This window comes from Bacillus cereus group sp. MYBK101-2 (assembly GCF_051918845.1).
GTDB lineage: Bacteria > Bacillota > Bacilli > Bacillales > Bacillaceae_G > Bacillus_A > Bacillus_A paranthracis.
In genome coordinates this window covers 57,672-112,990 of sequence record NZ_JBQAIE010000015.1, presented here as the reverse complement: position 1 = coordinate 112,990, position 55,319 = coordinate 57,672, and the positions used below count along the sequence as shown (strand labels likewise).

The following is a 55,319-nucleotide window of genomic DNA, read 5'->3' as shown; positions in this document are numbered from 1 at the left end:
CCTTTTCCCCCTTTTCATCACCTGAAAATATTATAGGTTGAATTCTGTAAAATATAAAACCTGTAATTGTAAATTTTTATAGTTTTTTATAGATTCTTATTTACTGTTATTCCCTCCGAACGAATGAGATGATATAGCTTAAGGATAATGAACTATTTGTCTTTGCACAAGTGGTAGTCAGTTTTCTAATTGTATTAAGGTGAGAATTAGTTTCAATTTTTTAATTTTATCTATTATACTTAATATAATGATTAATAAGATTTAAATTCAATGCGAAGGGGATGCTTTGGGGAAGATGTTAAGAAGTTTACGTTTAAAAATTGCGGTAGTATTTTCGGTACTTATTTCTATGATGTTCGTAATATTGGGTACAGCTATGTATCAATTACAGAAAGAGAAGGAAGTGCGCTCCTTAGACCAGTATTCTCAAAATACGATGGATCTTGTGACAGAGCAACTTACAACATTTGTTCAAAGAACGGATGAAGATATGGGGTATTATGCGAACAGTGAGATGATTCGTAATATGCTTCAAGATGGAGTTACTCCAGAAGAGGAAGCATTTTTGACGAAAGAGTTTTCGGAGTATAAAAAGAATCATCCTGGCATTTTAGACTTATATATTGGTACGAAAGATAAAAAAACATTAAGTGCCAACCTTGCTGAAGGTGGACAAGTGCCAGAAGGATATGACCCAACGACAAGACCTTGGTATAAAGACTCAGAAGCTGATGTGAAAAAGGTTCACTGGGGACAACCTATGTATGAAATTGCAACAGGGAAGTTAAGTGTGGGAGTTTCTAAAGCAATTACAGCTCAAGATGGATCTGTATTAGGTGTTGTGGCGATGGATGTATCGCTCGGAACAATTCAGAAATTACTTCATAATATTCAATACAATAACGGCGGAGAAATGTTTATTATAAATGATAAAAATATGGCTCTTGTTTACCCGGAAAAGATAGGGAAAGATGTTTCGAAAGAGCCGCTTGTGCAGAGTTTAAATAAAGATGTAACAAAATATGCTGTCACTACATTAAAAGGTGAAGAGGTAGTTGCATATAGTCAGTCATTTGATTTGATGAAATGGAAGATAGGCATTTTTTATCCGAAAGAAACAATTGATGGGCTATTAAATAGTACGAGAAATACAGTCATTATAATGGCATGTATTAGCTTATTCGTTGGAATCGTAGCTTCATACTTGTTTTCACGAAGATTAGCAAGACCGCTGCAACTATTAACGAATCACGTTCAAAAAGTAGCAGAAGGTGATTTAACGTTGCAAATGAAAGTGACAAGTAAGGATGAAGTTGGAGAACTGACGAACCATTTTAATCATATGGTTGAGCAAATGAATGAAATGGTAAGTAAAATTAAAAATAGTGTATCAACCGTGCAACAATCAACGAGTAATCTACATTATTTAACGAATGAGACTGTAGCAGCTAGTAGAGAAGTGTCAGGTGCAATGGATGACGTGAGCGGAGGAGCTTCTACGCTTGCTAATAGTGTAGATGAAGTTTCAGAACAGCTCGAGAATATGGCGCAGTCAGTGGAACAAATGAATAACTCTGTTGGTGAAATAAAAGGGGTGGCTGGCAAAGCGGAAGAGGCATCTAAGCAAGGGCTAAATACGATGCGTAATTTAGTTCGTACAAGGGGGCAATCATCTTCAATTGTTGTTCATACAGAGGAAGCATCCGGAAAGTTAGAACAAAGAGTTGGCTCGATTCAAAATGTGGTAGAGCTTATAAAGGGGATTTCGGATCAAACGAATTTACTTGCTTTAAATGCTTCAATCGAGGCGGCACGTGCGGGCGAACAAGGTAAAGGTTTTGCTGTTGTTGCTGAAGAAGTTCGAAAATTAGCGGAACAATCAAAAGAAGCAACAGTAGAAATTGCGACGATGATTGGTGATGTACAAGTAGAGGTAAGAAGAGTTGTAGAAGTTGTAAGTAAATTGAAAGACATTGCGGATATACAAAATAATGTTACGACAGAAGCAGAGGCGGAATTCCGTACCATTATGTCAGTTGTAAATACGATTAGTACTTCAGTGGAACAAATTGTAGAAGAGGTACATAACATCGGTCACGAGCAAGGAGAAATTACAGCGGTCATGCATACAATTGCTGGTACGAGTCAAGAAAGCGCAGCGGTTTCGGAAGAGGTAAATGCTGCAACTGAATCACAAGTGAATCATCTAGAAAAGGTAGCTCATACGATGGAAAGCTTGACGGAGCATATGAGAGACTTAGAAAGATTAGTTGAGCAGTTTAAAATAGAGGAATAACAAATTAGTAAAATGATGCGTATTTCGGTAAAATAGACAATGGATATATAAGAAGCAAGTATAGGAGGAAGGCTACTATGGCAATTGTTGACGTATCGATTATTCCAGTAGGAACAGGTAATCCAAGTGTGAGTGAATATGTAGCAGAAGTACAAAAGGTGCTAGAGAAAAACTCAGATCGTGTGAAGTATCAATTAACACCAATGAATACAATTATTGAAGGAGATCTTCCTGTCATTCTAGAAGTAATTCAACAAATGCATGAAGTTCCATATGCGAAAGGTGCGCAGCGCGTTGCAACAACAATTCGTATCGATGATCGTCGTGATAAAGTAAGCACAATGGAGAAGAAATTAAACTCTGTTCGATCAAAATTATAAAGAAAAGCAGCGATCTTCGCTGCTTTTTTCATATAGGAGGTAGATAAGATGAGTGAAAAATTTAACGAACAATTTGACGGGTTGTTAGAGAAATACACGGAACTATTACTTGGAGAGAGCAATGAAGAGAGAAAAGAACAGGTACAGAAGTGGGCACTGTATTCTTACATAGCGAAGACGATGCCGGCTTTAGTGAAGCATTGGAATGAGACGTATCCCGATGCGAAAGAAGAGATGGTGCAGTTAATTACACATATTAAAAGGCTGAATGAAGAGAAGAGAAATGAGCAATAAAAAAACTTGAGGTAAATATAATCTCAAGTTTTCTGTATTAATATCCTCATATAATTTACATGGAATATAAAGGGTTTTATAGGCATGTCGAATATTTTCGGCATGCCTATTTTGTGCCTATTAAACTCTATTTTTCTAAATGTCGAAAAATATTTCAGACATATTTATAAGCGAGAATATAGGTTTTTAAATGTTTTTATAGTATTTTATAAATTATCTAAATAATTATTTGTATCCAATAATTTTAAACAATGATATAATTTCGAAGAGGGGTAAAAAACAGATAAATTAAGTCATAGGGGTGAATTACATGGAACAATTAATGCGAAATTCGTTTCTTTTCTTATCTAAAAATAAAGCGCTAACAAAACTGGCTAAAAAGTACGGTTTACGCTTTGGCGCAGGTCGCTTTGTCGCAGGGGAGACAATTGAATTAGCGACAGCAGCTATTAAACAATTAAACAAGCAAGGACTTTGCGTAACAATCGATTATTTAGGGGAATTCGTTGATAATGAAGCGGAAGCAAATGAAATGGCTAACCAATCGATTGAAGCAATCCGTGCAATTGGAAGAGAAGGTCTTGATTCGCAACTTTCTTTAAAGATGACTTCTATGGGGCTAGATATCTCTGATGAAATCGTAATGAACAATATGCGCCGCATTTTAGAAGCTGCAAAAGAAAATGGTGTGTTCGTTACAATTGATATGGAAGATTATACACGCTGCGGAAAGACAATTGATATCTTTAAACAGTTAAAGTCTGAGTACGATAATATTGGTACTGTTATTCAAGCTTACCTATATCGTACAGAAAAAGATATTGAAGACTTAAATGCTTATAATCCTAATTTACGTCTTGTAAAAGGGGCTTATAAAGAACCTGAAGAAGTGGCGTTCCCGGACAAGAAAGATGTAGATGACAATTATAAAAAGATTATTAAAATGCACTTATTAAATGGAAATTATACTGCAATTGCTTCACATGACGAAGCGATTATTGAATATACAAAAAAACTTGCCGAAGAACACAACATTCCAAGGGACCAATTTGAATTCCAGATGTTATATGGTATTCGTAATGAGCGTCAACTTGAGCTAGTAAAAGAAGGTTACAAAATGCGTGTTTACGTACCTTATGGAAACGACTGGTATGGCTACTTCATGCGTCGTCTAGCAGAGCGTCCAGCAAACGTTGCGTTCGTATTAAAAGGTATGGTTAAAAAATAACCAAGGAGAAAATACTCCTTGGTTATTTTAATTGCTGAAATGCGTAATGTGCCATTTTCTTCGTATCAGGATACAGTTGCTTGCGAGTAGAAGATAATACAACATTAATGACGCGTTTACCGTCTTTCTCATCCACTGTTACGACTGTATATTTTCCGAGTGCTGATAGACCGCTTTTACTTCCAATTGCATATGGATCGTCATATAGTTCTTCCCGTCCATAGTTTGCGATGTTTGGAGAGCGTTCTGAAGTATGTAGAGTTGTACGCGTTGAATTCATATATTCTAAAACAACTGGGTATTTTAATGCTTCTTTCGTAATCATAGCAATGTCATATGGTGATACTTTGTTTCCTAGTGCATCAGCACCACTTGCGTTTTTGAAAGTCGCATGCTTTGTACCGAGTTCCTTCGCTCTAGCATTCATCATTTTTACAAATTCATTTTTTGATCCTGCAATATGTTCTGCGATGGATTCAGCTATTGGGTCTGCACTAATGATAAGCATCAGTTTTAATGCCTCATCACGTTTTAACTTTTCCCCAGCACGAAGTTTAATTTTCTTACTTTGACTTTCTGTTTTAATTGCGTTTTCTGTAACTGTAATTTCCTCATCCTCTTTTACATTCTCTAGTAAAAGAAGGGTTGTCATCATTTTGGCTATACTAGCCGGATAAGAGCGTTCGTCTTCTCGTTTTCCATACAAAATTTCACCTGTGTCTGCATCGATTGTAATCCCGTATTGCCCAGTGATGCTAGGTTGATCGGCTCTTACAGCTTGTTGTCTTTGTGCGTAAGAGAAGAAAATCATCCCTGTAAATAGTGTGGCAATCATTACAATCATAACTATTGTTCGTTTCATTATAATTCCCTCATTTGTTACAAATAAATTGGGCAGAAAAAGCAGCCATTACCCATTATGCCACGTTCTCTGCCCAAAAATATAGCGTTATTTTTCGCCCATATTATGCTTCTTATATTGTTGGTTATTACCTTGACGTCCTTTTTCCACGCCTCGATCAGTTGGGCCAGCGTTTCCTGTCACACTTGCTGCGCTAATTCCAGCCTTTGAAGGGTTCTTCTTAAGTTTTGCCATATATATTCCTCCAGTTTCGTCAGATTATAAAAAGGGAAAGTGTATTTTAGTGAAGAAAATACATATATAGCATGGGCAAATAAAAGAAAAATATTTATTTCAGAAAATTTTATCAATAAATATATTGCGAAAATTTAAACAGTATCATATATTTATTAGTAGAGGCTCACTCATTGATTGCGACTTATGTCGAAAAATTGAATGAGCATTCATTCAAGAATAGGGGGAGAATTGGATGTTCCAAATTAAAAAGGCTGCTGTTCTAGGGTCAGGCGTAATGGGTTCAGGAATTGCGGCACACTTAGCTAATATTGGTATTCCGACATTATTGCTTGATATTGTACCACCTGCGCTTACGAAAGAAGAAGAAGCGAAGGGACTTACATTAGAACATAAAAGTGTGAGAAATCGTTTTAGTAATACGGCACTACAAAAACTATTAAAGCAAAAACCAGCTCCTCTGACAGTGAAAGGAAATTTAGCACTGATTGAAGCAGGTAACTTAGAAGATGACCTTGAGCGTCTAGCTGATGTAGATTGGATTATTGAAGTAGTAGTTGAAAACTTAGATATTAAAAAGAAACTATTTGAAAAAGTAGATGCTGTTCGTAAACCGGGTTCTATCGTAAGTTCTAATACGTCAGGCATTTCAGTTGAAAAAATGGCAGAAGGTCGTTCAGACGACTTCCAGAAACACTTCTTAGGCACACACTTTTTTAACCCACCACGATATTTAAAACTTCTAGAGGTAATACCGACGAAAGAAACTGATCCACAAGTATTAAGCTTCATGAAATTATTTGGCGAAGACGTTCTTGGAAAAGGCGTTGTTATCGCGAAAGACACACCAAACTTTATTGGAAACCGCATCGGTACGTACGGTTTATTAGTAACTCTTCAAGAGATGGTAAAACGCGGCTATAGCATTGGGGAAGTTGATTCAGTAACAGGCCCACTTATTGGTCGTCCGAAGAGTGCAACGTTCCGTACATTAGATGTTGTTGGTTTAGATACATTCGTACACGTTGCAAATAACGTATATGAAAACGTACAAGAAGAAGAGCGTGATGTATTTAAAGTACCAGCTTTCATGCATGACATGCTTGATAAAAAATGGCTTGGAAGCAAAACAGGTCAAGGCTTCTTCTTAAAACAAGGAAAAGAAATTTTAGAACTAAATCCTGAAACGATGGAATATGAAGCGCGTAAAAAATTAAAAGCTGCATCCGTAGAGTTAAGTAAACAAGAAAAAGGATTAGCGAATAAATTGAAAGCGCTTGTATATGCGAAAGACCGCGCAGGAGAGTTGTTATGGAATATCATCACACCGACTCTTTTATACTCTGCAAAACTTCATAAAGAAATTGCTGACGATATCGTTGCAATTGACCAAGCGATGAAGTGGGGCTTCGGCTGGGAGCAAGGACCGTTTGAAGTTTGGGATGCAATCGGCGTTGAAAAGTCCGTTCAAAAGATGGAAGAAAACGGCGTAGTTGTTCCGGCTTGGGTGAAAGAAATGTTAGAGAAAGGTTTCACTACTTTCTACAAACATGATAACGGAGATAGCTACTATTACGATAATGGCGAATATAAGCTAATTGAGCGTAATAAAAAAGCAATTTCTCTTAAGCAATTAAAAGCGAAAAATGGCGTATTAAAGAAAAATAGCGGAGCGAGCTTAATTGATTTAGGCGACGGCATCCTTTGCTTAGAATTCCATTCGAAGAGCAATGCAATCGGCATGGATATTACGCAAATGATTAACTACGCTGTTGATGAAGTAGAAAAGAATTATAAAGGTCTTGTTATCGGTAACCAATCGAAGAACTTCTGCGTTGGTGCGAATCTAGCAATGATCTTAATGGAAGCACAAGACGACAACTACTTTGAAATTGAGTGGGTTGTGAAAAACTTCCAAGATGCGATGATGAAAATTAAATACTCTTCTAAGCCAGTTGTAGCAGCGCCATATGGTATGACGCTTGGCGGAGGTACAGAAGTTTGCCTACCAGCAGCGAGCATTCAAGCTTCTAGTGAAACGTATATGGGCTTAGTAGAAGTTGGTGTTGGCTTAATCCCTGGCGGAGGCGGTAATAAAGAGCTATACATTAAACACTTAAATAAAATGGCAAACGGCGTAGAATTTGACTTGCAAAAAGTTGCAAATAAAGTGTTCGAAACAGTCGCAATGGCGAAAGTTTCAACTTCAGGACAAGAAGCGGTTTCTCATAACTTCTTAGGTGATAAAGACGGTATTAGTGTGAATGGTGATCACTTACTATACGATGCAAAACAGAAAGCACTTGCTTTATATGAAGCTGGTTATAAAGCACCGATTCGTAAAAAGATACCGGTTGTTGGTGAAACAGGATATGCAACTCTTGCACTTGGTGCAGAAGCAATGCATTTATCTGGCTACATTTCAGAGTACGACCTTCATATTGCGAAGAAACTTGCATATGTCATCGCAGGCGGAAAAGTGCCGTACGGAACAGAAGTTGATGAGCAGTATTTATTAGATGTAGAACGTGAAGCATTTATTAGCTTAGTAAGTGAGATGAAATCACAAGCAAGAATGCAGCACATGCTTGTAAAAGGAAAGCCATTACGTAACTAATAACGAGGGGAGATATCGTTCATGAGAGAAGCTGTCATTGTTGCGGGAGCAAGAACACCAATTGGAAAAGCAAAGAGGGGTTCATTAAAAACAGTTCGTCCTGACGATCTAGGGGCGTTAGTAGTAAAGGAAACGTTAAAGCGTGCGAATTATGAAGGACCAATCGATGATTTAATTTTCGGTTGTGCGATGCCAGAAGCAGAGCAAGGTTTAAATATGGCTCGTAATATCGGCGGATTAGCAGGACTTTCTTACGATGTTCCAGCTATTACAATTAACCGTTACTGTTCTTCAGGTTTACAAAGTATCGCTTACGGAGCAGAGCGCATTATGCTTGGTCACTCGGAAGCGGTATTATCAGGCGGAGCGGAATCAATGAGTTTAGTTCCGATGATGGGACACGTTGTTCGTCCGAATAGTCGCCTTGTAGAAGCAGCTCCAGAATATTATATGGGTATGGGACATACAGCAGAGCAAGTTGCTGTGAAATATGGAATTTCTCGTGAAGAGCAAGATGCATTTGCAGTAAGAAGTCATCAACGTGCTGCGAAAGCATTAGCTGCAGGAAACTTTGCTGATGAAACAGTATCTGTAGATGTAACGTTACGTACTGTTGGAGCAAATAACAAACTGCAAGAAGAAACAATTACTTTTGCGCAAGACGAAGGTGTAAGAGCAGAGACGACGCTAGATATTTTAGGTAAATTACGTCCAGCATTTAACGTTCGCGGTTCTGTAACAGCTGGTAACTCTTCACAAATGAGTGACGGCGCAGCATCTGTACTATTAATGGATCGTGAAAAAGCAGTGAGCGATGGTATGAAGCCACTTGCGAAATTCCGTTCATTTGCAGTAGCTGGCGTACCACCAGAAGTAATGGGAATCGGCCCAATCGCTGCCATTCCAAAAGCGTTAAAATTAGCTGGCTTAGAGCTATCTGATATTGGCTTATTCGAACTAAATGAAGCATTCGCTTCTCAATCGATCCAAGTTATTCGTGAACTTGGTTTAGATGAAGAAAAAGTAAACGTAAACGGCGGTGCAATCGCACTTGGACATCCACTTGGCTGTACAGGAGCAAAACTAACACTATCTCTTATTCACGAAATGAAACGCCGCAACGAACAATTCGGTATCGTAACAATGTGTATCGGCGGCGGAATGGGAGCAGCGGGAGTGTTTGAATTACTATAAAAAAAGTGCAGGTGGCTTGCTCAGAACAGGAGGGCGTTGGAAGCCCTGACGAAGAGGCGCTTTTTGCCTCACAGGAAGGGGTGAAACGACCGACTGTTCTAGCCACTGGAACTGGATTATGAAAAAAAGTGGAAGCGGCTTGCTCAGAATGTGAGGGGGATGGAGCTTCAGACGTAGAGGCGCTCTTTGCCTCGCAGGAAGAAGCGAAGCCACCGAACATTCTAGCCGCTGGAACTGGATTGAAAAAAGTGGAAGCGGCTCGTTCACAACGAGACGCCGACAATGCAAAGAATGGAAGCAACAAAGGTTTATAAAAAATAAACGGGAGAGCCAGCTTCTTTCGAAATGAAAGAAGCGGCTTATGAAAATATGAAGGAGGAAATTTTCATGGAAAAAACAGTAGGAAATGCGGTTAAAGGCGGTAGCTTTTTAGTAGATGAGATTACGATTGATCAAGTGTTTACGCCAGAAGATTTTTCATCTGAGCATAAAATGATTGCAAAAACGACAGAGGACTTTATCGTAAATGAAGTTCTTCCAGAGCTTGAATATTTAGAGCAACATGAGTTTGATCGTTCTGTTCGTCTTTTAAAAGAAGCTGGGGAACTTGGTTTATTAGGCGCTGACGTACCAGAAGAGTACGGCGGAATTGGTCTTGATAAAGTAAGCTCAGCGTTAATCGCAGAGAAATTCTCTCGCGCTGGTGGCTTTGCAATTACTCACGGTGCTCACGTAGGTATCGGATCTTTACCAATCGTGTTATTCGGTAACGAAGAGCAAAAGAAAAAGTATTTACCATTACTTGCAACTGGTGAAAAATTAGCTGCATACGCATTAACAGAGCCAGGTTCAGGATCTGACGCATTAGGTGCAAAAACAACGGCACGTTTAAATGCAGAAGGTACACATTACGTATTAAATGGTGAAAAACAGTGGATTACAAACTCTGCATTCGCTGACGTATTTATCGTATACGCAAAAATTGATGGAGAGCACTTCTCAGCATTTATCGTAGAGAAAGACTACGCTGGTGTATCTACAAGCCCAGAAGAAAAGAAAATGGGTATTAAATGTTCTTCAACTCGTACGTTAATTTTAGAAGATGCGTTAGTACCGAAAGAAAACTTACTTGGTGAAATCGGTAAAGGTCATATTATCGCATTCAACATTTTAAATATTGGTCGTTATAAATTAGGTGTTGGTACAGTTGGATCTGCGAAACGTGCAGTAGAAATTTCAGCACAATATGCAAACCAACGTCAACAGTTCAAACAACCAATCGCTCGCTTCCCATTAATTCAAGAGAAACTTGCGAATATGGCAGCAAAAACATATGCAGCTGAAAGCTCTGTATATCGTACAGTAGGCTTATTCGAAAGCCGAATGAGCACATTATCTGAAGAAGAAGTAAAAGACGGTAAAGCAGTAGCAGCTTCTATCGCTGAATATGCAATCGAGTGCTCTTTAAACAAAGTATTCGGTTCTGAAGTACTAGACTATACAGTAGATGAAGGTGTTCAAATTCACGGTGGTTACGGATTTATGGCAGAGTACGAGATTGAAAGAATGTATCGCGATTCTCGTATTAACCGTATTTTCGAAGGAACGAATGAAATTAACCGCCTAATCGTACCAGGTACGTTCTTACGTAAAGCGATGAAAGGTGAATTACCACTTCTTCAAAAAGCACAAAAATTACAAGAAGAGTTAATGATGATGATGCCAGAAGAAGTAGGCGATGAGCCATTAGCACTTCAAAAATATTTAGTAAATAACGCGAAGAAAATCGGCTTAATGGTAGCTGGATTAGCTGCTCAAAAATACGGTAAAGCATTAGATAAAGAGCAAGAAATTCTTGTGAATATCGCTGACATCGTAAGCAACTTATACGCAATGGAATCAGCTGTTCTTCGTACAGAAAAAGCCATTAAAACAACTGGTCTTGAAAAGAATAAACAAAAAGTGTTATACACTGAAGTATTCTGCCAAGAAGCATTTAACGAAATCGAAGCAGATGCGAAAGAAACACTTATCGCAGTTGAAAACGGCGACATGCTACGCATGATGTTATCATCATTACGTAAATTAACTCGCCACACACCACTTAACGTAATTCCGAAGAAACGTGAAATTGCTGCGAAAATTTTAGAAGATGAGCGTTACACAGTTTAATACCTTTAAAGAACAGTAGTCGTTTATACGGCTACTGTTCTTTTTTCTGAAAAAATGAAATTTTTAGTGGCATAAAACTAATACCATTAGTATAATAAAACTAACGGTATTAGTTTTCGTGAAGAGGGAGATGGGAATATGAGAATGATGCATGAAAAAACGGTATATCAATTGTCATTTTTGCCAAGAGTGTTTCCTGTAAATTGTTACTTTGTGGAGGAAGAAGATGGTTTAACTTTAATTGATGCTGCTTTGCCATATAGCGCAAAAGGGATCTTGCAGGCGGCTGAGAAAATAGGGAAACCAATTACTAAGATTGTATTAACACATGCGCATGATGATCACATCGGTGCATTAGACGCATTAAAGGAAGTAATTCCTCATGTTCCAGTCTATATTTCTAAGAGGGACGCAAAGCTGTTAGAAGGAGATACGACGTTACAAAAGGATGAACCAAATACGCCAATAAAAGGCGGTGTACCTAAAAAGATAAAAACGGTACCTGATGTTTTATTAGAAGATGGCGACCGAGTTGGATCGCTTCTTGCGATTAGGACACCGGGACATACGCCAGGCTCCATGTCGTTTCTTGATGTAAGAAATAAAGCTCTGATTGTCGGGGATGCATTCCAAACAAGAGGAGGTATGGCTGTTTCAGGACAAATGAAATTTTGGTTTCCGTTTCCGGCGATGGCAACGTGGAGTAAAGAAGTTGCATTACAAAGTGCAGAGAAGTTAAGAGAATATGAGCCGTCCTTGCTTGCGGCAGGACATGGAAAAATGATAAACGATCCAGGGGCTGTCATAGAGCTTGCTATTAAAGAAGCGAAGCGGAATATAGAAAGTAGGAAAGAGGGTTAATTTATGTCACCGAGAATCGGGCTTACACTACCGAAAATTGTAGAAACAGCAGCAGAAATTGCAGATACAAATGGAATACAAGAAGTAACGTTAGCTTCATTAGCGCAAACATTAGGGGTACGTTCACCTTCGCTATACAATCATGTGAAAGGTTTACAAGATGTACGGAAACATCTTGGTATTTACGGAATCAAGCAGCTGTATAACAAACTGGAAGAAGCGGCCGAGGGTAAACGGATGGATGAAGCAATTCATGCTTTAGGAGAAGCGTATGTAGCATTCGTACGTAAACACCCTGGACTGTATGAAGCAACCTTTTTACGAGATGAAGAAGTAAGAAAAGCAGGTGACGGGATTGTAAAGCTTTGTCTTCAAGTTTTACAACAGTACGGCTTAGAAGGAGAGAATGCACTTCATGCGACACGTGGATTCAGAAGTATTTGTCATGGATTTGCGTCGATTGAGCAGCAGGGTGGATTTGGTTTGCCGTTAGATTTGGATATAAGTTTACATGTATTGTTGGAAACGTTTATTAAAGGATTACATGTAATGCGAAAATGAATAAGAAGAAAGAAAACATCTGATTATGCTTTTGTACAGTAAGTTGCGGTTTGTTGGAGGCACATGACAAAAGGATGTGATGTGAAATGTTTGCAGGGCATTTTGGCTTAGCGGCAGTAGTAAAAGCCAAATCACCTAAACTACCAATTTGGGCTCTTATGGTAAGCTCACAATTGTTGGATGTCATTTTTTTGCCACTTTATATTTTAGGAGTAGAGACAATTGAACCTATTAACAGGAATAGTTATGGTGAAGCAATCATTCATGCGGATTACACACACTCTTTAATAGGAGCACTGTTTATTGCTTTTGTTGCAGGAATAGTCGGTACGAGGCTGTGGGCAAAGCGAAATGGCTTTGTTATTGGAGCTGTAGTTTTTAGTCATTGGATTTTAGATTTACTTGTGCACCGTGCTGATTTGCCGTTACTTCCAGGGAATTTTGGAGACTTACCTATGCTTGGGTTTGGTTTGTGGCGATTTCCGGCTATTAGTATCATATCGGAATGTATTCTTATTGCGATAGGTGGTATATTATATTTCCGTTTTATTGTTTCAAGTGCGGGCGAACAAAAGAAATTTATAGCAAGAATAACCGGCGGGTTGGTAGTTATATTATTAATTTTTTCGTTGCTTATCAGTATAGTGTCTTGAATATGGATAGCCGGAAACCTTAGAAGCGATTCTAAGGTTTTTTAGTGCATATGATGCGAGGTTTATGGTGAATAGGAAGTGTTTTTTGAAATTTCATACAATAATTATTGCATAGCAATTCTATTCCTAAAACTATAAAATATAAAGTTTTTATAATATGTAAAATTGCATATTATTCTTTTTGTAAAATTTGTTATATTATCTTTATATTTAAATTAAAGGATTTTAATGATATAAATGAGAATAACTGGAGGGATACTGTGAGTGAAACAGTGTTAGAAGCGTATAGTGCAGAAAGAAAAATAGAGAATATAACATATAAAAATCTATTTGTAATGATAGCAATGATTATAGGGATTTCACTCCTAGGAGGACTATTCCTTGGTTTAGCCTTTGGGATTTATGGAGAAGAAGCGTTAAGTACTAAATTAGAAGGATATTATTTGCTCTTATTCGATGCATCTGTTGTTGTTATCGTTTTATTAGCTTATAAACCAGTTCTTCATTTTATTAAATCTATTTGGGATTTATCCGTTTTGAAGAGTTGGAAGACATATTTATATCTATTAATTGGCTTTATTGTCATTGCATTATCACAATATTTAATGTTACATGTGTTTAGTTTTGAAAGTGCAGCAGAACAAAAGGAACAATTAGGGAGTTTAGGACTTCGAAATAGCATACAAAGTATTATATATGTGTTAAGTGTTGCTATCATTACACCGGTTAAAGAAGAAATTCTATTTCGAGGTATTTTATATCGATTTTTAGAAAAGAGATATAATTTTTTAGTTAGTATCATGATTTCTTCCTTCGTTTTTGGAATTCTTCATGGAGGTCTTCTAATTACGGCAACGATTATGGGAATGGTATTTGCAATGTTATACAAAAAGACACAATCTATTATACCTAGTATTATTTTACATATTGTATGGAACTTACTTGTGAGTATAAGTATGATTGTATCTCTATAAAAATAAATACATAACCAGTATAAAAGATGAATGGCTTAGCTATTCATCTTTTATTTTGTATGCACGTGAAAAAGTTAATTTATGTATACAATCAAAAAATAGCTAAATACTAACAGTGAACGAACAAAGAAAGGTAGGAGTATTCTATGCAAAACTTAACAGAGCTTGAAGTAGAAAACTTACGTCATTTAATTGGTGGACACGCAACAATTATTAACAAGTTAGAGCAGTATGCACAAACGTGTACAGATCCACAATTGAAACAAATGCTACAAAAAGATGCGCAAGATGCACGAAATACGAAGCAACAATTAATGACTTTTCTAGGATAGGAGGAAGCAGAACATGAATGAAAAAGATATGGTAAATGATTATTTAGCAGGATTAAATGCAAGTTTAACAAGTTATGCAAATTATATTGCTCAGTCTGATAATGAACAGTTACACCAAACGTTAATTCAAATTCGTAATCAGGATGAGATGCGTCAACGTAATATGTATGAGTATGCAAAGCAAAAGAGTTATTACAAGCCAGCAGCACCTGCGAATCCAATGATTGTACAACAATTAAAAAGTCAATTAAGTGCGGAATAACAGAAAAAAGAAAACGAGCGAATCTATTCGCTCGTTTTCTTTTTGTATATGTCAATAAATACATAATAAATATTTTTCCAGTTGTAACAAATATGACGAAAATGGAATATAACAATTCACAAAAAGGACAAAAACTTTGCTCAATATTTCACAAAGTATCCATGGTTTCTATCGTGGGAACCTCTATAATTAGGAGTGTAAGGAACAAAAGAAATAGATTATATGATCAATTAGGAGAGATTGCTATGAAAAGACATACAAGAAAAATTGCAATTATCGGTACTGGATTAGTTGGATCAAGTTGTGCATATTCCATTGTCAATCAAGGCATTTGCGAAGAGCTATTATTAATTGATATAAATCATGAACGTGCAGTTGGGGAAGCAATGGATTTATCACACTGCATTAACTTTACAAATACAAGAACAAAAGTATATGCAGGAAGTTATGAAGACTGCAAAGATATGGACATTGTTATTATTACAGCAGGACCAGCACCAAAACCAGGGCAAAGTCGCTTAGATACTTTAGGAGCAAGCGCAAAGATTATGGAAAGTGTTGTTGGCGGCGTAATGGAAAGTGGATTTGATGGTATTTTCTTACTTGCATCAAACCCAGTTGATATTATTACATATCAAGTGTGGAAATTATCTGGATTACCTAGAAATCGTGTGATCGGTACTGGTACATCACTAGATTCTTCTCGCTTACGAACAATTTTATCTGAAATGTTACATGTAGATCCTCGTAGTATTCACGGGTATTCATTAGGGGAACATGGTGATTCTCAAATGGTTGCTTGGTCACACGTAACTGTTGGTGGAAAACCAATTCTGCAAATCTTAGAAGAACAAAAAGAACGATTTGGTGAAATAGATTTAGATGAAATCGTTGAGAAGACTGCAAAAGCCGGATGGGAAATTTATAAACGAAAAGGTACTACTTATTACGGAATCGGAAACTCTCTAGCATATATTGCAAACTCAATCTTTAACGATGATCACCGTGTAATTGCTGTATCAGCTATTTTAGATGGTGAGTATGGTGAATATGATATTTGTACAGGAGTGCCAGCTATTATTACTAGAGATGGTATAAGAGAAATTGTAGAACTAAATTTAACAGAGGATGAAGAATCTCGATTCGCAAAATCAAACGACATTTTACGTGATTATATGAAAACAATTGGCTACTAACTTATAGGAGAAGGTGAAACAAATGAAGGAATATATAATGTCTCGTGTATTTAAAGCATCAGCTGGAATCGCACAAGGTATTTTCGTATCCCTTGGAATTGGTTTACTAATCGAAAATATAGGAAGAATTGTTGATATTCCGTTGCTTATTACAATCGGAGTTGTTGCAAAATCACTTATGGCACCAGCCATTGGTGCCGGAATTGCTTTTATGCTCGGTGCAAATGGCCTTGTAATCTTCTCGGCTATGGTAGCTGGAGCGATTGGTGCCGGATCCATTTCAATTACTGAAGCAGGTCTAATTATTAAAACAGGTGAGCCAATCGGTGCATTATTAACAGCGACTTTAGCTGTATATATTGGTAAACGTTTAAGTGGAAAAACTGCGTTAGATATGATGCTCGTTCCATTTGCGGCAATATTAGGTTCTGGTTTAGTCGGCATTTGGTTATCTCATAATATTACTCCTGTTTTAAATGCAGTTGGAGCATTCATTAAAGATAGTTCAGCTGGTAGCCCGTTCATCGCTTCTATCGTCATTGCAGTCGTTTGGGGATTATTACTTATCTCTCCAGCTTCATCAGCTGCGTTAGCGATCGCACTTAGCTTAGACGGTGTTGCAGGTGGTGCTGCTCTTGCAGGCTGCGTTGCTCAGTTTATCGGATTCTCTGTCATCTCTGCGAAAGAAAATAATTTAGGTGGCATATTAGCTCAAGCTCTTTGTACTCCGAAAGTACAGTTGCCAAATATCACTAAAAATCCAATGATTCTCGTCCCAACTGTCGTCGCCAGTGCGATAGTTGGTCCAGTATCCGCATTAATTTTCCAACTGGAAGCAGGAAAAGAAATTGCAGGTCTTGGATTAAGTTCTCTTATCGCACCAATTAATTTAATTTCCAGCGAAGGATGGGAAGTTGTCCCAGCGATGGTAATCACTTATATCGTCATTCCAGTAGCTGTTTCTTATATACTTTACATTGCTCTTAAAAAAGCAGGCCGTATTCACTCTGGTGATATGACTGTACCGCAATCTTAACTTGAAAATCTCCTTTTATATAGAGAAAAGCAGACTGAGAAGCCACAGTCTGCTTTTTACATTTTATGATTTTGTTTTACTGGAACACGTACGGTTTCTTTTGCTAATAAAAGCTGAACGCCGAAGTAGAGTATGCTTGCAAGAGTCATTCCAGAAATGGCGTCTACAAATGCATGTTGCTTCGTAAATAGCGTTGATAAAATAATAAGCGTACCGAAGAAGGTAAGGATGTAATATTCAAAAGCATGCTGTTCTCTACGTTTAAAGGCAGCTAGCATAATGACAAATGTAGTAAGAACATGAATGCTAGGGAAACAATTTACCGGTTGATCGATACTATAAATATAGCGGACTAGTTCGGAAAATACGTCTGTTCCAACGACGGTTGGACGTGGTACAGTTGTCTGCCAAAAATAATAAATGGAAAAACAAGCAAGTTTTCCAAGAATGATACTACTTAAAGTGACATAATATTGTTTTCGATCTGCAAAGCAGTAATAAATAAGTGCGCCGTATAAGTAAGGAAACCAAAGTAAATAAGGAATAATAAATGCTTTCACAAATGGAATCCAATCATCTACTACAGTTGTGACATCTACTGCGTGTACAGTCGATTTATTTAATACATCGTAAAGGGGACTTACGAGTACGAGTAGAAGTATATAACTTAACGGAAGAAAAGATGAAAGTTTAAATTTCTTCATGATAATCTCCTATGTTTAGTAATGTAAGTAAATTCAATTGATTATAATATAGAAACGCAATTTGGGCTATCGATTTTGCTTACATTTTCTTGAATTCACCTTACGTTTTTGTCACTTGACTGAAAAGAAGGGGAGGGTGCTAAATGAAGCGTTTATCGTATTTCTTAGTTTTTATATTGATATGCCTAGCGAGTGCTGGGTGTGCAAAGGATAAAGAAGGAGAGAAATTAGAATATAACGGAAGAGCACTCGTAATTGGAGTTGTTGGAGAAAAACCGAAAGATACGTTTAGGAATGTAAAGTTTGAGGAAATAAAGTTAGAGGAACTGGAAAAGAAATCTAAGGAAGTAGATGGTTTTCTAATAATGAAAGATCACTTTCAAGAAGCCTCAACAGAGCAATATAAAAATGTATTTTCATCACTAAAGAAACCAGTATTTTTTATCGGTTTACAAGATAAATCATATTCGATTTTTATTACAAAAGGGATAGAGTATAACAGTGCCCGAAAAGATGTAAATGCGATGTATACGCAAGGGTTTGCAAATATCGGAAGTGGTGAAGGACAACAATGGGCAGTTGGTTTATCTAATGGCGGAAATACTGAAGAAAGTATTCATAATATGTATATCGTCGTATTTCAAACCATTGCAGATTATTTGAATAGATGATGAAGAAGCCTGTGAATTAGGCTTCTTATTTTTTATGCAGAAGCACAGATAAAAATATGATTGAGAAGTTCATGCAAGCTTTACAACGTATGCGAGATGTAATGATACCGGTTTATAATTTTATATCAGCTATTGCGGATTTAAATATAAATTTTTAATGAAGCGCATCCATTATTAGCTCGTTTTATTAAGGGGTGATAATGTTAGTTCCACATCTCCCTTTGTAATTGGTATTGGTTAGTGGCGTCTGCTTGAGCAGGAATTGCAGTAGGATATTCATATGCATATAAACACCTTTATTTATATACTCGTTTACTCTTTCTATATCTCATTACATCATAACGACTATGCCATATTTATGTAATGGGTTTCTTTTAAAAATTAGTATTAAATATCTTAATTGAAGTGCACTGCATTTCTACCCATTCATTTTCTATATCTTGCTCGATTTCTTCTAAATCAATTAGTATTATACTATCGTAGATATGTAGTGTTGCTAAGTTATCCTCAACGTTATAATCTAGCTTAGCAATTACTTTAAAGCCTTTACTATTCTGAATTATTGCATTTGCATTTTTATCTGAAAAGGCTATATTTGTATTCCATATAAATTCATCATCTATATGTATTTCTACATTATAGTTTTCGTATTTTTCTGGCTTATCGCCATCCCACTCAGCGATAAATTGATTGCTATCTACTTGAACTAAAACTTTATATCCATCTAATAATTTGTCTGATATATCCACTATTTTAATATTCATTGCTTATTACTCCTTTTTATTTTTTATATGGTACTCTAACAAGGGGATTGTCAAGGTTCATCACGTTATTTACATTTTTTCTTTATGAAAGAAAAAATGTAAATAAGAGGATAAGGGGGAATGATGTTGAAAATTATTAAAAATACATTATTATTTGTTCTATGTTTGGTGGTTCTTAGTGGTTGTTTTACAAGAGAGGGAACGATTGTTGGTGGTAAGGTTCATGGAGGTTCAAATAGTATAGATGGAAAGTATAAAAGTTTCACAGGTTTTGCAACTCAAGATATGGATGTAAAAAAAGGTGAAAGCTGGACATTTACTTTTGATGATAAAACTAAACAAGGAACCATAAAGGCTTATGTTTTAGATTCAAATGATAATACAATACTGGAAGTTAATAGTGGAAACAGTAATAATATTAAAGTGTCTAAAGATGATACATATAAAGTTAAAATTATAACAGAAGAACATGGTGGAGAATTTGAAATATCATGGAAAAAAGAAAAGTAGCTAAGTTAATGAGTATTGGGCTATTATTATGTTCTTAGGATTCGAATGCCTTCCAAAGAGATGGGGAAAAAGGAATTTTGATTATTACTTATGCTATCGATTTATATGTAATATCTATTCCTTTAAAAGTAAAGAAATATAATTCACTTTAATTTGTATTGAATATAGAAGTGATTATGCTATGAAAGTCATGTGTATACATGGCTTTTTCTTTGCAGTAATTTCTTTAGCATCATGGAATACTCTCACTATTACGGCTAAAATCATTATTTCCTTTTATCTGTACGTCTTTGTTATGTGAAGTATTTCCAGGTTTTTTGACTAGGCTGAACTGGTTAAATAAACGTTTGTTTAAGATGTATGTTCGGTAGGAAGAAACTGATACAGCTCAAGGGTTAACAAAGAAAAAAGGGGAATTAATCAAACGTTTGTTTAAGATGTATGTTCGGTAGGAAGAAAGCGATACAGCTCAAGGGTTAACAAAGAAAAAAGGGGAGTTAATCAAACGTTTGTTTAAGATATATGTTCGGCGAGTGATAAGAGAAGAATCTAAAAAAATTTATATATTTATTTTTCCTTAACAAATGGCGGAAAAATAAGAAAAATTCGCAGGATTATTAAAAATTATCACGAAATAAGTAAAAGTTTAGCGAATAATGGTTTGAAATAATAAAACGTTTTCTATATGATAAAGGTAAAGGTTAGTAAAAAAGTAGGTGAATTTATGACAGTAACATTTTATTCATATCCAAAGTGTGGCACATGTCAAAAAGCAAAGAAATGGTTTGAGGCAAACGATGTAGCATATGAGATGATTCATATTGTTGAAAATCCACCATCAAAAGAAGATTTACGTAATTTACATGAAAAAAGTGAATTACCATTAAAAAAATTCTTTAATACAAGTGGAATGCGTTACCGTGAACTTGGTCTGAAAGATAAGTTGAAAGATGCAAGCGAAGACGAAATGTACGAGCTTTTAGCATCTGATGGCATGTTGATTAAACGTCCAATTGTAACAGATGGAACGAAGGTAACACTTGGTTTTAACGAAGAGCAGTTTGAAAGTGTGTGGAAAAAGTACCAATAAGGTATTTTTACATAATTAATACATTCACTGGAGGTACAGTCATGAGCATTCCAAATAATTTACGTTACTCTGAAGAACACGAATGGGTAAAAACTGAAGGTAATGAAGTTGTTATCGGTATTACTCACTTTGCACAAAGTGAGCTAGGCGATATCGTATTCGTTGAACTTCCAGAAGTAGGTGCAACAATCGAAGCTGACGAGCCATTCGGAAGCGTAGAATCTGTTAAAACAGTTTCTGAATTATACGCACCTGTAAGCGGTAAAGTTGTAGCAGTAAACGAAGAATTAAGTGACCAACCAGAACTTGTTAACGAATCTCCATACGAGGGTGCATGGATGGTTAAAGTTGAACTTTCTGATGCAAGCCAAGTTGAAAAGTTATTAACTGCTGAAAAATATGCAGAAATGACAAACCAAGACTAATTATAGTCGACTGAAGGACAGCCTTTGTGCTGTCCTTTTTTATTTTGTGTTACATAATGCATTTAAAAACGAGCGCAAATGAATAAGCTATTATAGGAATGAATGTTTTTCGATAAGGTTTCATGGGGCTTTGTAATCTGAACGAGCCGCTTGCGCTTTTCTTTTGCAAAAATAAACAGGAAACAACATGAAAATAACGAATATACTATATACTAAGTTAAAGGTTGTATAGTATATGGTGATCGGGTGATGACATATGATTTATGTAGAAAAAGTCATTATTGTAGAAGGTACATCAGATAGAAGAAAGATTGAATCTATTATTCGTGAACCGGTGGAAATTGTTTGTACAAATGGTACAATTGGTTTGTCGAAAATGGATGAGCTCGTTGATCAGTTTTTTGATAAGGAAGTGTATGTGCTAGTGGATGCTGATGATGCTGGAGAAAAGTTAAGGAAACAGTTTCGAAAAGAATTTCCGCAAGCAGAGCATATTTATATTGATCGCTCGTACCGGGAAGTGGCAACAGCGCCATCTTCACACTTAGCAAATGTATTATGGGGAGCTGACATTGACGTTTATACAGAATATTTACGGTAAGGAATGATAGAAGTGATTGACTGGACAGGAGCCGAAGCTACAGCCCTAATAGAGAATGAAGAAAAAACAGTGTTATATGTATATACTCCAATGTGTGGAACATGCCAATTAGCAAAAAAGATGTTAACAGTCGTTGAGATGACAATTGAAGATCTCAAAATTGGAATGTTAGATTTAAATTATGCTCCGCATTTCGCGAAAGAGTATGTAATTGAAAGTGTGCCTTGTTTACTTGTTTTTGAAAATGGGACACTCATGAAGAAGATATATGCATTTCATTCGGTTGAATATTTATATACGGAATTAAAGTAGGCGGCAAAGTTTTTGCCGCCTCGACATATTTCTTGGGAAATATGTCGAGATGCAGGGTGGTTACAGTATTTGTCGAGCGAAAGTAACAGGATTGCTCTTTAGTGAGAGGGAATGGTATGTAATAGAAAGTGATATGAAGGATGTGATTTAGAGTGGAATTATATTCTTTGCTTCAATCATTTGTAAATTACGCTAATGGTCAATATCATTTAGAGCCGCTTTTAAGACAAGGAGAAAAAACTGTTAATTTCCGCTTTGGAGATGAAAGTTGTTCGTTACAAATTTCAAGAGATTATATAGAACTGTTGAAAGAAGAAAGAGGAACGGAGCAAATCGTTTGTGTAGATGAAGAAGATGTAAAACAATTGGTGAATGGCAATGTACGATTGCAAACGTTAATGAACGATGGACGTATACAATATTCGGGAACGTATCGAACGATGTTATTAATTGAATCGATGTTTCATATATGTAAACCGATGTCAGTGGGCGCTTAAAATTCTGAAGTTTCGTTTTTTACGAAAATTTCTGTTGACATGGTGTGTGGATATTGATACAATTCAATTCATAAAATATAGACAATTTCATAAATTACAAATCAGACGAAAATGTAATCTGATTTCTCTTATCAAGAGAGGTGGAGGGACTGTGCCCTGTGAAGCCCGGCAACCGTCAACTTATGTTGAAATGGTGCCAATTCCTGCAAAGCAAATGCTTTGAGAGATGAGAGAGAGGGATAATGTTGTTATATACGCATATAAACCTTTCTGCTTCTCTAAAGCGGAAAGGTTTTTTTGTTGTTTGAATGTGGAGGACATTCAAATAATAAAAGTAATGAGAACGGTGGACTACACGCATCAAAAATAAAAAATTGCGGAGTCGATCAAAAATCTAGCTCCAGCGGCTAGAACAGTCGGTCGTTTCATCCCTTCCTATGAGGCAAAAAGCGCCTCTACGTCTGGGATTTGGGCGTCCTCTTGTTCTAAGCGAGCCGCTTACGCTTTTTATTAAAAAAAGGGGTGATACACCATGATTCTATTAGAGAATGTAAAGAAAATATATAAAGCAAAAAGCGGTGATGTCACTGCTGTAGATAATGCCAATTTAAAAATAGAGAAAGGTGAAATATTTGGTGTTATCGGATATAGTGGCGCTGGAAAAAGTTCTTTAATTCGATTATTCAATCAGCTAGAGAAACCAACTTCAGGTCAAATTACAATTGCAAATCGCGTCATTTCAGCGATTACAGGAAGCGAACTTCGTAAGGCAAGACAAGAGATCGGAATGATTTTTCAACACTTCAACTTACTTTGGTCACGAACTGTACGTGAAAATATTGAGTTCCCACTTGAAATTGCAGGTGTTGATAAGGCGAAGAGAAGGAAACGCGTGGATGAGTTAATTCATCTTGTTGGATTAGAAGGAAGAGGAGACGCGTACCCATCTCAGCTGAGCGGAGGACAGAAGCAACGTGTTGGTATTGCGAGAGCGTTAGCTAACAATCCGCAAGTACTTTTATGTGATGAAGCAACGTCCGCTCTTGATCCAGAAACGACAGATCAAATTTTAGATCTATTATTAGATATTAATAAACGTCTCGGCTTAACAATTGTACTTATTACACACGAGATGCACGTAATTCGAAAGATTTGTAATCGAGTGGCGGTAATGGAGAAAGGAAAGATTGTAGAAACGGGTCCAGTACTTGATGTGTTCCGTAATCCGCAGCAAGATATTACGAAACGATTTGTACAGCAGTTAACGGATTCTGAAGATACAAATGAAACGATTGAAAGTTTAATTGAAAAATATCCAGATGGAAAAGTAGTTCGTTTGCAGTTTATCGGTGAAGCTGTAGAAAGACCAGTACTTCAAAGATTAATGCAACGCAGTGATATAGAAGTTAGCATTTTGCAAGGAAATATCGCACAAACGAATAACGGCTCTTACGGTAGTTTAGTTGTTCATTTAAATGGTGAGGAAACAGCGATTCAGCAAGCAATAGAGGGAATACATCAAGATCAAGTAGAGCTGGAGGTGATTGCACATGGATAAATTACTCACAAATGTTGATTGGAATCAAATGTTAGAAGCAACGGGTGAAACGTTATATATGACGGCAATCGCAGCTCTTGCCACATTTGTTTTAGGACTCATTTTAGGATTGTTACTCTTTATGACAGCGAAAGATAATTTATGGGAAAACAAAGCGGTTAACACGGCGATTGGAGCGTTCGTAAACATTTTCCGCTCGATACCGTTCATTATTTTAATCATTTTATTAATCCCATTCACAAAGATTCTGCTTGGAACAATTCTTGGAGCGAGTGCAGCACTTCCAGCTTTAATTATTGGAGCGGCACCGTTTTACGCGAGAATGGTTGAAATCGCCCTTCGTGAAATTGATAAAGGTGTAATTGAAGCTTCAAAAGCGATGGGAGCAAAAACAAGCACAATTATTTTGAAGGTGTTAATTCCAGAATCGTTACCAGCATTAGTATCTGGTATTACGGTTACGACAATTGCTTTAGTAGGCTATACAGCAATGGCGGGAGTTGTTGGTGCTGGTGGCCTTGGAACACTTGCTTATTTAGAAGGATTCCAACGAGGAAATAACGACGTAACAATCGTTGCGACAATTTGTGTATTACTAGTTGTATTTTTCATTCAATGGATTGGTGATCGTGTAACGACTCGAATAGATAAACGATAATAAAAAACGGGAGGATGTTTCAAATGAAAAAGTTATTACTTACAGCACTTATTTCAACTTCTATTTTTGGGTTAGCTGCTTGTGGCGGCAAAGATAAAGATGAAAAGAAACTTGTTGTTGGTGCTTCTAACGTACCGCACGCTGAAATTTTAGAAAAGGCAAAACCGTTACTTGAGAAAAAAGGAATTGAATTAGAAGTGAAAAAATTCCAAGATTACGTGTTGCCAAATAAATCGTTAGCAGATAAGGATTTAGACGCAAACTATTTCCAACACATTCCGTATTTAGAAAAAGAAATTAAAGATAAAAAATACGATTTTGAAGTAGCAGGAAAAATTCATTTAGAGCCAATTGGTGTATATTCTCAAAAATATAAGAGCTTAAAAGAACTTCCAGACGGAGCGACAATTATTATGAGTAATTCAGTTGCTGATCATGGACGTGGTTTAGCAATTTTACAAAAAGAAGGCATTTTAAAAATTAAAGATGGGGTGGATCCAGTTAAAGCAACTCCAAAAGATATTGCGGATAACCCGAAAAACTTGAAATTCAAAACAGATATTGAGCCTGGTTTATTGCCACAAGTGTATAACAATAAAGAAGGCGACGCGGTTCTAATTAACTCGAACTATGCAATTGATGCGAAGTTAAACCCAGAAAAAGATGCAATTGCAATTGAAAGTAATGATTCACCATACGCAAACGTAGTAGCTGTTCGTAAAGGTGATAAAGATAAGAAAGAGATTAAAGCTCTTGTAGAAGTATTACATTCTAAAGAAATTGAAGATTTCATTAATAAAGAATATAAAGGGGCAGTTGTTCCTGTAAAAGAATAATTGCTGTAAAAGGGCTGGTGTATGCCAGCCTTTTTTATAACTACATAATTATACGGGAGAAGGGGACATCAAATGAAAAAGATTCTATTGTCAGTTGTTACAGCGCTGTCTGTATTTACATTAGCTGCTTGCGGAGGAAAAGAGGAGAATAAGCTTGTTGTGGGAGCTTCTAACGTACCGCACGCTGTTATTTTAGAAAAGGCACAGCCAATATTAGAGAAAAAGGGTATTAAATTAGAAATTAAAAAATTCCAAGATTATGTGCTGCCAAATAAAGCGTTAGCGGATAAGGAAATTGATGCGAACTACTTTCAACACATTCCTTACTTAGATAAAGAAATTCAAGAAAAAGGATACAAAATTGTAAACGCGGGAAAAATCCATTTAGAGCCAATGGGTATTTATTCTAAGAAGTATAAAAGTTTAAAAGACTTACCAGATGGTGGGACAGTGATTATGAGTAATAACGTAGCGGAGCGTGGCCGTATGCTAGCACTGTTACAAAAAGGTGGCGTTATTAAATTAAAAGACGGAGTAGATGTTGTGAAAGCAACAGTAAAAGATGTTGTAGAAAATCCGAAAAACTTAAAGTTTAAAACAGATGTAGAGCCTGGTCTTTCACCGAAGTTATATGAAAATAATGAAGGTGATGCATTATTTATTAATTCAAACTATGCAATTGATGCAAAATTAAATCCAACAAAAGATGCGATTGCGATTGAAGGATCAGACTCTCCATATGCAAATATTATTGCAGTTCGTAAAGGTGACGAGAAGAAAAAAGAAATTAAGGAGCTAGTAGAAGTGCTGCATTCAAAAGAAATTCAAGATTTTATTAATAAAGAATATAAAGGTGCTGTACTTCCGGTAAGTGAATAAATATAAGGAAAGGGCTGGAAATTTACCAGTCCTTTTTTCTTTATATAAATAAGAAGAAAGGTGTATCATATAAGGATGCAAGTGAAATACTTATATACATTTGTGAAAAAATTGTTACTTTTTTTCATCGTTTGCGATATCATTTTATTTGATATAAAATTAGAATGAGAATAAAATGAGAATATGAACGTTTTAGGAATTTTTAAAATGTATATATAGGATTAATGGAGGTATTGAGATGGCTGGTTCTACATTAACGGTTAAAGACTTACACGTATCAATTGATGGCAAAGAAATTTTAAAAGGTGTAAACCTTGAAGTAAAAGGTGGAGAAATCCACGCAATTATGGGACCTAACGGAACAGGTAAATCAACTTTATCTTCTGCAATTATGGGCCACCCAAAATATGAAGTAACAGAAGGTAGCATCATCATCGACGGTGAAGATGTATTAGAAATGGAAGTAGACGAGCGCGCGCAAGCAGGTCTATTCCTAGCAATGCAATATCCAAGTGAAATTAGCGGAGTAACAAACGCTGACTTCTTACGTTCTGCAATTAACGCACGTCGTGAAGAAGGCGATGAAATTTCTCTTATGAAATTTATCCGTAAATTAGATAAAAACATGGAATTCCTAGAAATGGATCCAGAAATGGCACAACGTTACTTAAACGAAGGTTTCTCTGGCGGTGAGAAAAAACGTAACGAAATTCTTCAATTAATGATGATTGAGCCAAAAATCGCAATCTTAGACGAAATTGACTCAGGTCTTGATATCGATGCATTAAAAGTTGTATCTAAAGGTATTAACGAAATGCGCGGCGAAGACTTCGGTTGCCTAATGATTACGCATTACCAACGTTTATTAAACTACATCACTCCAGACTTCGTTCACGTTATGATGAACGGTCGTATCGTTAAATCTGGTGGACCTGAGCTTGCACAACGTCTAGAAGCTGAAGGTTACGACTGGATTAAAAAAGAATTAGGTATTGAAGACGAAACAACAGAGCAAGAAGCGTAAGAGAGGAGCATAAACATGACAATCGGTACATTACCTTTCGATCAAGAAACAATCCGTCAACGCGCAAGCGAAGTAAACGAAGCAGCTTGGTTGACTGAGTTCCGCTTACAAGCTCTTGCACAAGCAACTGAACTTCCAATGCCAACTCCTGATAAAACGAAAATTGACAAATGGGACTTTATCGGAAAAGGCGACGCTGCTAAGCAAGAGCCTGTAAGTTCTTTAACAGAGCTTCCAGAAGCAGTGAAAAACTTAATCGATGAAAATAACAGTGTATTAGTGCAACGTACTGGTACAACTGCATTCGTTTCTTTAGCAGACGAAGCAAAAGAAAAAGGTGTTATTTTCACAGACATCGTAACAGCTGCAACTGAGCATGCTGAACTAGTACAAAAGTACTTAATGAAAGACGGCGTGAAGGTAGACGAGCATCGTCTAACTGCACTTCATGCTGCATTAATCAACGGTGGTGCATTCGTATATGTTCCGAAAAACGTTGTTCTTGAAACTCCACTTCAAGCTGTATTCTTAGTAGACGGCGAAGAAGCTAACGTATATAACCACGTATTATTCGTAGCTGATGCGAACAGTACTGCAACTTATGTAGAAAACTACGTTGCAAATGAAAATGCTAAAGGTATTGCAAATATCGTAGCAGAAGTAATTGTGGAACAAGGCGCACAAGTGAAATTCGGTGCGGTTGATCTATTAGCAAAAGACGTAACAACTTACGTTAACCGCCGCGGTATTGTTGGACGCGACGGCCGCGTTGATTGGGCTCTAGGCCTTATGAATGACGGAAACACAATTTCAGAGAACGTTACAAACTTAATGGGCGACGGTTCATATGCTGATACGAAAACAGTAACAATTGGCCGTGGTAACCAAACACAAAACTTTACAACTAAAGTTGTTCACTTCGGTAAACACTCTGAAGGTTGGATTTTAAAACACGGTGTACAAAAAGATAGTGCAACATCTATCTTTAACGGAATTGGTAAGATTGAACACGGTGCATCTAAATCAAATGCACAACAATCTTCTCGCGTTCTTATGTTAGATGAGAAAGCACGCGGTGATGCAAACCCAATTCTTTTAATTGACGAAGATGATGTTATGGCAGGTCACGCAGCTTCAGTAGGTCGCGTAGATCCAACTCAACTATACTACTTAATGAGCCGTGGTATTCCAAAACGCGAAGCAGAACGTTTAGTCATCCATGGATTCTTAGCACCTGTAGTTAATGAGCTTCCAATTGAAGGAGTAAAAGCACAGCTTGTTGAGGTAATTGAAAGGAAAGTTCGCTAATGAATATTCATGAAATACGCAAACAGTTTCCAATTCTTGATCAAAAAGTGAACGGCAAACAACTTGTTTATTTCGATAGTGCAGCAACTTCTCAAAAACCAATTCAAGTCATTGAAACGTTAGAACGTTACTATAAAGAATATAACTCTAACGTGCATCGCGGTGTTCATACGCTCGGTACGAAAGCTACCGACGCGTATGAAGGTGCACGCGAGAAAGTTCGCAAGTTTATTAATGCGAAATCAATGGAAGAGATTATTTTCACGCGCGGAACGACAACTGCATTAAATACAGTAGCGGCTAGCTATGGTCTTGAAAATGTAAAAGAAGGCGATGAAATCGTTATTTCTTACATGGAGCACCATAGTAACATCATTCCGTGGCAGCAAGTTGCGAAGAAAACTGGTGCAACTTTAAAATATCTTCCGCTTCAACCAGATGGGACAATTTCAATAGAAGATGCTCGTCAAACAATTACACCGAATACAAAAATCGTTTCTATCATGTATGTTTCTAACGTACTTGGAACGATTAACCCTGTAAAAGAAATCGGAGCAATCGCACACGAAAATGGCGCAATTATGGTCGTTGACGGTGCACAAAGTACACCTCATATGAAAGTGGATGTACAAGATTTAAACTGTGATTTCTACGCATTATCTGCTCATAAGATGTGCGGCCCTACAGGTATCGGCGTATTATATGGTAAGAAAGAATTGCTAAACAATATGGAGCCAATTGAATTTGGCGGTGAAATGATTGATTTCGTAGATCTACAAGAATCTACTTGGAAAGAGCTTCCGTGGAAGTTTGAAGCAGGTACACCGATTATCGGTAATGCAATCGGACTTGGTGCGGCAATTGATTTCCTAGAAGAAATCGGTCTTGATAATATTGAAAAGCATGAGCATGAATTAGCGCAATACGCTTTAGAAAGACTATCAGAAGTAGATGGCGTTACAATTTATGGTCCAAAGCATCGCGCTGGTCTTGTTACATTTAATATTGAAGACGTACATCCTCATGATGTAGCGACAGTATTAGATGTAGAAGGTATTGCGGTTCGCGCAGGACATCACTGTGCACAACCGCTTATGAAGTGGCTGAAAGCTTCTTCAACAGCACGTGCGAGCTTCTATTTATATAATACAAAAGAAGAAATTGATACATTTGTTGAATCGCTAATCAAGACAAAGGAGTATTTCACAAATGTCATTTAATAATTTAGATACGTTATATCGTCAAGTTATTATGGATCATTATAAGAATCCTCGTAACCATGGCGTGTTAGAAGATAGTGTTACCGTTAACTTGAACAATCCAACTTGCGGCGATCGTATTCAACTTACGATGAAAGTAGAAGAAGGTATTGTGCAAGAGGCGAAGTTTGAAGGCGAAGGATGTTCAATCTCAATGTCTTCAGCTTCAATGATGACACAAGCAGTAAAAGGTAAGAAAATTGAAGAAGCACTTCAGCTTTCGAAAATTTTCTCTGACATGATGCTAGGAAAAGAGTACGATGACAGCATCGATTTAGGAGATATTGAAGCATTACAAGGCGTATGCAAGTTCCCTGCACGTATTAAATGTGCAACATTAGCGTGGAAAGCGTTAGAAAAGGGCTTAAACGAAGATAAGTAATGTTAAAGGTTCCTAAAAACGAGGTTATCTAAGGAGGGACACACCAACATGGCGAAGCAACTGCCAGATATCGGCGATTATAAATATGGTTTCAAAGACAAAGACGTTTCGATTTTCCGTGCTGGACGCGGTTTAACAAAAGAGATCGTTGAAGAGATTTCACGTATGAAAGAAGAACCACAGTGGATGTTAGACTTCCGTTTAAAATCACTGGATAAGTTCTATGAAATGCCAATGCCACAATGGGGCGGCGACTTAAACGACTTAGATTTCGATGAAATTACGTACTACGTAAAACCATCTGAGAAATCTGAGAAGTCTTGGGATGAAGTACCTGATGAAATTAAAGCTACATTTGATAAATTAGGTATTCCAGAAGCTGAGCAAAAATATTTAGCTGGTGTATCTGCACAGTACGAATCTGAAGTTGTATACCACAACATGAAAGAAGACCTAGAAGCTCTAGGAATCGTCTTCAAAGATACAGATAGCGCATTAAAAGAGAACGAAGATATTTTCCGTGAGCATTTCGGAAAAGTAATCCCACCAACAGACAACAAATTCGCAGCATTAAACTCTGCAGTTTGGTCTGGTGGATCATTCATCTACGTTCCAAAAGGTGTGAAAGTTGATACACCACTTCAAGCGTATTTCCGTATTAACTCTGAAAATATGGGACAATTCGAGCGTACGCTTATCATCGTAGACGAAGGCGCACACGTACACTACGTAGAAGGTTGTACAGCACCTGTTTACACGACTAACTCACTTCACAGTGCGGTAGTAGAAATCATCATTAAGAAAGATGCATATTGCCGTTATACAACAATCCAAAACTGGGCGAACAACGTATACAACCTAGTTACAAAACGTGCGGTTTGTGAAGAAAACGCAACGATGGAATGGATTGACGGTAACATCGGATCTAAATTAACGATGAAATACCCAGCAGTTATCTTAAAAGGCGAAGGCGCTCGTGGTTTAACATTATCTATCGCGATTGCTGGTAAAGGCCAACACCAAGATGCTGGTGCGAAAATGATTCACTTAGCACCAAACACGTCTTCAACAATCGTTTCTAAATCGATTGCGAAGCATGGTGGTAAAGTAACTTACCGTGGTATCGTACACTTCGGACCAAAAGCGAAAAACTCTCGCTCTAACATCGAGTGTGACACGTTAATCATGGATAACCAATCTACATCTGATACAATTCCTTACAACGAAATCAAAAACGATTACGTTTCACTTGAGCACGAAGCGAAAGTATCGAAAGTATCAGAAGAACAATTATTCTACCTAATGAGCCGTGGTATTTCTGAGCAAGAAGCTACAGAAATGATCGTAATGGGCTTCATCGAGCCATTCACACGCGAACTTCCAATGGAATACGCAGTTGAAATGAACCGCCTAATCAAGTTTGAGATGGAAGGTTCTATTGGTTAAATAGAAATGCGGAGCCGACTGTTCAGACCCGTTGGCTAAGGTTCTTTCGCACAGAAGATGCTTTTTATCTTCTTGTGCGGAAGGTTCTTAGACATGAGGGTCTAGGAGGCGGAGCTGGACAATATTTAAAGTGGAAGCGCCCTGCATAGCAGGGCGCTTTTTTATAATTCTAAAAAGAAGTTGAGGCTTGAATCAGATGCTTTTTTTGGAAGTAGTAATGAATTTTGAATCATTAAATCCTAATGTTGTATAATTGGAATGTATTTTTATTAATATGGATAGCCCTGGGGGTGGGAGTATGGTAAATACAAATGAAGAAAAGAGTGGCAAAAATAGATTTTCTGGTTATCAAATCAAAGGGAAATTTCAATCTCCTAAAGTACTGATTGATAGCTGGAAGGAAGGGATAAGAGAAACCGTTGCTAGAGATGATAGTGAAGTAGGATTAAGAGCACCTCAATTTGGGGCACTATGTGCAATGCGTTCACATTGGACGGTTAGTAATAGTGCTGCAACGATTGTAATGCCTACTGGAACCGGAAAAACGGAAACAATGCTAGCGACGATTGTAACAGAAAGGATTTCAAAAACATTAATTGTTGTGCCTTCAGATTTGTTAAGGTCACAAATTTATGAAAAAGCTAAGGGATTTGGGATTCTTTATAGCATTGGAATGTTAGATAACAGTGTATTACCGCCTAATGTATTTTTATATGGTCAAGGGATTAAAGATCCAAAGGAGTTCAAGAGAAGAATAAAAGAGGCAAATATTATTGTTACAACAATGGCCTTGGCTTCAAGAATGTCTAAAGAGTATCTTTCTTTTCTATCAGAGACAATTGATGTTTTGTTTGTAGATGAGGCACATCATATTAGTTCGAAAACATGGTCTACTTTTAAGTCTCATTTTAGTAATAGTAAAATAATGCAATTTACAGCTACTCCATTTAGAGAAGATGGTAAAAAAGTTGATGGGACAATTTTGTATAATTTTCCACTTCGTTTGGCACAAAAACAAGGTTATTTTAAAAAAATTGAGTTTGTACCAATAGAGGAATTTGATGAGAAAAAAAACGATAAGTCTATCGCTGAAAAGGCCATAGAGATATTAGAGCAGGATATTAAACAAGGATATCAACATATTTTACTTGTAAGGGCCAATACAGTAGAACGAGCTCAAGAGTTATATGAGAAAATATATATTAAATTTTACAGAAGATATAATCCGGTTTTAGTTACTAATATACAATCTGCAAAAGAGATAAAAGAAAATATACAGGCTTTGAGGGATTGTTCAGCAAAAATTGTGGTATGTGTAGATATGTTTGGCGAAGGAATTGATATCCCAAATTTAAAAATAGCTGCTATTCATGATAAATATAAATCCATACCAATTACACTTCAATTTATTGGACGTTTTGCAAGAAGCAAGGAAGGGTTGGGCACAGCGAAATTAATTACTAATGTTGCTGATGAAGATATAGCAGATGCATTACAGGATTTGTATGAAAAAGATGCGGATTGGAATCATCTATTATCAAGAAAATCTAATGAATATATTGATAGGGAAATAGAGCTTCAAAAATTCATTGGAGGATTTAATATTATGAGCGTTGAGGATATTAATTTAATACATATGAAGCCGAAGGTTAGTATGCGGGCTTATCATGTTAAAGATAGCAGATGGAATTGGAGAAATTGGGAAAAGGAATTTAATTCTGATATTTGTAAGTGTTTTATAAATGAAGATGAAAAAGTATTAGTTATAGTAGAACCAAGAGAGGTAGGAGTTAGGTGGACAACTCAACAAAATTTAAATGATATACAATGGAATTTTTATGTCATCTATTGGAACGTTCACAAGAAAGTTGCTTTTTTAAATGCATCGGATGTATCAAAAGGTTATAGATTGCTAAAAAGTATTTTTCCATCTGGTGTAAACATAATTAAATCTGAGCAGGTCTTTAAATGTTTACATGGAATAAATAGATTATCTTTAGGTACTGTTGGATTGAATAGTGGGATTGACGGCCCTGTAAGATACAAAATGTTTGCTGGGATTGATATAGCAGATGGAATAGCAGAATCAAATAAAATAAACTGTTATAAATCAAATATTTTTGGGAATGGATATGACGGAAATGGTAAGACGAGTATAGGGTGCTCATATAAAGGAACTATTTGGTCAAGATGGATAGAAAGTATAGATTATTGGAAAGAATGGTGTGATAAAATTTTAGAAAAACTATTAAATCCTTCGATAGATGTAAAAGATATTATGGAAGGAGTATTGATTCCAAAAGTAATAAAGAGTATTCCTCAAAGACACCCATATAGAATAGATTGGCCAGATGATTTAGAATTTGAAACTGAGCGTAAGATAGTATTATCAAACATTTCTGGCGAATATAACATTTGTGATGTTGCTATTACACTAGATGAAGTACAATTGGTTAAGGATAAAATATATTTTTCAGTAAAAAATGAGTTCTTTAATGAAAAGTTGTATCTTCAAATTGAAGGTGATCAATTTGTTTTTCATTCAGAAGGAGATGTAACAACAGAAATAAGGTTTGGGAATAAATCATCAATACTGTTAACAGACTATTTTAATGAAAACCCGCCTACGATTTGGTTTGTAAATGGTGATTCGATTCAAGGAAACATTTTAATTGGATTACAGAAGGATAGAGTCACTAAGTTCCCATCTAATTCCATATATTCTTGGGATTGGGATGCGTTAAAGGTAAATATTCAGGTGGAATCTCAATATAAAAACGGAACGTATTCAAAAAGAAAGAATTCTATTCAATATAATGTAATTAAAGAATTGGATAAAACCGGGAACTACAGTATTATATTTGATGACGATGATGCTGGAGAGATAGCTGATATTGTAACTATTGCCGAAAGAGACAAATCTGTTCAAATTAAATTTTTCCATTGTAAGTATGCACATGGGAAAAATGCAGGTAAACGTGTAAATGATTTATATGAAGTGTGTGGACAGGCAGATAAATCGGTTTTTTGGAAACAAAATATTATTGGAATGATAGAAAGAATGATTTATAGGGAACGAGAGCGGATTAAAAAAAATAGACCATCTAGATTTGAAAAGGGTGATGTTCTAACTTTGAATAAAATAAGAAATAAATTACTGATACAGCCAGCTGAGCTTCAAATTATAATTGTACAACCAGGAGTTAAGGGAACAGAGTTAACTAATGATATGCACAGTATTTTATCAACATCATATTCTTATTGTATGGATACATTCTCAGTCCCATTAAAATTAATATGTACTTAAAGAAGTCTATTAGGAAGCTCTCTACTTAAAGAGGGCTTCCTTTTCAAAGGAACTGTAAAAAATAAATGTTCAAAGCAAGTTAGTTGAAGATATTATTGGTTATCTCTTAATTAAATCGTATCCACCTTATCCACAGACTTAATACGCTCCCCAATATACTTCATCCCAACAAAAGAACCATACCCGATTAAAGCACCTAGCATATTCAATATGATGTCATCAATATCGAAAACACCAGTAAAAGTAAGGAGTTGTAACGATTCAATTAATAAAATAAACTTAATGAAAATTTTTGATGCCATTTTTACATTGTTTATTTGTTTAAATAATAAAGGTAGAAGGAATCCGAATGGGATGAATATGATGACGTTTCCTAGTGTATTCATAAGTACGATCTCTATATTATAAGGATCTAGTAAATGGGTAGTATCGAATCCACTTAAATAGCTGATTGTACTTTTGAGTGGAATTAAGTTTATTAACCCACCGTGTATAGAATGCCAGTCACCTGTTTCAAAGAAGTACTTCACATTACCAAAGTAAAAGGCTGACCTCCCGAGCAACAGTTTAAATAATAAAACAAACGAATACGGTAAAAATAATCCCCAGCCAATCCACTGTACATATTTTTGCGTAGAAGATTGCATCGCTTTTTCAATTTCAGTTCCTACAGTAGAGGCTTCTCCAAAATTTTGAATGGCTAATGTAGTAGCTTCTTCTTCACATTTTCCTTGATCGAGAAATTCTTGTTTTAAGCTTGTGAGATGATCGTAAATTTCGAAGTATAGTTCGTCTCTATCGGATTGTGATAGGTTTGTTTTTTGAACAATACTCTTTATGTATTCTTCAATCGTCATTAATTTAAAGCTCCTTTCTGACAAGTTTTAATAAGAGCTGTAACTGAATCCCACGCTGTTAGTTTTTCTTCTAACATTTTCTTTCCGCTCGTAGTGATGCGATAAAATTTTCGTTTCATACCCGTTCCACCAACTAACCCAACAACTAAAAAAAGAAAGTTTCTCATATGAAAAGGGCAATCTTTTGCTTTTTCTCACAATGCGAGTACAATGTAAAATAGCAAGAAAAGACGAAAAGTATTTACAGGATTATTGCGTACGCATAGCGTAAATGGCAGTAAGGAACTGAGAGGAGGTTTTTTCTCTGAATATAAATAAAGAAACAATTATCCACTTTTATCATACAAACGATATACATAGTCATTTTGAAAATTGGCCGCAAATTTCTCGGTTTGTACAAGGAGAGAAAAAGCGAAGACAGGAAGCGGGAGAGACTGTTTTGACTGTAGATATCGGCGATCATGTGGATCGTTTTCATAGTATTTCGGAAGCGACGAATGGGCTTGGCAATACGAAGCTTTTAAATGAGGCGTTATATGATTATGTAACGATCGGAAACAATGAAGGAATTACGTTAGCGAAGGAGCATTTGAATCGTCTATATGATGATGCTGGATTTGAGGTGCTTGTCGCGAATTTATTTGAAAAAGAAGGGGTACGTCCAGAGTGGGCAAAGCCTTATAAATTACATACAACGACAGATGGGATTACGATTGCTTTTATCGGATTAACGGTTGCGTATCCAGAGTTTTATCAAATGTTAGCTTGGCATATTGAAGATCCAATCGAGCATTTAGAGTCTATTTTAGAAGAAGTGAGAGATGAGGCTCATATAACGGTTGTCCTTTCTCACCTTGGAAAAAGTATGGATGAGCATATGGCGGAACATTATGATATAGATGTTATTTTAGGGGCACATACGCATCATTTATTTGAGCGTGGTGTTCTTATGAATAATACGTTACTTTGTTGTTGTGAAAAGTGGGGACGTTACGTTGGGCACGTTCAGCTTACTGTGGATAAAGAGACGAAGAAGCTGTTGAAAAAGGATGGTAGAGCGATTAAGACTGAACGTTTAGGTGCTTATAACAAACCATTATCCACAATTGAGGCGCTGCAGGAAGAAAGTAAACATATTATGGAAGAGCCTGTCGTTCATTTAAAGGAATCATTACCGGTTGATTGGTTTCATGAGACAGCATTTTCGCACATGTTAGCAAATGCGTTGAAAACGTGGTGCGGTGCAGAGATTGGCATGGTAAACGCCGGTGTACTTCTTGAAGGATTAGAAGAAGGCGTTGTGACGCGCGGAGATATTCACAGAATTTGTCCACATCCAATTAATCCATGCCTATTAAAAGTGCCGGGGAAAACGTTACGAGAAGTGATCTTGAAAGCACGTCGCCCGAATATGGAGAACCTTGAGGTAAAAGGGTTTGGATTTCGGGGGAAAGTAATGGGGAAAATGATTTACGCTGGTGTAGAAGTCATTCCAGATACGATTCCCGGGAATAAAATTTTACTCGAAGATGTATTAATTAACGGGGAATCGCTGGAATTAGATCGTATATATACAGTAGGAACGATTGATATGTTTACATTCGGCTACTTATACCCAGAGCTATCCACACTTTCTAACAAACAATATTATATGCCAGAACTACTTAGAGATGTGTTAACAGACATGTTAATAACTTATACATCTTCCGTCAAACTATAGGCTAGTTAACTTGTAACACTCATTTTTCTCTTGTCATACAGATAAGAAAGAGAGGAGTGTGAACTATGGTTAATGTGGAGCCAATTATAATCGATAATTATACGTTTATTGCGGTTAGCGTCAAACTTCCAAAGACAAATTTGCTAGCTGTAATGAGCGATAAAGGATATATTATGTGCGGTGCATTAGATGTAGGTCTTTTAAATGAGAAGTTAGGGGATCGAGGTATTATTGCCGGCCGCGCGGTTGGTGTAAGAACGATTGAACAACTTCTTGAAGCGCCGCTAGAATCAGTAACGATTGAAGCTGAAGCTTTAGGTATTACGGCTGGCACAATCGGAAAAGAAGCATTATTAAAAATGAGATAAGCATATATCGTCCCTCCTTCTTGCATAGAAATGATATAAGAAGGAGGGTTTTGTATGAGTATATTTCGTTCGAAAAATTCGCGGTTTCGAAGGGGACCTATTTCCTTTCGGCACATACTGCTTATGTCGTTTATTCTTTTTGTCATATTACTCGTGCAAGGATTATGGATTGTGAATAGCAGCATTCAGCCGACATTAATGAAATATGGAGAAGTAGAGACACATAAAATGGCGACAGCGGTTATGACGAAGGCGGTAAAAGATAGGATCGATGAGGGATTCGATGTCGATTCATTAATGAAAGTACAAAATGATAAAAACGGGAAAGTGTCCACAATTAATTTAAATACGAAGCAAGTAAATGAAATCGTAACGTCAACGACCACATACATAGAAAAGTATTTACAGCAAGTAGAAGAAGGGAATTTGAAGGGACTAGGTATTTCTGAAAAAAATGGGGCAACGATGGCAGTTCCGTTTGGCCGTGTAACAAATAATGCGCTTCTTGGAAATATCGGACCCGACATTCCAATTGATTTCACAACGATTGGTCATGTAAATACGGATATTAAACAAAAAATTGAGCCGCACGGAATCAATACGACAGCGATTCAAATTATTATGGAGATGGAAGTAACGTTGCAAGTCATTATTCCATTTCATACGAAGGAAATAAAAGTAAAACAAGATGTTCCGATTGCGACGCGTATCGTTCAAGGGGAAGTGCCTACGTATTATGGAAGCGGAAGTGTTGTTGTACCTGATAAAAAGAAAGCGGATAGTTAGACTGTAAATAAAAAATAACCGTAGCAATGTGCTACGGTTATCGTTTTGTATTCGCGCGTTCTTTTCGCTCCCAAAGACTTAAGTGCATGTAGGGGTCGAAAGCCCATTCTGTATAACCATTGTCTTTATACATGCCGAAATGTAGGTGGGGCGGGAATTTTCCAGCTGTGCCGGGAGGGCCGTAACCGGTGCTACCAACAAATCCGATTACTTTTCCAGGCTCGACAATTTGTCCAAGCTGTATTTCTTTTGAGAATCCGCCTAAGTGAGCGTAATAATGATAATTGTTATGAAGGTCACGAATACCGATACGCCATCCGCCAAGGCGGTTCCAGCCTTTTGTTTCAATAATGCCATAGCAAGTGGATCTTACTGGTACGCCATAGCCTGCGAATATATCGGTTCCTTCATGAACCCTTCTTCCCCCAAAACTTCTTCCAGCGCCAAAAGTACTACGGTAGCTATGGTCACTGCGAATCGGAAGAGGGAACGCATTTCCTTCTAAATTAATACGTCCGTAATGTTTATAAATTTGGGCGTATTCGGTAATTAAATCAACTGTTTTTGCACGTCTATAATATTCCCAGAGCATGATTTTAATGCGTTCTTCTGACGTTCCTTGTTTCTTTAAAATCGTTGCTGCTGTATGCAAAAGATCACGGTCGTTATTTGCATTTGCAAATCCATCTTTGTCACCATCTAAACCTAACCCGCCAAATAGAGCAATTGTATGGGGAAGAGTGTCGTTACCATTAACAGGTCCAGCCCATATTTCTGGTTTGAAATAGAGGGAGATGATGGCATCTGGTTTTTTCGGAATATCTTTTCTTACGCTCCGTATATTTCTTTCATATTGATCCATTGCAGCTAAGTAATACCACGGAATGCCTGAAGATTGCTCGGTTTCTTTATATAGTGCCATGCGCTTTTCATATATGCTTTGCTGATTATCTTCACCGTAAGCGATGTTTTGGTGGAGAAGAAAGCAAATCGAAAGCAAAAGAGAAATTTTTCGAAGCATGAAATAGACTCCTTTCACATCATCACTCTTTTTAGTGTGGGATATACGGAGTATTTCATTATAGGGAACGATTGGAAAAAATCTTAGAATCTTCATTTGAGCAAATCGCTTTCATACGTTAGAATAGATATGTTACATTGAAAGAAGCGAACACGGTAAACTATTTCATATTGTGCGGAGTTGATAACCATGACAAAACAAACAGAATATAAGCGCAAGCCCGAATGGTTGAAAATTAAGTTAAACACGAATGAAAACTATACAGGCTTAAAGAAAATGATGCGTTCTAAAAATCTTCATACAGTTTGTGAGGAAGCAAAATGTCCGAATATTCATGAATGCTGGGCTGTAAGAAAAACAGCAACATTTATGATTTTAGGTGCGGTTTGTACACGTGCTTGTCGTTTTTGTGCGGTTAAAACAGGCTTACCAACTGAGCTTGATTTACAAGAGCCAGAACGCGTAGCAGATTCTGTAGTACAAATGGGCTTAAAGCACGTTGTTATAACAGCGGTTGCACGTGATGATTTAAAAGATGGTGGAGCAGCTGTTTTTGCTGAAACAGTACGCGCTGTACGTCGTAAAAATCCATTTACGTCAATCGAAGTATTGCCATCTGATATGGGTGGAGTAGAAGAAAACTTAAAAATGTTAATGGATGCAAAACCAGATATTTTAAACCATAACATTGAAACAGTACGTCGATTATCTGACCGAGTTCGCGCTAGAGCAAAATATGATCGTTCATTAGAGTTTTTACGTCGAGCAAAAGAAATGCAGCCTGATATTCCAACTAAATCGAGCATTATGGTGGGCTTAGGTGAAACGAGAGAAGATTTAATTGAAGCAATGGATGACTTACGTGCAAACAATGTGGATATTTTAACTCTTGGACAATACCTACAACCATCTAAGAAGCATTTACCAGTTCTTAAATATTACCCACCAGCGGAATTTGCAGAGCTAAAAGAAATTGCACTTAGCAAAGGCTTTAGCCACTGTGAAGCTGGCCCACTTGTGCGTTCTTCTTACCATGCGGACGAGCAAGTTCGTTCTGCAAAAGAAAACACAGCAGAAGCAAAATAATGAAAAAAGGGAGCTAATGATTAGCTCTCTTTTTGTTTGTACTCTAAAACAGTATTTGAACATGTTAATAAAATCTTTTTTAATTCTTCTGTGGATAATTCAATTGTAAATTCAGGTACACCAGGTGTAATTAAAATTTTATCGTACGTATAAATAGCGTTATCCACAATAATTGTTACATCGTGTGAATACCCGAAAGGAGCTACACATCCTGGCGTACAACCAGTTTTGTCTCGCAGTTCATCAGCGGAACAGAGAGATAAGCGTTCTCCTGTTAGTTCTTTCATCTCTCCGCGGTTAAGCCTTGTGCCCTCTAACGTGAAAAATACGTAATAATCTCCAGCCTTTGATTTTAAAAATAAGCTTTTACTTGGAGTACCTTGTAAGCCAAGCCTCTCGCGTACGATCCGATCTGTCTCATAATCGAGTACCGGTTCGTGTTCGAATTTTTCATAAGAAACATTTGTTTTATGTAGTAAAGCAAGTACATCTTCGTACATATGGAGTGATACCCCTTTCTATTATTAGTACAGTTTCTTCTCGTGGCGTCAACTGAATGTGTTGGAAAGAGATATTACTTGGACGGTGCTTTCCATAATCGTTTTAGGCTACATTGTTCATCAATTGTAATTTCGTACATATCAGGATTCGTTAAAGCTCTCCATTCATGAAAGCCGATCGTATGATCAAAGTGCTTTAAAATGAGCGTAAGTAAGTTTCCGTGTGTAACGAGTAATATTGTAGTATGGTTTAATTTTAAAACGTCTTCGATAAGCGATATAGCACGGTCCGTTGCTTGTTTTGTTGACTCTCCGCCTGAAAAGGCAATATCTATATTTGTAAAAGTAGATTCTAGTTTTTGCATCCAATCGTCCATTGGAATGTCGCTTAATATGCGTTCAGCTAATCGTTCATCTTCTTGGATAGACAAATTAGCTTGGAGTGCATAGGGCCGAATAGAATCGATAGCTCGCACAAATGGGCTTGAAATAATATGGTCTATTTGTAGTTGGTTTTCTAAAAGGAATGTAGCAAGGGTGTTTGCTTGTTTTTTTCCATCGGTCGTTAATTCGGCATGACGTTCTTGGCCAGTTGCTGAACAATGTCGTATGACAATAATTTTCTTCATAATTCATCCCCATTTTTCAAGTTGACGCTATATACTTCGACGAATGCGGAAAAAATTCCTTTTTATCCCGCTTTAATGGGCAGTAAGACCCCCACCTCAAAATTCAGCGCAAGCAAAGAAGTTAGGTGGGGGTCGGGCTGCCCATAAAAGTCCGATTGGTGAGGGCTGATTAAAGTTTCACTTTATTGGAAACGGCATAGTGATTTATAGATGTGGAAAAATAATGTGGATAATGAAAAATGAGGTGCCAGTATGAAAAAAATGATATGTCTCGTATTCATGATTTGTTTTCTTACGCAAATGTCCACAACATATGCACAATCCAATCAAAAGTTAGATTATCCGAGCAATCGAAATAAGTCATTTGTAAGTGGGGATGTGTTTTACGAACAGTTAGATAAGAAAATTTATAAAGAATACAAAAATGCAGCGTATAGTGTTCGGAAAAAGATTTTATTTAAAGAAGTACCCGACGAAGAATTTTCCTTTCTACAAAAAACAGCCGCGGGTTGTCGGGGTGAAGTGGTGCTTCAAGATTCTTTCATTCACCCTGATTGCCAAGTTTATTTTTTCGCTTCCTTTTCTCAAAATGAAGTAGAAGAGTTACAAAAGTACATCGTGATAGATGCAGAAACAAAGAAGGAGCTGCAAAGCGGTAAAAGTTATCATCGCTATGATAATCTTTATAAAAAATAACCCACCAACAGGCGGGTTATTTTTACTTTGGCACACTCATTAATTTCTCTTTCATTTTACGAATAAGAATGATAGCGCCAATTGTGAAGAGAAGGGTGATTCCTTCTGCAACAAAGATGTTAATTGTTTTCGTTTGGTAAAGTGCCGCGAAGAAGTCTACAAGTGCGTGGAATAGTATAGCGTACACAAGGAAGATATACTTCTTCTGTTTTACTGCGTATAAAACAAGCATTGTAAAGGCGATTTGCAGCACGAGTGCCATAATTCTTTCTAAGCTGCCAAGGAAATATAAGTAGGCAGGTTGCTGAATTAACATGTCCTGTAGGCGGCTTAGTTCTGGCATTTTTTCGACCATCTGGGCGAAGCTACCGTTGTTAATTGAATTCGCAAATATAAGTGCTTGGAATGCAGAGAATCCGCCAACTAAAATGGATTCAATGCCGCCGTGACCAATTCCGTAAGCGAAGCCATCTTTATATTCTTGATATTTTTTTAGTAAGAAGAAGAAGGCAACAAAGCGTCCTAATTCTTCAAAAATACCAGCAGTGAGTCCGCCATAAAGTGCGAAGACAAATGGATTTTCTAAAATTGGAGCGATTGCTGGATTACCGCGCATAAATAGGTGGAATGGTGTTTCGAGAATTTGGGTAAATCCGATAAAGATAAGAACACCAACGCCGACTACTTTCCAATTTATATTATATTTTTTACGGAAATAAACGAGTACAATAATTGGGACCAGAATCGAGACAATGAGTTGAAAGATGATGCTGGCAATTACAGTATTTGAAACCATATTTTCACCGCTTTCTAATATATGTACATATCTATTATGCATGAAATATTTTATAAAGAAAATGAATTTACTTATTGACTCTAACGTTGCGTCATACTTTATCGTATGTATTAAGGGGGAGATACACATGGCAATGAAGGTAAAAGAAGTAGCTAATTTAGTTGGAATTAGTGTGCGCACACTGCATCATTACGATGAAATTGGGTTGTTAACCCCAGATGAGACGACAGAGTCTGGATATCGCCTGTATTCCAATGAAAATTTAGAGACGCTGCAGCAAATTTTATTTTTTAAAGAATTAGGCTTCCCTTTGAAGAAAATTAAAGAAATTATCATGAGTCCATCATTTGACCGGGAAGAAGCATTGCAGCTTCATAAGAAAATGCTTCTTGAAAAGCGGGCTAGGTTAGATAAAGTGATTGCGACGATTGATAAAACAATTCAGTATACAAAAGGAGAGATTGAAATGACGAATAAAGAGAAATTTGAAGGCTTCGATTTCAGCCATAATCCGTACGAAGAAGAAGCGCGTGAAAGATGGGGAGACGCAGCTGTAGATAAAGCGAATGAATATGCGAAAGGTATGTCTAAAGAAAACCAAGAAGAGTTTAATACGATTTACAGAAACTTAGCGACGCTTAGACACGGCGCACCAGATTCTAAAGAGGCACAAGAAGCAATTGGAGTATGGTACAATTACTTGCAAAACTTCGGTGAATATTCATTAGATGCTTTTAAAGGACTTGGTCAAATGTACGTGGCTGATGAGCGCTTCACGAAAAATATCGATAAGTTTGGTGAAGGATTAGCACAGTTTATGTGTGATGCGATGGAGGTTTATGCGGATCGTAATAAATAGTTAAAAATAAAGAAGATGGAGGTTTTCTCCACCTTCTTTATTTTTTTATCATATCATTCAAAGTCTGATCCCCCGTATTGTTCAAATGAGGATTTTTACTCATTTCACGTTTTAACATATCGAGGCTCTGTGTATATTCTGTATCATTTAAGGCACCAGATTGAAGGCCTTGAATTTGAGAAATCAACTTTTGGTCTGTTGATACATATGCTTTATAATAGCGAGGGACGATGGACAAAGCAGCTCTATATACTTGATCCGCTACGAGTTTTGGATCTGTTGTGTTTGCACGGTATACAACAAATACTTCATCATCGGTAACGAGTGTAGCAGCGTTTGTAACGTCAGGGAGTTTGACTGTCATGCTTGTAATCATTTCAGCAACTTTCTCACGGTTAATGGCTCCTACTTGTTTATTAGACACTTCATGCTTTTGTTTAGATGAATAGCCGACTCTCGTTAATCGTGTATTTGTATTTTCCGTATGATACATGTCGTTTTTATTGGAAACAAGAACACGACTTCCTTCTTCACGTTCCATTTCGGCTTTATTTGTTTGGCAGCCTGCAAATAAGGAAAGAGTGAGGAGAGAGAGCATAATTTGTTTTTTCACGATGTATCACCTCCTTCTCCATAGCATGCACTAATTTGCAAATTTTTGTATTTGAAATTGTTGGTTGGTATGCTTTGTGATACGATAAAAAGAAGAATGCTTAGAGAGGAAGTTAATGATGGAGCAAAAGCAAGAGATTCATGCTACGGTGAGCATTAATAATGTTCAGTACGAAGTAATTAAAAACTTTCGTGACGGTTTTAGTGAAGAAGCATTTAAAGAGCGCTATGCAGAAATTTTAAATAAATATGATTACATCGTTGGGGACTGGGGTTATGAGCAACTTAGATTGCGCGGATTCTTTGATGATAGTAACCAGCGTGCGACATATGATACGAAAATTAGTACGTTATCGGAGTATTTATACGAGTACTGTAACTTCGGTTGTGCACACTTCGTATTACGAAAAGTGAAGAAGTAAAAAAATCCTCTTACGATTGTAAGAGGATTTTTTGCATTATAAACAAATCGAGATATGATCGCCTTCAGAAAGTATTGTATTTGGTTTCATTTGTTGTCCGTTCAATTGAATATCCCCGTTTTTAATTTTATCCACAATGAGTGTACGGCTCCAGTCGGAAATATATGTGGATAAGGCTTTATCCATTCGGTGGGAACCGAAAACGAGGTCTAATACAATCGTGATTTCGGCTATGCCACTTTCTTTATGCTGTGTAATGGAAATGGTAGTAGTTGTTTCTGTTTGATCTTGTTGCGTCATATCGATTGTTTCCACATGATCAGTAAATGATTTATAAATACGAAGCTTTTGGTTCCACGTATGATCTTTCGGACATTTATAAATGGCAAAACGATATATATTTTTTCCGTTGGCGTTATGCCTACGAATATTTGTGTCAGTAAATAGGGTAGTGCGTCTGCAATTTTTACAATACTTTTCGATTGTGTTTTGCTCGTTTTCATATAAACTCCAAGAAAGTTGTACTTTCTGCATTTTCCTTCACCTCTTATAGTAGTGGTAAAGGAACGTAATACAGCTATTTGGATGTCTTGTAGTATGAAGACAGGAGAAATAGATAAAAATAAAAGGAGGTTCCCCAAAGAGGAACCTCCGTAAACATCATACTACAGATGCGTTACGCTCCTTTGTAATGGGAATGGGCAGACTACTCCCTTGAAAAAGCGTGGTGCTTTTTTGAGAGTAATGCTATCCAATTGCTGGTCCATTACAAAGTAAATGTTGGCATACGTAGATAACGTCCTTTCTATCCAAATAGATTTATTCTTCATTATAACATAAAGGTTTGAAAATTAAAAATACTTAAAGCGAAAAAACACCAGCTAAAAAGCTGGTGCCTAAGATAAATTATATAAGTTCAAATAAAAATGAGCGTAATTCTTCTGCAATTTCTTCAGTCATAGAAAATGCGTGCTCTAAGTAGCCTGGTTCGTTTAAATCGTCAGCGCCGATGATTGCAAATTTATTGCGCTGCATATCAAGGACAATTGTTTTACCGTAATGACGATCGGAGTATAGTAGCGCTAAATCGTGACGCTCATTTTCTCCCATAAAGCTAACGAAACGAGTTTTTGTAGCGACAGTGTCGTCGTACAGAAAGAAACGTTCTTCCATACACATGGCTCCTTTTATTAAATATCTAAGTTTAAGTGTGGCTTATGATCTAAATGGTGATGCGTTTTAATGAATCGTACTGTTCTTGTTTTGTAACGCATTACGATAGAGTATGTTTCAGCTAAATCTCCGCCTAGGAATTTCACGCCGTCTAATAACTCACCAGCAGATACGCCAGTTGCTGAGAAGATTGCATCATCACCAGATACTAAATCGTCTAACATAAGAAGTTGACGAGGATCTTCTAATCCCATTTCACGACAACGAGCTTCTTCTTCTTCGTTCATTGGAACTAAGCGAGCTTGCATTTCACCTTCAAGGCATTTTAATGCTGCTGCAGAAATAACGCCTTCTGGAGCTCCGCCAATACCTACGAATAAATCAATACCAGTTCCAGGTAGTGCTGTTGCGATTGACGCACCAACATCACCGTCACCAAATAATTTTACGCGTGCACCTTTTGCACGAACACGATCAATAATATCTTGATGACGTTCACGTTCTTGAACGATAACTGTTAGATCGCGAATCTTTTTATTGTTAGCTTCCGCTACAATTTCAATTGTTTTTTCAATTGGATCATCTAAGCTAATTTTACCAGCTGCTTTTGGACCAACCGCGATTTTTTCCATGTACATATCAGGAGCATGAAGAAGGTTTCCTTTATCTGCGATTGCGATAACTGCCATTGCATTTGCAAGACCTTTTGCAACGATGTTTGTACCTTCTAATGGGTCAACGGCGATATCTACTTCTGGACCGTTACCTGTTCCTAGTTCTTCACCAATATATAACATCGGTGCTTCATCAAGTTCTCCTTCACCAATTACAACTGTACCTGCCATGTTTACTGAATCGAACATATCACGCATTGCTGTAGTTGCTGCATCATCTGCTTCGTTTTTCTTTCCGCGGCCCATCCACTGTGCGGATGCTAATGCTGCTGCTTCTGTTACACGGACAATTTCTAGTGCGAGTTCACGTTCCAAGGTTCCATTCCTCCAATTTCAAAAATCATACAAATATAACTATAACAAATTACGGGGAAAAGGTGAATTCGAAAAATTGTCGATTTTTTCAGAAGAAAGCGTTACAATTAAAATGTAAATGCTTTAATTTCCAGGTAGGTGACATTCATGTATTTTGTAGACAGAAAGAAAATAGAACAAATGCTAGTATGTTTAGAACGAGCAACAAGTACATTTCAAGAGAAAAAGATATATGAAACCGAGTTTGAATTTTACGCATTAGAACGCATAGCGCATCTAATGATTGATTCTGTATTAGATGTAGGTAATGCGATGATTGATGGATTTATTATGCGCGATCCAGGAAGTTATGAAGATATTATCGATATTTTAATGGACGAGCGAGTGATAAGTACAGAAGATGGACAAGGGATGAAAGAAATTATCCTTCTTCGAAAAATGCTTACGCAAGATTATATTCAAATGAATCATGATGAATTATATAAGACGATTCAAAAACATATTGCAGTGGTAGAGAAATACCCAGCCAATATTCGCAGTTATTTAGAAAAGGAATTAGGACCTGTATCTGCATTTGTACCAGAATAATTATGCTTATAAGATCCCCAGAGAAAGCCTTTTGGGGGTCTTATATTGTATGTGAGGGAGAAGGGTGAAGCATGGGGGAAGCACGGACGACGAAAGATGAAATTATCCAATTGTTGAAAGTAAAGGGAGAGCACACGGTAGCGGAACTAGCTGAAATTTTAGAGATTACAGAAATGGCGATTCGAAGACATTTAAGTAATCTTGAGAAAGATGGTTTCATCTATTCTAAGATGGTAAGGCAACATGTCGGAAGACCAACTTATTTGTATGGATTAAGCGAAAAGGGAGAAGATACATTCCCGAAAGAGTATAAGCAATTTGCGATTGATATGCTAGAAGATTTAGCGCGAATGGGCGATGAAAAAATACTTCGTTACGTTTTAAAAGAGAGAACGAAGCGAATGGAAGAACAGTTACAAAAGCGCGTAAGTAATCAAAAGAATTTAGCATATAAAGTGCAAGAGATAGCAGCTATGCAAGAGAAAAATGGTTATATGGTTCAAATCAAGAGAGACGGAGAGAACTCTTTCGTAATTGAAAAACAAAACTGTCCGTTAAAGGAAATCGCTGAGAGATTCCCGCAAGTGTGTGAAGATGAAAAAGAGATGTATAATCGTTTATTTGCGAACGCAGATGTAAAAACGCTAGCAAACATGTGCGAGGGCGATTGTAGTTGTTCTTACCAAATAAAAGAGAAAAAATGAACGTTATGGGGCGCTTTAAGGTAAAGCGTTTTTTTCTTTTGGAAAAGCGGGTAATATAAGAGTGGTATGATAAGGTGAGAACGTTAGCATAGAAGGAGAGACATAATCGATGTATAAAGGTTACTTAATTGACTTAGACGGTACAATGTATCGCGGGGAAGAACAAATTGAAGAAGCGAGCGACTTCGTAAAAGCATTAGGAGAGCGCGGCATTCCATATTTATTCGTTACGAATAACTCAACTCGTAAACCAGAACAAGTGGCAGAAAAACTTGTTCGTTTCGATATTCCAGCGAAAGCAGAGCAAGTATTCACAACGAGTATGGCAACAGCAAACTTCATTTACGAACGTAAACAAGACGCAACTGTATATATGATTGGTGAAGAAGGCTTACATGATGCACTTGCGGAAAAAGGATTTGAACTTGTGGATGAAAATCCTGATTTCGTTGTTGTTGGTTTAGATCGTGACATCACATATGAAAAATTAGCAAAAGCTTGTCTTGCTGTACGTAACGGCGCAACGTTTATTTCTACAAATGGAGATATTGCCATTCCGACTGAGCGCGGATTATTACCAGGTAACGGTTCATTAACATCAGTTGTAGCAGTATCAACAGGTGTGGATCCGATCTTTATCGGAAAACCAGAATCAATCATTATGGAGCAAGCTTTAAAAGTGCTTGGTATAGAAAAGAATGAAGCCTTAATGGTTGGGGATAACTACGATACAGACATTTTAGCAGGAATAAATGCTGGTATGCATACGCTTCTTGTCCACACTGGAGTAACAACTGTGGAGAAGTTAACAGAATACGAAGTTCAACCGACGCAAGTTGTGCATAACTTGACGGAGTGGATTGAGAAGATGTAATGAAGAAAGCTGTTCCAAACTTTGGAGCAGCTTTTTTTGATATTTGCGGGCACCCGATTAGTTTGAGCTAATATTCAGTTGTGAATGGTGTCGATTTTTGTCGGTAAGTCGATATATTTAGAAAATCGCCGATATAATCTGAGTTGCGCTGATATATTTAAAAAATCGCTGATATAATCTGAGTTGCGCTGATATATCTTAAAAATCGCTGATATCGTTGTATTTAGAATGCACGATTCACAACATCTTTAACCTCTTCAAGATATTGTTTACGCACACTATTATCCACAGAAGGAACACTCGTATAGAATGTATGCTCAATTGTTTCAATACCTGTAAATTCAAAGATACCAACATCTGTTGTCTTCTTCATTGCTTCAAACATACCGCCTGCTGTGTATGCCTCTTTCGTATTTCCCATTGTAGATAATAATAAGCCTTTTTTACCACTTAATAACTTCTCAATACCATTTTCACCGTAAGCATTAGCGAAGCCGTGGCTAAATACACGGTCAACGTATCCTTTTAAAATAGCAGGAAGTCCCGCCCACCAAACTGGATAAATGAATGTAATGCTGTCAGCCCAAGAGATATGCTCTTGCTCTTCTTTAATATCTTCTGGTGTGTTTCCTTGAGAAAATGAGATGAAATCGGAAGCGCCTAATACTGGATTGAAGTTTAACTCGTATAGATCGCGAACGCGTACTTCATGACCTTTTTCTTCTAATTCACTTGTTACTGTTTCTAAAATCGCATGGTTGAAGCTTTCTGTATTTGGGTGTGCATAAACGATTACATGTTTCATTGTTCTTCCTCCTATTTGTGGATATGTGAATGGTTTATCTGTAACCATTATTGTTACTTCTTTTATGAAAGTCAAGTAATACATATGTATAAAAAGACGCCTCAAATCGTCTTTCTACACTCCGCTCATACAAAGAACAAAGAAAACAAATAAAATAATAACAATACCAATGCCAAAGTTAAATACGAGAGTACTATCCATACTATGGAACCTCCTTATTTGAAAGTAAAAAGCACTCTAGCCAAGAGTGCTTTTTTATTTTGAGTCTACTTCAAAACTTTGAGAAAAGGACTCATGCATGTAAAGAGTTACATTATTTTATGTGTTTATACTTTGAAATGAGTAAGTCCTTGTCAGGTATAGAAAAAAAGACACTCTTTCGAGTGTCTTTCAAGATGACAAAATGTGCCAATTGCTTGAGTTTGATAAGGCGCTAATATCCGTTTTAACGCCTTTTCTTTGATCAAGAAGTGTAGCAACAGCGATTCGAGTAAATTTTACCATTTCTTCCATAGGCGTGCGTATGCAATTGTGCATATTTCAATTAGAGGGAAATGAGGCTTTAAAAATGAATGATTATATATAGAATATTTGATAAGGGGAGAGCAGGATGAATATACATAAGTTAACGGTAGAAGAAGCAAATGAGGTAAATACGTGGACGTACGAAGGACACTATAATTTATATAGCTTTTCAGGCGAGGAAGAAGTAATAGAAGAATTATTAGATGGGACGTATTATGGCTGCTGTGACGATAATGGGGAGTTTATCGGCTATTTTTGTTTTGGAGAAAATGCACAAGTGCCAGGGGGACGAGATATTCATTTATATGGTGGAGAAGATGTAATGGATATCGGACTTGGCATGAAGCCAGCGTTAACGGGGAAAGGGCTGGGAAAAATGTTTTTTCAAGCTGGCATAGCCTTTGCTGTTAAAGAATTTAGGCCGAAAACGTTTCGACTTAGCGTAGCGACATTTAATACAAGAGCGATTACGCTATATAAAAACATAGGTTTTCAGCAAGGTCCTATTTTTTTGAGTCGCGGAAGAGAATTTATGCTCATGGAATATGAAAGACCGTCAGTATGAAACTGACGGTCTTTCATATTTTATTATTCCGAATGCTCAGCTCTGTGCGCTAAACGGCTTGAAGCAGCGGCAGCGATTCCGCCAACGATATCATCAAGGAATGTATGCACCTTACCAGTTGATTTATCATTTAAGTATTCTAAAATACCAGGTTTTAATTTATCGATATATCCAAAGTTTGTGAAACCGATAGAGCCGTACACATTAACGATAGAAAGTGCGATCACTTCATCAATTCCGTATAAGCCTTCATCACGTTTTACGATATCTTGTAACGGCTCACTTAACATTCCTTTTTCAGCGAGAACATCGAGTTCGATACCTGTAATCAGTGCGTTTTGTACTTCACGTTTTGATAATACACGCTCAACGTTATAACGGCATTCTGACATCTCTAAATTTGGATGATATTTTTTTTGAAGAAAATGAACAAGCTCAGCAATATCGTCAATTGTTACACCGCGTTCTTGTAATAGTTGTAATGCTCTTTCTTGTAGTTGATTTGATTCTTTCATGTTTATCACCTTTTTTTCTTTTTAGTATTTGTATACGTTTCGTTGCTTTATCCTGTGCATAGGAATGAAAGGCGAGCACAAGCTCATATATATAAAGAAAAACCATAGGTGGCGACTGCGATGATTCATCATATTTATGAGCATTATCACATGCATGTTAAAGAATTAATCCCCCTTGGCCCCTATAAAAGCTTTTGGATTCGCAACAAAATTTATGTACTTGTTCCAATTGGAGAAATGGAGGAAGAAGTACTTGTAGAGATGAAAAAGCTCAGTGACTATATGAACCAGCAAGGGGATATAACTGTAGCGACTTTCGTTCCGACTATACACGGCTACTATGTAAGTGAGATAGAAGAACAAAATTACTGCTTATTAAAAGGTATGCGCGCGTTAGAACGACATGCTACGTCATTAGGAAGTGAGCTTTCTATATTCCATAAACGAGGTGCATTCTTTCCAGAAGAAATTGAGCAATTAAGCCGCATTGGCGAATGGAAAGCGTTATGGGAAAAAAGGCTCGATCAGTTAGAAAAGTTTTGGCAGTCACAAGTGATGAACCACCCTACAGACGTATTCGATCAATTGTTTATTGAATCCTTCCCGTATTACTTAGGAGTTGCGGAAAATGCCATTCAATATGTTGTTGATACAGAAATGGATGACACACCGCAACTAACGGATGCAGCAACAATTTGCCAAGAACGATTCACACCTTTATTATGGCATCAAACGAAGCGTCTCAAACTCCCTTTTGATTGGGTGTATGATCACCCAACTCGAGATATAGCAGAATTAATCCGCTATATGATGATTGAAAAAAAGAAAGACTGGGAGCAAACAATCGTTCAATTTGTTACAGATTATGAACGGAATTATTCGCTATCCTCATTTGGGTGGCGCCTATTATTTGCAAGACTGCTGTTCCCACTTCACTATTTTGAAACAGTCGAACGATATTACCAAACTGGAAACGAAGAACAAAAAAGCATATATAGAGATCGCTTAGAAGCCATTCTACACGATGTGAACCGCTCTGAGCAATTTATGAAGCATTTTTATGGCTCACTCCGTTTACCAGTTGATAAGCTTGGGATTAGAAAATTAGATTGGCTGTCTTAAAAATATAAAAAAGAGACCGATTGAGGTCTCTTTTTTATATACTACAATTGTATGTAATACATTATGCCCCTACCTGTTGATCTGCACATATATTTAAAATGAATTGATGTTGTTCGATTTTTTCATTGACTTTACTTAATAATTCTTGCTGGATTTCTTTAAATAAAAATTGATAGCTCGCATTCCATGTTGGTATAACAGATGAAAGATCTAATAAATATTCTTTTTTCTTTTCTAGTTCTTGAATTGTTAAAAACGTGTTTCCCATTCTTGGCATGTGTCGTCCCCCTATGTTTTTTACTTTATATGTGTGAACGATTCACTATATAGTATCAATTATCGCATTTTTTGAGAAGGATTTCCAATTTTGTTTTATGATGTTAACGGATAAATGTGATTTGTATAAAAAAAGGAGACCAAATTTGGTCTCCTTTTAGCAAGTGGCTTTGAACGAGCCGCTTCCGCTTTTAATTAAAATACTTGTTCTACTTCGATAACGCCTGGTACTTCTTCAAGTAACGCGCGCTCGATACCAGCTTTTAGTGTGATTGTAGAACTTGGGCAGCTTCCGCATGCACCCATAAGGCGTAATTTTACGATACCTTCTTCAATGTCTACTAACTCAACGTCTCCGCCATCGCGAAGTAAGAATGGACGTAATTTATCTAATACTTCTAGTACTTGTTCTTGCATATGTGGGTTTTCCATTTTTATCGACTCCTTTCATCAGTTTTATTATAATCAAGATAGAGGGGAAAATCTATTTTTTCTGTTCTTGTTTTATTGCCGAAATTTTTTATCATGTTTACAACGTGTTTTTTCAGTATAGGGGTATGGAATAAGTTTGTAAAATGATGTGCTTATGTAATAAGGTATCTGAATATACTGTCAGAACAAGAAGTGGGGGAGAAGAAATGGTTAATGTGCAAGTGTATGGGACGAAAGTAATTTGTGCGAGCTGCGTTGGAATGCCATCTTCAACAGAAACGTTTGAGTGGTTACAGGCGGCGATTGGTCGTAAATATGAAGGACAAGAAAATAAATTTAATTTCGAGTATATTGATTTTCAAGAAGAACAAGAAGATGAAGAGAAAAAAGCATTCGCAGAGCGCGTAGTGGAGGAAGATTTATTTTATCCGGTCGTTCTTGTAAATGGAGAAATTGTTGGAGAAGGAAATCCTCGTTTGAAGGATGTTTACGAAGAAATCGAGAAATATTTATAAAGCAGGAAGTCTTTGCGAATTTGCAAAGGCTTTTTTATTGGAGGGATAGATGTGGAGAATGTAGTAAAGCATGCGTTACCAAAAGAAGTAGAGCGGTTGATGGAGCGATACATAATAGGGTTAAAAGAAATTTTTTTAGATGAAAAAATAGTTGGCGTATATATTTACGGATCCATCGCACTCGGTGCATTTCATGCAGAAACGAGCGATGTTGATTTTGTCACGGTAATAAGTGATCCCGTGAATGAAGCTGAAAAACAGCAACTTGTAGAACTTCATAAGAAACTTAGTAATAGTACGTTAGGTAAAAGAATGGATGGCATGTATATTCCGCTTGCTGATTTAGGGAAATACAATGATGAAATGAATGAGTACGTGTATTGTGCAGATGGTAAAGCGAATGTAGGTCATTGGGATATTAATGCAGTCACATGGTGGACATTGAAAAATCAAGGTATTACAGTTATCGGGAAAGAAGCGGAAGACCTTTCGTTTCAAATA

The 55,319-nt window shown here is 36.9% G+C and carries 64 protein-coding genes, 1 pseudogene and 1 riboswitch (1 of these 66 only partly in view); of the genes and pseudogenes, 47 read left to right on the top strand and 18 right to left on the bottom strand.

Annotated features, from left to right (window positions below; genetic code table 11):
• Positions 1–295: 295 nt before the first annotated feature.
• The 4 genes from ACTFSI_RS22910 to ACTFSI_RS22895 all read left to right on the top strand — a co-directional run bounded on the left by ACTFSI_RS22910 (position 296) and on the right by ACTFSI_RS22895 (position 4,198).
• Positions 296–2,296, top strand: a complete 2,001-nt coding sequence (locus ACTFSI_RS22910; RefSeq protein WP_014481782.1) for a methyl-accepting chemotaxis protein — start codon at positions 296–298, stop codon at positions 2,294–2,296.
• 77 nt (positions 2,297–2,373) lie between these two features.
• Positions 2,374–2,676 (top strand): MTH1187 family thiamine-binding protein, encoded by a 303-nt coding sequence (locus ACTFSI_RS22905; protein WP_001018866.1) that lies wholly within the window; start codon positions 2,374–2,376, stop codon positions 2,674–2,676.
• A gap of 48 nt (positions 2,677–2,724) precedes the next feature.
• Entirely contained in the window at positions 2,725–2,970 is a 246-nt protein-coding gene (locus tag ACTFSI_RS22900) for a YusU family protein (protein WP_001290596.1), read from the top strand.
• Between the two features lie 310 nt (positions 2,971–3,280).
• Positions 3,281–4,198 carry a proline dehydrogenase family protein gene (locus ACTFSI_RS22895; RefSeq protein ID WP_000436772.1) on the top strand — a complete coding sequence of 306 codons (918 nt, stop codon included), beginning with the start codon at positions 3,281–3,283 and terminating at the stop codon, positions 4,196–4,198.
• A gap of 22 nt (positions 4,199–4,220) precedes the next feature.
• Here ACTFSI_RS22895 and ACTFSI_RS22890 read toward each other — a convergent pair whose 3' ends face one another.
• Both ACTFSI_RS22890 and ACTFSI_RS22885 read right to left on the bottom strand, forming a co-directional pair.
• Positions 4,221–5,060, bottom strand: a complete 840-nt coding sequence (locus ACTFSI_RS22890; RefSeq protein WP_000831474.1) for a D-alanyl-D-alanine carboxypeptidase family protein — start codon at positions 5,058–5,060, stop codon at positions 4,221–4,223.
• A gap of 87 nt (positions 5,061–5,147) precedes the next feature.
• Positions 5,148–5,294, bottom strand: coding sequence for a YuzL family protein (locus ACTFSI_RS22885; protein ID WP_001096347.1), 147 nt, complete (start codon positions 5,292–5,294; stop codon positions 5,148–5,150).
• A gap of 235 nt (positions 5,295–5,529) precedes the next feature.
• On the opposite strand from ACTFSI_RS22885, the gene ACTFSI_RS22880 reads away from it, so the two are divergent.
• The 12 genes from ACTFSI_RS22880 to ACTFSI_RS22825 all read left to right on the top strand — a co-directional run bounded on the left by ACTFSI_RS22880 (position 5,530) and on the right by ACTFSI_RS22825 (position 17,152).
• The gene (locus ACTFSI_RS22880) at positions 5,530–7,911 is read left to right on the top strand and encodes a 3-hydroxyacyl-CoA dehydrogenase/enoyl-CoA hydratase family protein (protein WP_138320798.1); all 2,382 of its coding nucleotides are present in this window, start codon (positions 5,530–5,532) and stop codon (positions 7,909–7,911) included.
• Between the two features lie 21 nt (positions 7,912–7,932).
• Positions 7,933–9,105, top strand: coding sequence for an acetyl-CoA C-acetyltransferase (locus ACTFSI_RS22875; protein ID WP_001206335.1), 1,173 nt, complete (start codon positions 7,933–7,935; stop codon positions 9,103–9,105).
• Between the two features lie 128 nt (positions 9,106–9,233).
• Positions 9,234–9,419, top strand: a complete 186-nt coding sequence (locus tag ACTFSI_RS22870; protein ID WP_000386909.1) for a hypothetical protein — start codon at positions 9,234–9,236, stop codon at positions 9,417–9,419.
• A 73-nt stretch (positions 9,420–9,492) separates the two neighbouring features.
• A complete protein-coding gene (locus ACTFSI_RS22865; RefSeq protein WP_000416278.1) occupies positions 9,493–11,277 on the top strand; it encodes an acyl-CoA dehydrogenase family protein in 1,785 nt (594 codons plus the stop codon).
• A gap of 138 nt (positions 11,278–11,415) precedes the next feature.
• Positions 11,416–12,138: an MBL fold metallo-hydrolase gene (locus tag ACTFSI_RS22860; protein WP_440045659.1), complete on the top strand. Its 723-nt coding sequence runs from the start codon at positions 11,416–11,418 to the stop codon at positions 12,136–12,138.
• A gap of 3 nt (positions 12,139–12,141) precedes the next feature.
• A complete protein-coding gene (locus tag ACTFSI_RS22855; RefSeq protein WP_000074917.1) occupies positions 12,142–12,699 on the top strand; it encodes a TetR/AcrR family transcriptional regulator in 558 nt (185 codons plus the stop codon).
• An 86-nt stretch (positions 12,700–12,785) separates the two neighbouring features.
• Complete coding sequence (locus ACTFSI_RS22850; protein ID WP_440045658.1) at positions 12,786–13,352, top strand: permease; 567 nt, start codon at positions 12,786–12,788, stop codon at positions 13,350–13,352.
• A gap of 260 nt (positions 13,353–13,612) precedes the next feature.
• Positions 13,613–14,326 carry a lysostaphin resistance A-like protein gene (locus ACTFSI_RS22845; RefSeq protein ID WP_440045657.1) on the top strand — a complete coding sequence of 238 codons (714 nt, stop codon included), beginning with the start codon at positions 13,613–13,615 and terminating at the stop codon, positions 14,324–14,326.
• 146 nt (positions 14,327–14,472) lie between these two features.
• On the top strand, positions 14,473–14,658 hold the full coding sequence (locus ACTFSI_RS22840; protein ID WP_001180555.1) for a hypothetical protein: 186 nt from the start codon (positions 14,473–14,475) through the stop codon (positions 14,656–14,658).
• 13 nt (positions 14,659–14,671) lie between these two features.
• Complete coding sequence (locus ACTFSI_RS22835; protein ID WP_001002987.1) at positions 14,672–14,920, top strand: spore coat protein; 249 nt, start codon at positions 14,672–14,674, stop codon at positions 14,918–14,920.
• 245 nt (positions 14,921–15,165) lie between these two features.
• Positions 15,166–16,116, top strand: coding sequence for an L-lactate dehydrogenase (locus ACTFSI_RS22830; RefSeq protein WP_000820657.1), 951 nt, complete (start codon positions 15,166–15,168; stop codon positions 16,114–16,116).
• A 22-nt stretch (positions 16,117–16,138) separates the two neighbouring features.
• Positions 16,139–17,152, top strand: a complete 1,014-nt coding sequence (locus ACTFSI_RS22825; RefSeq protein WP_000666170.1) for a PTS transporter subunit IIC — start codon at positions 16,139–16,141, stop codon at positions 17,150–17,152.
• 56 nt (positions 17,153–17,208) lie between these two features.
• Here ACTFSI_RS22825 and ACTFSI_RS22820 read toward each other — a convergent pair whose 3' ends face one another.
• Positions 17,209–17,856 (bottom strand): phosphatase PAP2 family protein, encoded by a 648-nt coding sequence (locus ACTFSI_RS22820; RefSeq protein WP_000713766.1) that lies wholly within the window; start codon positions 17,854–17,856, stop codon positions 17,209–17,211.
• 143 nt (positions 17,857–17,999) lie between these two features.
• Between ACTFSI_RS22820 and ACTFSI_RS22815 the strand changes: the two genes are divergently transcribed.
• Complete coding sequence (locus ACTFSI_RS22815; protein ID WP_044791041.1) at positions 18,000–18,527, top strand: hypothetical protein; 528 nt, start codon at positions 18,000–18,002, stop codon at positions 18,525–18,527.
• 374 nt (positions 18,528–18,901) lie between these two features.
• On the opposite strand, the gene ACTFSI_RS22810 is transcribed toward ACTFSI_RS22815, so the two are convergent.
• Complete coding sequence (locus ACTFSI_RS22810) at positions 18,902–19,291, bottom strand: hypothetical protein (RefSeq protein ID WP_070807095.1); 390 nt, start codon at positions 19,289–19,291, stop codon at positions 18,902–18,904.
• A gap of 123 nt (positions 19,292–19,414) precedes the next feature.
• Between ACTFSI_RS22810 and ACTFSI_RS22805 the strand changes: the two genes are divergently transcribed.
• The 16 genes from ACTFSI_RS22805 to ACTFSI_RS22730 all read left to right on the top strand — a co-directional run bounded on the left by ACTFSI_RS22805 (position 19,415) and on the right by ACTFSI_RS22730 (position 35,383).
• Entirely contained in the window at positions 19,415–19,801 is a 387-nt protein-coding gene (locus ACTFSI_RS22805; protein WP_138320808.1) for a hypothetical protein, read from the top strand.
• 724 nt (positions 19,802–20,525) lie between these two features.
• Complete coding sequence (locus ACTFSI_RS22800) at positions 20,526–20,891, top strand: arsenate reductase family protein (protein ID WP_000218967.1); 366 nt, start codon at positions 20,526–20,528, stop codon at positions 20,889–20,891.
• Positions 20,892–20,932: 41 nt separating this feature from the next.
• Positions 20,933–21,316, top strand: a complete 384-nt coding sequence (gene gcvH / locus ACTFSI_RS22795) for a glycine cleavage system protein GcvH (protein ID WP_000026900.1) — start codon at positions 20,933–20,935, stop codon at positions 21,314–21,316.
• Between the two features lie 256 nt (positions 21,317–21,572).
• Complete coding sequence (locus ACTFSI_RS22790; protein ID WP_000640869.1) at positions 21,573–21,917, top strand: toprim domain-containing protein; 345 nt, start codon at positions 21,573–21,575, stop codon at positions 21,915–21,917.
• A 3-nt stretch (positions 21,918–21,920) separates the two neighbouring features.
• On the top strand, positions 21,921–22,229 hold the full coding sequence (locus tag ACTFSI_RS22785) for a thioredoxin family protein (protein ID WP_440045656.1): 309 nt from the start codon (positions 21,921–21,923) through the stop codon (positions 22,227–22,229).
• Positions 22,230–22,381: 152 nt separating this feature from the next.
• On the top strand, positions 22,382–22,726 hold the full coding sequence (locus ACTFSI_RS22780) for a hypothetical protein (protein WP_000424933.1): 345 nt from the start codon (positions 22,382–22,384) through the stop codon (positions 22,724–22,726).
• Between the two features lie 125 nt (positions 22,727–22,851).
• A riboswitch (SAM riboswitch) is annotated at positions 22,852–22,959 on the top strand.
• 299 nt (positions 22,960–23,258) lie between these two features.
• Complete coding sequence (locus tag ACTFSI_RS22775; protein WP_000601777.1) at positions 23,259–24,284, top strand: methionine ABC transporter ATP-binding protein; 1,026 nt, start codon at positions 23,259–23,261, stop codon at positions 24,282–24,284.
• On the top strand, positions 24,277–24,942 hold the full coding sequence (locus ACTFSI_RS22770; protein WP_000359556.1) for a methionine ABC transporter permease: 666 nt from the start codon (positions 24,277–24,279) through the stop codon (positions 24,940–24,942). The genes ACTFSI_RS22775 and ACTFSI_RS22770 overlap by 8 nt, the downstream gene beginning before the upstream one ends.
• A 23-nt stretch (positions 24,943–24,965) precedes the next feature.
• Positions 24,966–25,778 (top strand): methionine ABC transporter substrate-binding lipoprotein MetQ, encoded by an 813-nt coding sequence (metQ, locus tag ACTFSI_RS22765; RefSeq protein ID WP_044791042.1) that lies wholly within the window; start codon positions 24,966–24,968, stop codon positions 25,776–25,778.
• A gap of 72 nt (positions 25,779–25,850) precedes the next feature.
• Positions 25,851–26,657, top strand: coding sequence for a methionine ABC transporter substrate-binding lipoprotein MetQ (metQ, locus tag ACTFSI_RS22760; protein WP_000722401.1), 807 nt, complete (start codon positions 25,851–25,853; stop codon positions 26,655–26,657).
• A gap of 238 nt (positions 26,658–26,895) precedes the next feature.
• A complete protein-coding gene (sufC, locus tag ACTFSI_RS22755) occupies positions 26,896–27,681 on the top strand; it encodes a Fe-S cluster assembly ATPase SufC (protein WP_000929157.1) in 786 nt (261 codons plus the stop codon).
• A gap of 15 nt (positions 27,682–27,696) precedes the next feature.
• Entirely contained in the window at positions 27,697–28,989 is a 1,293-nt protein-coding gene (gene sufD / locus ACTFSI_RS22750; RefSeq protein ID WP_000152165.1) for a Fe-S cluster assembly protein SufD, read from the top strand.
• Positions 28,989–30,209, top strand: a complete 1,221-nt coding sequence (gene sufS, locus ACTFSI_RS22745) for a cysteine desulfurase SufS (protein ID WP_001020761.1) — start codon at positions 28,989–28,991, stop codon at positions 30,207–30,209. The genes sufD and sufS overlap by 1 nt, the downstream gene beginning before the upstream one ends.
• Entirely contained in the window at positions 30,199–30,630 is a 432-nt protein-coding gene (gene sufU, locus ACTFSI_RS22740; RefSeq protein ID WP_000009523.1) for a Fe-S cluster assembly sulfur transfer protein SufU, read from the top strand. The genes sufS and sufU overlap by 11 nt, the downstream gene beginning before the upstream one ends.
• Positions 30,631–30,678: 48 nt before the next feature.
• Positions 30,679–32,076: a Fe-S cluster assembly protein SufB gene (gene sufB / locus ACTFSI_RS22735; protein WP_001118823.1), complete on the top strand. Its 1,398-nt coding sequence runs from the start codon at positions 30,679–30,681 to the stop codon at positions 32,074–32,076.
• A gap of 298 nt (positions 32,077–32,374) precedes the next feature.
• Positions 32,375–35,383: a DEAD/DEAH box helicase gene (locus ACTFSI_RS22730; protein WP_440045655.1), complete on the top strand. Its 3,009-nt coding sequence runs from the start codon at positions 32,375–32,377 to the stop codon at positions 35,381–35,383.
• A 110-nt stretch (positions 35,384–35,493) separates the two neighbouring features.
• On the opposite strand, the gene ACTFSI_RS22725 is transcribed toward ACTFSI_RS22730, so the two are convergent.
• Complete coding sequence (locus ACTFSI_RS22725) at positions 35,494–36,240, bottom strand: VanZ family protein (protein WP_440045654.1); 747 nt, start codon at positions 36,238–36,240, stop codon at positions 35,494–35,496.
• Positions 36,240–36,365 (bottom strand): annotated as a pseudogene (locus tag ACTFSI_RS22720) (PadR family transcriptional regulator); the annotation flags it as partial. The pseudogene ACTFSI_RS22720 and the gene ACTFSI_RS22725, both read right to left, overlap by 1 nt.
• 179 nt (positions 36,366–36,544) lie before the next feature.
• Here ACTFSI_RS22720 and ACTFSI_RS22715 point away from each other — a divergent pair.
• The 3 genes from ACTFSI_RS22715 to yunB all read left to right on the top strand — a co-directional run bounded on the left by ACTFSI_RS22715 (position 36,545) and on the right by yunB (position 39,114).
• Positions 36,545–37,960 (top strand): bifunctional metallophosphatase/5'-nucleotidase, encoded by a 1,416-nt coding sequence (locus tag ACTFSI_RS22715; RefSeq protein WP_440045660.1) that lies wholly within the window; start codon positions 36,545–36,547, stop codon positions 37,958–37,960.
• A gap of 65 nt (positions 37,961–38,025) precedes the next feature.
• On the top strand, positions 38,026–38,328 hold the full coding sequence (locus ACTFSI_RS22710) for a YunC family protein (RefSeq protein WP_000248463.1): 303 nt from the start codon (positions 38,026–38,028) through the stop codon (positions 38,326–38,328).
• Positions 38,329–38,382: 54 nt separating this feature from the next.
• Entirely contained in the window at positions 38,383–39,114 is a 732-nt protein-coding gene (gene yunB / locus ACTFSI_RS22705; RefSeq protein ID WP_197225365.1) for a sporulation protein YunB, read from the top strand.
• 37 nt (positions 39,115–39,151) lie between these two features.
• Here yunB and ACTFSI_RS22700 read toward each other — a convergent pair whose 3' ends face one another.
• Positions 39,152–40,135: a M23 family metallopeptidase gene (locus ACTFSI_RS22700; RefSeq protein ID WP_000944673.1), complete on the bottom strand. Its 984-nt coding sequence runs from the start codon at positions 40,133–40,135 to the stop codon at positions 39,152–39,154.
• A 189-nt stretch (positions 40,136–40,324) separates the two neighbouring features.
• Here ACTFSI_RS22700 and lipA point away from each other — a divergent pair, with 189 nt between their 5' ends.
• Positions 40,325–41,221: a lipoyl synthase gene (gene lipA, locus ACTFSI_RS22695; RefSeq protein ID WP_000166370.1), complete on the top strand. Its 897-nt coding sequence runs from the start codon at positions 40,325–40,327 to the stop codon at positions 41,219–41,221.
• 20 nt (positions 41,222–41,241) lie between these two features.
• Here the strand turns inward: lipA and ACTFSI_RS22690 are convergent, their stop codons facing one another.
• On the bottom strand, positions 41,242–41,721 hold the full coding sequence (locus ACTFSI_RS22690; RefSeq protein WP_000272743.1) for a YbaK/EbsC family protein: 480 nt from the start codon (positions 41,719–41,721) through the stop codon (positions 41,242–41,244).
• Positions 41,722–41,795: 74 nt separating this feature from the next.
• Positions 41,796–42,350 carry a histidine phosphatase family protein gene (locus ACTFSI_RS22685; RefSeq protein WP_000721042.1) on the bottom strand — a complete coding sequence of 185 codons (555 nt, stop codon included), beginning with the start codon at positions 42,348–42,350 and terminating at the stop codon, positions 41,796–41,798.
• A 252-nt stretch (positions 42,351–42,602) separates the two neighbouring features.
• Here ACTFSI_RS22685 and ACTFSI_RS22680 point away from each other — a divergent pair, with 252 nt between their 5' ends.
• Positions 42,603–43,046: a hypothetical protein gene (locus ACTFSI_RS22680; RefSeq protein WP_138320819.1), complete on the top strand. Its 444-nt coding sequence runs from the start codon at positions 42,603–42,605 to the stop codon at positions 43,044–43,046.
• A 22-nt stretch (positions 43,047–43,068) separates the two neighbouring features.
• On the opposite strand, the gene ACTFSI_RS22675 is transcribed toward ACTFSI_RS22680, so the two are convergent.
• Positions 43,069–43,884, bottom strand: coding sequence for a YhfC family intramembrane metalloprotease (locus ACTFSI_RS22675; protein WP_002163480.1), 816 nt, complete (start codon positions 43,882–43,884; stop codon positions 43,069–43,071).
• 85 nt (positions 43,885–43,969) lie between these two features.
• On the opposite strand from ACTFSI_RS22675, the gene ACTFSI_RS22670 reads away from it, so the two are divergent.
• Entirely contained in the window at positions 43,970–44,701 is a 732-nt protein-coding gene (locus tag ACTFSI_RS22670) for a MerR family transcriptional regulator (RefSeq protein WP_138320821.1), read from the top strand.
• Between the two features lie 37 nt (positions 44,702–44,738).
• Here the strand turns inward: ACTFSI_RS22670 and ACTFSI_RS22665 are convergent, their stop codons facing one another.
• Positions 44,739–45,314 carry a YhcN/YlaJ family sporulation lipoprotein gene (locus tag ACTFSI_RS22665; RefSeq protein ID WP_000744209.1) on the bottom strand — a complete coding sequence of 192 codons (576 nt, stop codon included), beginning with the start codon at positions 45,312–45,314 and terminating at the stop codon, positions 44,739–44,741.
• Between the two features lie 118 nt (positions 45,315–45,432).
• Between ACTFSI_RS22665 and ACTFSI_RS22660 the strand changes: the two genes are divergently transcribed.
• Positions 45,433–45,735, top strand: a complete 303-nt coding sequence (locus ACTFSI_RS22660) for a YutD family protein (RefSeq protein WP_000435941.1) — start codon at positions 45,433–45,435, stop codon at positions 45,733–45,735.
• Positions 45,736–45,771: 36 nt separating this feature from the next.
• On the opposite strand, the gene ACTFSI_RS22655 is transcribed toward ACTFSI_RS22660, so the two are convergent.
• The 3 genes from ACTFSI_RS22655 to glpX all read right to left on the bottom strand — a co-directional run bounded on the left by ACTFSI_RS22655 (position 45,772) and on the right by glpX (position 47,897).
• A complete protein-coding gene (locus tag ACTFSI_RS22655; RefSeq protein ID WP_440045653.1) occupies positions 45,772–46,269 on the bottom strand; it encodes a cytoplasmic protein in 498 nt (165 codons plus the stop codon).
• Between the two features lie 372 nt (positions 46,270–46,641).
• A complete protein-coding gene (locus tag ACTFSI_RS22650) occupies positions 46,642–46,908 on the bottom strand; it encodes a DUF3055 domain-containing protein (protein WP_000392606.1) in 267 nt (88 codons plus the stop codon).
• 17 nt (positions 46,909–46,925) lie between these two features.
• Complete coding sequence (gene glpX, locus ACTFSI_RS22645) at positions 46,926–47,897, bottom strand: class II fructose-bisphosphatase (RefSeq protein WP_000439090.1); 972 nt, start codon at positions 47,895–47,897, stop codon at positions 46,926–46,928.
• Positions 47,898–48,044: 147 nt separating this feature from the next.
• Here glpX and ACTFSI_RS22640 point away from each other — a divergent pair, with 147 nt between their 5' ends.
• The 3 genes from ACTFSI_RS22640 (at position 48,045) to ACTFSI_RS22630 (ending at position 50,063) form a co-directional block, all read left to right on the top strand.
• On the top strand, positions 48,045–48,485 hold the full coding sequence (locus tag ACTFSI_RS22640) for a DUF86 domain-containing protein (protein ID WP_000274015.1): 441 nt from the start codon (positions 48,045–48,047) through the stop codon (positions 48,483–48,485).
• Positions 48,486–48,556: 71 nt separating this feature from the next.
• Positions 48,557–49,189 carry a transcriptional regulator gene (locus ACTFSI_RS22635; protein WP_275894369.1) on the top strand — a complete coding sequence of 211 codons (633 nt, stop codon included), beginning with the start codon at positions 48,557–48,559 and terminating at the stop codon, positions 49,187–49,189.
• Between the two features lie 109 nt (positions 49,190–49,298).
• The gene (locus ACTFSI_RS22630; RefSeq protein WP_044791004.1) at positions 49,299–50,063 is read left to right on the top strand and encodes a TIGR01457 family HAD-type hydrolase; all 765 of its coding nucleotides are present in this window, start codon (positions 49,299–49,301) and stop codon (positions 50,061–50,063) included.
• Positions 50,064–50,286: 223 nt separating this feature from the next.
• Here the strand turns inward: ACTFSI_RS22630 and ACTFSI_RS22625 are convergent, their stop codons facing one another.
• Positions 50,287–50,868: an NAD(P)H-dependent oxidoreductase gene (locus ACTFSI_RS22625; RefSeq protein ID WP_440045652.1), complete on the bottom strand. Its 582-nt coding sequence runs from the start codon at positions 50,866–50,868 to the stop codon at positions 50,287–50,289.
• A gap of 610 nt (positions 50,869–51,478) precedes the next feature.
• On the opposite strand from ACTFSI_RS22625, the gene ACTFSI_RS22620 reads away from it, so the two are divergent.
• The gene (locus ACTFSI_RS22620; RefSeq protein WP_044791002.1) at positions 51,479–51,958 is read left to right on the top strand and encodes a GNAT family N-acetyltransferase; all 480 of its coding nucleotides are present in this window, start codon (positions 51,479–51,481) and stop codon (positions 51,956–51,958) included.
• Between the two features lie 23 nt (positions 51,959–51,981).
• On the opposite strand, the gene ACTFSI_RS22615 is transcribed toward ACTFSI_RS22620, so the two are convergent.
• A complete protein-coding gene (locus tag ACTFSI_RS22615) occupies positions 51,982–52,473 on the bottom strand; it encodes a phosphatidylglycerophosphatase A family protein (protein WP_000665103.1) in 492 nt (163 codons plus the stop codon).
• Positions 52,474–52,593: 120 nt separating this feature from the next.
• Here ACTFSI_RS22615 and yutH point away from each other — a divergent pair, with 120 nt between their 5' ends.
• Positions 52,594–53,595: a spore coat putative kinase YutH gene (gene yutH, locus ACTFSI_RS22610; protein ID WP_000581272.1), complete on the top strand. Its 1,002-nt coding sequence runs from the start codon at positions 52,594–52,596 to the stop codon at positions 53,593–53,595.
• Between the two features lie 61 nt (positions 53,596–53,656).
• Here yutH and ACTFSI_RS22605 read toward each other — a convergent pair whose 3' ends face one another.
• Both ACTFSI_RS22605 and ACTFSI_RS22600 read right to left on the bottom strand, forming a co-directional pair.
• Positions 53,657–53,872: a hypothetical protein gene (locus ACTFSI_RS22605; protein ID WP_001137787.1), complete on the bottom strand. Its 216-nt coding sequence runs from the start codon at positions 53,870–53,872 to the stop codon at positions 53,657–53,659.
• A 194-nt stretch (positions 53,873–54,066) separates the two neighbouring features.
• Complete coding sequence (locus ACTFSI_RS22600) at positions 54,067–54,303, bottom strand: NifU family protein (protein ID WP_000431159.1); 237 nt, start codon at positions 54,301–54,303, stop codon at positions 54,067–54,069.
• 206 nt (positions 54,304–54,509) lie between these two features.
• Between ACTFSI_RS22600 and ACTFSI_RS22595 the strand changes: the two genes are divergently transcribed.
• Positions 54,510–54,818: a DUF1462 family protein gene (locus ACTFSI_RS22595; protein WP_000248594.1), complete on the top strand. Its 309-nt coding sequence runs from the start codon at positions 54,510–54,512 to the stop codon at positions 54,816–54,818.
• A 51-nt stretch (positions 54,819–54,869) separates the two neighbouring features.
• A protein-coding gene (locus tag ACTFSI_RS22590; RefSeq protein ID WP_014481777.1) for a nucleotidyltransferase domain-containing protein crosses the window boundary here: on the top strand, positions 54,870–55,319 show its 5' portion. It continues 345 nt past the right edge of the window; 450 of the gene's 795 nt are visible here — the first part of the coding sequence; it begins with the start codon at positions 54,870–54,872; its stop codon lies beyond the right edge, outside the window.

What these genes read in the sequence shown, in the direction of transcription:
- ACTFSI_RS22910 (WP_014481782.1), top strand. Translation starts at nt 296, where the DNA reads ATGTTAAGAAGTTTACGTTTAAAAATTGCGGTAGTATTTTCGGTACTT.
- ACTFSI_RS22905 (WP_001018866.1), top strand. Translation starts at nt 2,374, where the DNA reads ATGGCAATTGTTGACGTATCGATTATTCCAGTAGGAACAGGTAATCCA.
- ACTFSI_RS22900 (WP_001290596.1), top strand. Translation starts at nt 2,725, where the DNA reads ATGAGTGAAAAATTTAACGAACAATTTGACGGGTTGTTAGAGAAATAC.
- ACTFSI_RS22895 (WP_000436772.1), top strand. Translation starts at nt 3,281, where the DNA reads ATGGAACAATTAATGCGAAATTCGTTTCTTTTCTTATCTAAAAATAAA.
- ACTFSI_RS22890 (WP_000831474.1), bottom strand. Translation starts at nt 5,060, where the DNA reads ATGAAACGAACAATAGTTATGATTGTAATGATTGCCACACTATTTACA.
- ACTFSI_RS22885 (WP_001096347.1), bottom strand. Translation starts at nt 5,294, where the DNA reads ATGGCAAAACTTAAGAAGAACCCTTCAAAGGCTGGAATTAGCGCAGCA.
- ACTFSI_RS22880 (WP_138320798.1), top strand. Translation starts at nt 5,530, where the DNA reads ATGTTCCAAATTAAAAAGGCTGCTGTTCTAGGGTCAGGCGTAATGGGT.
- ACTFSI_RS22875 (WP_001206335.1), top strand. Translation starts at nt 7,933, where the DNA reads ATGAGAGAAGCTGTCATTGTTGCGGGAGCAAGAACACCAATTGGAAAA.
- ACTFSI_RS22865 (WP_000416278.1), top strand. Translation starts at nt 9,493, where the DNA reads ATGGAAAAAACAGTAGGAAATGCGGTTAAAGGCGGTAGCTTTTTAGTA.
- ACTFSI_RS22860 (WP_440045659.1), top strand. Translation starts at nt 11,416, where the DNA reads ATGAGAATGATGCATGAAAAAACGGTATATCAATTGTCATTTTTGCCA.
- ACTFSI_RS22855 (WP_000074917.1), top strand. Translation starts at nt 12,142, where the DNA reads ATGTCACCGAGAATCGGGCTTACACTACCGAAAATTGTAGAAACAGCA.
- ACTFSI_RS22850 (WP_440045658.1), top strand. Translation starts at nt 12,786, where the DNA reads ATGTTTGCAGGGCATTTTGGCTTAGCGGCAGTAGTAAAAGCCAAATCA.
- ACTFSI_RS22840 (WP_001180555.1), top strand. Translation starts at nt 14,473, where the DNA reads ATGCAAAACTTAACAGAGCTTGAAGTAGAAAACTTACGTCATTTAATT.
- ACTFSI_RS22835 (WP_001002987.1), top strand. Translation starts at nt 14,672, where the DNA reads ATGAATGAAAAAGATATGGTAAATGATTATTTAGCAGGATTAAATGCA.
- ACTFSI_RS22830 (WP_000820657.1), top strand. Translation starts at nt 15,166, where the DNA reads ATGAAAAGACATACAAGAAAAATTGCAATTATCGGTACTGGATTAGTT.
- ACTFSI_RS22825 (WP_000666170.1), top strand. Translation starts at nt 16,139, where the DNA reads ATGAAGGAATATATAATGTCTCGTGTATTTAAAGCATCAGCTGGAATC.
- ACTFSI_RS22820 (WP_000713766.1), bottom strand. Translation starts at nt 17,856, where the DNA reads ATGAAGAAATTTAAACTTTCATCTTTTCTTCCGTTAAGTTATATACTT.
- ACTFSI_RS22815 (WP_044791041.1), top strand. Translation starts at nt 18,000, where the DNA reads ATGAAGCGTTTATCGTATTTCTTAGTTTTTATATTGATATGCCTAGCG.
- ACTFSI_RS22810 (WP_070807095.1), bottom strand. Translation starts at nt 19,291, where the DNA reads ATGAATATTAAAATAGTGGATATATCAGACAAATTATTAGATGGATAT.
- ACTFSI_RS22805 (WP_138320808.1), top strand. Translation starts at nt 19,415, where the DNA reads ATGTTGAAAATTATTAAAAATACATTATTATTTGTTCTATGTTTGGTG.
- ACTFSI_RS22800 (WP_000218967.1), top strand. Translation starts at nt 20,526, where the DNA reads ATGACAGTAACATTTTATTCATATCCAAAGTGTGGCACATGTCAAAAA.
- gcvH (WP_000026900.1), top strand. Translation starts at nt 20,933, where the DNA reads ATGAGCATTCCAAATAATTTACGTTACTCTGAAGAACACGAATGGGTA.
- ACTFSI_RS22790 (WP_000640869.1), top strand. Translation starts at nt 21,573, where the DNA reads ATGATTTATGTAGAAAAAGTCATTATTGTAGAAGGTACATCAGATAGA.
- ACTFSI_RS22785 (WP_440045656.1), top strand. Translation starts at nt 21,921, where the DNA reads ATGATAGAAGTGATTGACTGGACAGGAGCCGAAGCTACAGCCCTAATA.
- ACTFSI_RS22775 (WP_000601777.1), top strand. Translation starts at nt 23,259, where the DNA reads ATGATTCTATTAGAGAATGTAAAGAAAATATATAAAGCAAAAAGCGGT.
- ACTFSI_RS22770 (WP_000359556.1), top strand. Translation starts at nt 24,277, where the DNA reads ATGGATAAATTACTCACAAATGTTGATTGGAATCAAATGTTAGAAGCA.
- metQ (WP_044791042.1), top strand. Translation starts at nt 24,966, where the DNA reads ATGAAAAAGTTATTACTTACAGCACTTATTTCAACTTCTATTTTTGGG.
- metQ (WP_000722401.1), top strand. Translation starts at nt 25,851, where the DNA reads ATGAAAAAGATTCTATTGTCAGTTGTTACAGCGCTGTCTGTATTTACA.
- sufC (WP_000929157.1), top strand. Translation starts at nt 26,896, where the DNA reads ATGGCTGGTTCTACATTAACGGTTAAAGACTTACACGTATCAATTGAT.
- sufD (WP_000152165.1), top strand. Translation starts at nt 27,697, where the DNA reads ATGACAATCGGTACATTACCTTTCGATCAAGAAACAATCCGTCAACGC.
- sufS (WP_001020761.1), top strand. Translation starts at nt 28,989, where the DNA reads ATGAATATTCATGAAATACGCAAACAGTTTCCAATTCTTGATCAAAAA.
- sufU (WP_000009523.1), top strand. Translation starts at nt 30,199, where the DNA reads ATGTCATTTAATAATTTAGATACGTTATATCGTCAAGTTATTATGGAT.
- sufB (WP_001118823.1), top strand. Translation starts at nt 30,679, where the DNA reads ATGGCGAAGCAACTGCCAGATATCGGCGATTATAAATATGGTTTCAAA.
- ACTFSI_RS22730 (WP_440045655.1), top strand. Translation starts at nt 32,375, where the DNA reads ATGGTAAATACAAATGAAGAAAAGAGTGGCAAAAATAGATTTTCTGGT.
- ACTFSI_RS22725 (WP_440045654.1), bottom strand. Translation starts at nt 36,240, where the DNA reads ATGACGATTGAAGAATACATAAAGAGTATTGTTCAAAAAACAAACCTA.
- ACTFSI_RS22710 (WP_000248463.1), top strand. Translation starts at nt 38,026, where the DNA reads ATGGTTAATGTGGAGCCAATTATAATCGATAATTATACGTTTATTGCG.
- yunB (WP_197225365.1), top strand. Translation starts at nt 38,383, where the DNA reads ATGAGTATATTTCGTTCGAAAAATTCGCGGTTTCGAAGGGGACCTATT.
- ACTFSI_RS22700 (WP_000944673.1), bottom strand. Translation starts at nt 40,135, where the DNA reads ATGCTTCGAAAAATTTCTCTTTTGCTTTCGATTTGCTTTCTTCTCCAC.
- lipA (WP_000166370.1), top strand. Translation starts at nt 40,325, where the DNA reads ATGACAAAACAAACAGAATATAAGCGCAAGCCCGAATGGTTGAAAATT.
- ACTFSI_RS22690 (WP_000272743.1), bottom strand. Translation starts at nt 41,721, where the DNA reads ATGTACGAAGATGTACTTGCTTTACTACATAAAACAAATGTTTCTTAT.
- ACTFSI_RS22685 (WP_000721042.1), bottom strand. Translation starts at nt 42,350, where the DNA reads ATGAAGAAAATTATTGTCATACGACATTGTTCAGCAACTGGCCAAGAA.
- ACTFSI_RS22680 (WP_138320819.1), top strand. Translation starts at nt 42,603, where the DNA reads ATGAAAAAAATGATATGTCTCGTATTCATGATTTGTTTTCTTACGCAA.
- ACTFSI_RS22675 (WP_002163480.1), bottom strand. Translation starts at nt 43,884, where the DNA reads ATGCATAATAGATATGTACATATATTAGAAAGCGGTGAAAATATGGTT.
- ACTFSI_RS22670 (WP_138320821.1), top strand. Translation starts at nt 43,970, where the DNA reads ATGGCAATGAAGGTAAAAGAAGTAGCTAATTTAGTTGGAATTAGTGTG.
- ACTFSI_RS22660 (WP_000435941.1), top strand. Translation starts at nt 45,433, where the DNA reads ATGGAGCAAAAGCAAGAGATTCATGCTACGGTGAGCATTAATAATGTT.
- ACTFSI_RS22655 (WP_440045653.1), bottom strand. Translation starts at nt 46,269, where the DNA reads ATGCAGAAAGTACAACTTTCTTGGAGTTTATATGAAAACGAGCAAAAC.
- ACTFSI_RS22650 (WP_000392606.1), bottom strand. Translation starts at nt 46,908, where the DNA reads ATGGAAGAACGTTTCTTTCTGTACGACGACACTGTCGCTACAAAAACT.
- ACTFSI_RS22640 (WP_000274015.1), top strand. Translation starts at nt 48,045, where the DNA reads ATGTATTTTGTAGACAGAAAGAAAATAGAACAAATGCTAGTATGTTTA.
- ACTFSI_RS22635 (WP_275894369.1), top strand. Translation starts at nt 48,557, where the DNA reads ATGGGGGAAGCACGGACGACGAAAGATGAAATTATCCAATTGTTGAAA.
- ACTFSI_RS22630 (WP_044791004.1), top strand. Translation starts at nt 49,299, where the DNA reads ATGTATAAAGGTTACTTAATTGACTTAGACGGTACAATGTATCGCGGG.
- ACTFSI_RS22625 (WP_440045652.1), bottom strand. Translation starts at nt 50,868, where the DNA reads ATGAAACATGTAATCGTTTATGCACACCCAAATACAGAAAGCTTCAAC.
- ACTFSI_RS22620 (WP_044791002.1), top strand. Translation starts at nt 51,479, where the DNA reads ATGAATATACATAAGTTAACGGTAGAAGAAGCAAATGAGGTAAATACG.
- ACTFSI_RS22615 (WP_000665103.1), bottom strand. Translation starts at nt 52,473, where the DNA reads ATGAAAGAATCAAATCAACTACAAGAAAGAGCATTACAACTATTACAA.
- yutH (WP_000581272.1), top strand. Translation starts at nt 52,594, where the DNA reads ATGATTCATCATATTTATGAGCATTATCACATGCATGTTAAAGAATTA.
- ACTFSI_RS22605 (WP_001137787.1), bottom strand. Translation starts at nt 53,872, where the DNA reads ATGCCAAGAATGGGAAACACGTTTTTAACAATTCAAGAACTAGAAAAG.
- ACTFSI_RS22600 (WP_000431159.1), bottom strand. Translation starts at nt 54,303, where the DNA reads ATGGAAAACCCACATATGCAAGAACAAGTACTAGAAGTATTAGATAAA.
- ACTFSI_RS22595 (WP_000248594.1), top strand. Translation starts at nt 54,510, where the DNA reads ATGGTTAATGTGCAAGTGTATGGGACGAAAGTAATTTGTGCGAGCTGC.